This is a genomic window from Dactylosporangium sucinum, from assembly GCF_014647515.1.
In the GTDB taxonomy this organism is placed as follows: domain Bacteria; phylum Actinomycetota; class Actinomycetes; order Mycobacteriales; family Micromonosporaceae; genus Dactylosporangium; species Dactylosporangium sucinum.
In genome coordinates this window covers 1-54751 of record NZ_BMPI01000064.1, presented here as the reverse complement: position 1 = coordinate 54751, position 54751 = coordinate 1, and the positions used below count along the sequence as shown (strand labels likewise).

The window sequence follows — 54751 nt, the reverse complement described above, 5'->3', positions numbered from 1 at the left end:
TACGACACCGTCCTGTGCACCACGTCCTGGGCCGCCGCCGAGTTCCGCCGCATCGGCGCGCAGAACCTGGTCCAGGTGCCGCTCGGCGTCGACCTCGACCTGTTCCACCCGTGCCGCTACGACGCCGCGCTGCGCGACCGCTACGCCCGCCCCGAGCAGACGCTGCTGGTCCACTGCGGCCGGCTCTCGCAGGAGAAGCGGCCCGAGCGCTCGATCGAGGCCCTGGTGGCCCTCCGCGCCCAGGGGGTGGATGCGGTACTGGTGGTGGCCGGCGACGGTCCGCTCCGGGCCCGCCTGCAGGAGCAGGCCCGCGGCCACGCCGTCCACTTCATGGAGTTCGTCGCCGAGCGCACCGCCGTGGCCGCCCTGCTGGCGACCGCCGACGTGGTGATCGCCCCGGGCCCGATCGAGACGTTCGGCCTGGCGGCGCTGGAGGCGCTGGCCTGCGGCACCCCGGTCGTGGTGGACGCGACGTCCGCGCTGCCCGAGGTGATCGGCAAGGCCGGCGCCGCGGTGCATGACGATTTCGCGGGAGGTGTACTGCAGGTGCTCACCCGTCCCGACCCGTCCCGCCGCGCCGCGGCCCGGTCGCGGGCGGAGGAGTTCTCCTGGCCGGCGGCCGTCTCCGGCTTCCTGGCGGTCCACAACAGCCCGCCGGTGGCCGCGCCGGTCGTCGCGCCCGTCCTGGAGGACCCCTCGGCGGTGACGGTGCCATGACCGGTCCGGAGCGCAGCGGAGGGGCCGGTCGCCAGCGGCTCAGCATCAAGGCAGGCGGCCGGAGCGGAGCGGAGGACGCATGACCGTCTTCGCGGCCCTGGGGGACTCGACCACGGCGGGCTTCGGCGACCGGATGCCGGACGGCTCGTGGCGGGGATGGGCCCCGATCCTGGCCGAGGCGGTCGGCGCCCGGCTGCACAACTTCGCGACCAGCGGCGCCCGCGCCCACGACGTCGAGCACGAGCAGCTGCCCCGGGCCGCGGCGCTGCAGCCGGACGTCGCGGCGGTCCTCATCGGTACCAACGACACCCTTCGCGACCCGTTCGACGCCCAGCGGATCTCCGGCCACCTCGAGCGGACGGTCGCCACCCTGCGCGCGGAAGGCGCCGAGGTGCTGACCATCCGCCTGCCCGACCCGGGCCGGATGTTCGGCCTGCCGGGCCCGCTGGCCCGCCCGCTCGCCCGCCGCATGGCCGAGCTGAACGCCGTCGCCGACCTGGTCGCCGCCCGCTACGACACGGTGCACTTCGACGCCGCGAGCGACCCCAGGTCGTACGACCGCCGCATGTGGAGCGTCGACCGCCTGCACCCGAGCGAGCGCGGCCACCGCTTCCTGGCCTGCTCCTTCTACGACCTGCTGATCGAGCGCGGCTCCGGGTTCGCCCGCTCCGGCGAGCGCCCGGACCCGGACCCGAGCAGCCCGCCCCCGAGCCGCGCCGCGATGGTCCTGTGGATGGCCACGGCCGGCACCCGGTGGATGATCCGCCGCTCGACCGACCTCCTCCCGGGTCTCCTCCGCCTGGCCTGGTCGGAGTGGCGCCACGGCTCCCCGATCGCGACGACGGACCTCCTGGACCTCCAGCTCCCGGACTCGGTCCGCGACGCCGTCCGCGGCGACAACGTGTCGGGCAAGGTCGCCTGACCGCACCGCCCGGGCTCGGCGCCGGCCCTCCTGTTGCCACGCCCCATCGCTCCTTCGGACCCCCGCGCAACACGCTGCTCCGCGCTCCGTCGCCGTGCTGCCGCTCCTTCCTTGCCGCGACGCTCGGGCGCCACGCCGCCGCGTGCCGTGTGCGGTGGCTTGACTAGGGTGGGTGCCATGGCTCGACCCGATGGACGCGCACCCGACCAACTCCGCCCCGTTTCGATCACCCGACAGTGGAGCATGCACCCGGAGGGGTCCGTGCTCATCGAGTTCGGCGCCACGCGGGTCCTGTGCACCGCGAGCGTCACCGAGGGCGTTCCGCGCTGGCGGAAGGGCTCCGGCCTGGGCTGGCTCACCGCTGAGTACGCGATGCTGCCCCGCGCCACGACCACCCGCAGCGACCGCGAGAGCGTCAAGGGCAAGATCGGCGGCCGCACGCACGAGATCTCCCGGCTGATCGGCCGCAGCCTGCGCGCCTGCATCGACCTGAAGGCCCTCGGCGAGAACTCGATCGTCCTCGACTGCGACGTCCTGCAGGCCGACGGCGGCACCCGCACGGCCGCGATCACGGGCGCCTACGTCGCCCTCCACGACGCCGTGGCCTGGCTCGCCGCCCAGCGCAAGCTCGCCGGCAAGCCCGCCGAGGTCCTCCACCGCTCCGTCGCGGCCGTCAGCGTGGGCATCATCGGCGGCGAGCCCCGCCTCGACCTGTGCTACGAGGAGGACGTGATCGCCGACGTGGACATGAACGTCGTCTGCACCGGCGCCGGCGACTTCGTCGAGGTCCAGGGCACCGGCGAGCAGGGCGTCTTCTCCCGCGCCGAGCTCGACACCCTGGTCGACCTGGGCGCCCTGGGCTGCACCGAGCTGGCCGCCCTCCAGCAGAAGGCGATCGCCGGATGAGGCTCCTGCTGGCCACCCGCAACAAGAAGAAGCTCGTCGAACTCCGCCGCGTCCTGGCGGAGGCCGCGAGCGACGTCGAGCTGGTGGGCCTGGACGACGTGGACGAGTATCCGGAGTCTCCCGAGACCGGTCTCACCTTCGAGGACAACGCCCTGCTGAAGGCCCGCGAGGCCGTCCAGTTCACGCGCCTGCCGAGCATCGCCGACGACTCCGGCCTGGCCGTCGACGCCCTGAACGGCATGCCGGGCGTCTTCTCGGCCCGCTGGTCCGGCCTCCCCAGCGGCACCCCGAACCGGGACGAGGCCAACCTGAACCTGGTCCTGGCCCAGGTCGCCGACGTCCCCGACGAACACCTGGGCGCCGCCTTCGTCTGCGCCGCGGCCCTCGTCTGGCCCGACGGCCGCGAACTGGTGGTGCGCGGCGAGATGCGCGGCCACCTGATCCGTGCCCCACGCGGCGACGGCGGCTTCGGCTACGACCCGATCTTCGTAGCGGACGGCCACGACCGCACAACGGCCGAACTCACCCCGGCCGAGAAGGACGCCATCAGCCACCGGGGCATCGCCTTCCGCGCCTTGGCCGAACACCTGTAGCCGGCCGGCAGCCATGGTGCGCGCCGCACGACATTCCTGACCGGAATACCTATTCCCGCCAGGAATATCGCACGACAGGCCACCTCCCTCGGCCGGCAACCCGGCCAACGTCCCAGGACACCCGACGCCGCGCGGCAGAACCCTCTTGCCGCGCGCCGCCTGGCTCGCGGCGCCCGGCTTGGGGCGCCTGCTGTCCGCGCCGCCTGGCTTGGGGCGCCTGGCTTGGGGCGCCTGGCTCGCGGCGGCGCCCCGGTGCGATCAGGCGAGCGGGCCGGTCTGGCGTTCGATCTCCGAGCGCAGCTCGCGGGACCAGATCAGGGCGCGGGCCGACTCCAGCACCGGGGCGAGGAACACGTCCGGCCCCGGGCCGCCGGCGAACCGCTCGACCGTCGCCACCGCGAGCCGGCCGGTCGGCGACGGGCCGAGCGGCGCGCGCAGCTGGATGCCGCGGACGGCGGAGAGCAGCTCGACGGCCAGGATGCTGCACAGGTTGTCGAGGACGGTCCGGAGCTTGCGGGTCGCGGCCCACCCCATCGAGACGTGGTCCTCCTGCATGCCGGAGGTCGGCAGCGAGTCGACGCTGGCCGGCGCGGCCAGGCGGCGGTTCTCCGCCACGATGCCCGCCGCCGTGTACTGGGCGATCATCAGCCCCGAGTTCACCCCCGCGTCGGGCGTGAGGAACGGCGGCAGGTCCCGCGAGCGGCACACGTCCAGCAGCCGGTCGACCCGCCGCTCCGCGATCGCGCCCACCTCGGCGGCCGCGATGGACAGGTAGTCGGCGGCGAACCCGAGCGGCGCCCCGTGGAAGTTGCCGGTCGACTCGACCCGCCCGTCCGGCAGCACCACCGGGTTGTCGACGACCGACCGCAGCTCCCGGCCGGCGACCGTCGTGGCGAAGTCGAGCGTGTCCCGCGCGGCCCCGGCCACCTGCGGCGCGCACCGCATCGAGTACGCGTCCTGGACCGCGTGCACCAGGTCGTCGCGGTGCGAGTCCATGATCGGCGAGTCCTGCAGCAGCCGGTGGATGTTCGCGGCCGAGGCCGCCTGGCCGGGGTGCGGCCGGATCGTGTGCAGCTCGGGCATGAACGGCCGGCAGGAGCCGAGCATCGCCTCGATCGACAGCGCGGCGGTCACGTCGGCCATCGTGAACAGGTGCGCGGCGTCCTCGATGGCCATGAGCAGCATGCCCAGCATGCCGTCGGTGCCGTTGATGAGGGCCAGCCCCTCCTTCGACGACAACTCGATCGGCGCCACGCCGGCGTCGATCGCGCTCATCCGCGTGCCGTCCTTCGCGAGCACCCAGCCCTCGCCGATGAGCACGAGGGCGCAGTGGGCCAGCGGCGCGAGGTCACCCGAGGCGCCGAGCGAGCCGTGCTCGGGGACCCACGGCGTGATGTCGGCGTTGAGCAGGTCGACCAGCGCCTGGGCGACGTCGGGCCGCACCCCCGACCGGCCCATCGCCAGGGACCGCACGCGCAGCAGCATCATCGCGCGGACCACCTCGCGGGGCATGGGCGCGCCGATGCCGGCGGCGTGCGACCGGATCAGCGCGTGCTGCAGCTCGGCCCGCCGCTCCGGCGCGATGAACGTGTTGGCCAGCGCCCCGAACCCGGTCGACACCCCGTAGACGGGCCGCCCGTCCCGCTCGATGGCGTCGACGATGGACCGGCTCGCGCGCATGGCGTCGAGCGCGTCCGGCGCGAGGGTCACCCGCGCGTTGCCCCGGGCGACCGCGATGAGGTCGGCGGGACTGATACCAGAGGCGGTGATGGTGATCAAACCAGCTCCCCATTGAGCACGACGGTGGTCGTCAGCGGAACTCCGGGCCGGTAGGCCAGGTGCAGGTGGGACGGCGCGTCGAGCACGACCAGGTCGGCCCGCGCCCCGACGGTGAGGTGCCCGATGTCGTCGCGCCGCAGGGCCGCCGCCCCGCCCCGGGTGGCGGCCAGGACCGCCTCGGCGGGCGTCATGGCCATCTCGCGGACGGCGAGCGCGATGCAGAACGGCATCGAGGTGGTGTACGACGAGCCGGGGTTGCAGTCGGTGGCGAGCGCGACCGTGGCGCCCGCGTCGAGCAGCGCCCGCGCCGGCGGATACGGCGACCGGGTGGAGAACTCGGCGCCGGGCAGCAGGGTCGCGACGGTGGACGAGCCAGCCAGCGCGTCGATGTCGGCGCGGCTCAGGTGGGTGCAGTGGTCGGCGGAGGCCGCGTTCAGCTCGACGGCGAGCCGGACGCCCGGCCCCTCCGTGAGCTGGTTGGCGTGGATGCGCACCCCGAGCCCGGCATCGGCGCCGACGGTGAGGATCGCCCGCGAGTGGTCGGCGTCGAACGCCCCCCGCTCGCAGAACACGTCGATCCACCGGGCACCGGCCGACCGGGCCGCCGACAGCATCGGCCCGCAGACCAGGCTGACGTAGTCGTCGGTCCGGTCCGCATACTCGGCCGGCACCACGTGCGCGCCCAGGAACGTCGTCTCCGCGGTGAACTCGCGGGCGACCCGCAGCGAGCGGGCCTCGTCGGCGACGGTCAGCCCGTATCCCGACTTGATCTCGATGGTGGTCGTGCCCTGCCGCAGCGCCTCGCCGCGGAGCCGGGCAACCGTCGTGCGCAGCTGCTCGTCGGTCGCGGCCCGGGTGGCGCCGACGGTCGTGCGGATGCCCCCGCCCGTATACGGCTGGCCGGCCATCCGCGCCGCGAACTCGGCTGCCCGGTCTCCGGCGAACACCAGGTGGGCGTGGCTGTCGACGAACCCGGGCAGCACCGCGGCGCCGCCGGCGTCGACCCGGGCGTCGGCCGCCGGAGCGTCCACGGCCCGGCCGATCCACTCGACCCGCCGGTCGTCCACGACCAGCGCCGCGTTGCGCCGGATGCCGAGCGGGCCCTCGCCCCAGGCCGGGTTGCCGGTGACCAGCTCGCCGATGTTGGTGATGAGCAGCGACCTCATCGGATCGCCTCCGCCAGGCAGCGCCCCAGGTCGGGCAGGGCCGCATGGACGCCGTCGCGGACCACGGCCCGCCCGTCGACGACGACGTGCCGGACGTCGGCGGCGGCCGCGACGAACGCGATCGCGTCCAGCTCGGCGCCCGCGGTGCGGGGCGAGTCGAGGGCCACCGTCACCAGGTCGGCCCGGGCTCCGGGGGCGATGCGGCCGGCGTCGGGCCAGCCGAGCGAGGCGTGGCCGCCGAGCGTCGCCGCGTCGAGGAGGTCCGCCCCGGTGAAGTGCCCGCGGTGCTCGGTGTGCAGCCGCTCGTGCATCTCGACGCCCCGGGCCTCCTCGAACAGGTCGATCACCGCGTGGCTGTCGCTGCCGAGGCTGAGCGGGCTGCCGGCGTCGACGAGCGCCCGGGCGTGGCCGATCCCGTCGGCGAGGTCCCGCTCGGTCGTCGGGCAGAAGCACACCCCGGTGCCCGTGTCGCCGAGCTCGGTGCGGTCGGTGTCGGTGAGGTGCGTGGCGTGCACGGCCGTCACCCGCTCGCCGAGCAGCCCCCGGTCGGCGAGCAGCTCCGTCGGCGTGCAGCCGTGGACGGCCTGGCAGGCCTCGTTCTCCGCCCGCTGCTCGGACAGGTGCAGGTGGGTCTGCAGGCCCTCCGTGCGCGTGGCGAAGACGGCCAGCACGTCGGCCGGCACCGCTCGCACGCTGTGCGCCGCCGCACCGACCCGGGCGTGCCGCCCCGCCTTCAGCCGTTCGAAGCGGTCCGACCAGGCGTCGAGGGAGCCGTCGCCGAAGCGCAGCTGCACGCCCTCCAGCGGCTTGCCGTCGACGCTCGCCGTCAGGTACAGCGTGTCGAGCAGCGTGATCCGGATGCCCACGTCGGCGGCCGCGGCGAGCAGCGCCTGGCCCATCGCGTTCGGGTCGTCATACGGCGTGCCGCCCGGCCCGTGGTGCAGGTAGTGGAACTCGCCCACGCAGGTGATGCCGGCGAGCGCCATCTCGGCGTAGACGGCCCGCGCCAGCGCGTAGTAGGAGTCCGGGTCCAGGGACGAGGCCACGGAGTACATCTGGTGCCGCCACGTCCAGAAGGTGCCCTTGCCGTGCTGGGTGCGGCCGCGCAGGGCCCGGTGGAAGGCGTGCGAGTGGGCGTTGGCGAGTCCCGGCAGGGTCAGCCCGGGCAGGCGGACCGCACCGGTCACCGTGCCCGGTGCGCTGCCCGGCGTCACCGCGGTGAACCGGCCGTCGGCGATCTCCACCAGCACGTCGTCGGCGACGCCGGTGGGCAACCAGGCGTGCGCGCAGTGGTAGCGCGTCACGGTCGGGTTCACTGACATAGCCGGGCCAGCAGGTCGGTGAGGCGCTCCACCCCGACGGCGCAGTCGGCGGCGGACGCCGACTCCTGCGGGGCGTGGGACACTCCGGTCGGGTTGCGCACGAACAGCATCGCGGTGTCGACGTGGCCCGCGAGCACCCCGGCGTCGTGCCCGGCCCCGGTCGGCAGCACCGGGGCGCCCAGCTCCTTGGCGGCGAGGCGGCTGACGTTGCCGGCGAACTCGACCTCGCCCGTCAGCGACTCGGCCGCCATCGCCACCCGGGTGCCGTCGAGCCGGGCCCGCTCCTCGGCGCGCTGGTGGATGGTCTCGACGAGCCGCTCCAGCGTCGACTCGTCGGCGGCCCGCGCGTCGAGCCAGGCCGAGGCGTGGGCCGCGATCGCGTTGGTCGCGTTGGGCGCCACGTCGACCCGGCCGACCGTGGCGTGCGCGCCGTGGAGCCGGGCGACCTCGTCGGCGGCGAGGACGGTGTGCGCCAGCGTGAGCATCGGGTCGTGCCGGTCCGACATGCGGGTGGTGCCGGCGTGGTTGCCCTGGCCGGCGAAGTCGAAGCGATACCGCCCGTGCGGCCAGATGGCGCTGGCGACCCCGACGGGCGCGTCGATGTGGTCGAGCGCCCGGCCCTGCTCGATGTGCAGCTCCACGAACGCCGCCATGCGGTTGAGCCGCTCGGGGTCGGGCCCGAGACGGTCGGGGTCGAGGCCGGCGCGGCCCATCGCGTCGGCGAGGAGCACGCCGTCGCGGTCGCGCAGCCGCACCGCCTTCGCCGGATCGAACGCGCCGGTCATCAGCCGCGAACCGAGGCACGGCACCCCGAACCGGGCGCCCTCCTCCTCGGTGAACACGACCACCGCGAGCGGCCGGGTGGGCGTGACCCCGCGCTCGCGGAGCCGGTCGACGGCGAGCAGGCCGGACACCACGCCGAGCGGCCCGTCGTAGCCGCCGCCGTGCGGCACCGAGTCGAGGTGGCTGCCGGTGACGACCGCGCCGGCGCCCTCGGGCTCGCCCCACCAGGCCCACAGGTTGCCGTTGCGGTCGATCTCGACCTCGAGGTCGCGGTCGAGCGCCTCCTCGACGAACCACTCGCGGCAGACCAGGTCGGCATCGGTCCACGAGTGCCGCAGGTAGCCCCCGTCGCCCCCGGCCCGCCCGATCGGGCTCAGCGAGCTCCACAGCGCGGCGAACCGCTCGGCCGTCATCATGCCTGCTCTCCCATCGGCACCCGCAGGCCGGACGCGCCGGCGACCTCGGCCGCCTCCTCGTAGCCCGCGTCGACGTGGCGCAGCACGCCCATCGCCGGGTCGTTGGTCAGCACCCGCGCCAGCTTCTGCGCGGCCAGCTCGGTGCCGTCGGCGACCGACACCTGGCCCGCGTGGATCGAGCGGCCGATGCCGACGCCGCCGCCGTGGTGGATCGACACCCACGACGCGCCCGACGCCGTGTTGACCAGCGCGTTGAGCAGCGGCCAGTCGGCGATCGCGTCGGAGCCGTCGCGCATCGACTCGGTCTCCCGGTAGGGCGACGCGACGGAGCCGGTGTCGAGGTGGTCACGGCCGATGACGATCGGCGCCTCCAGCGTGCCGTCGGCGACCATCTCGTTGAACCGGAGGCCGGCCTTGTCGCGCTCGCCCTGCCCGAGCCAGCAGATGCGGGCCGGCAGCCCCTGGAAGGCGACCCGCTCGCGGGCCATCGTGATCCAGCGCCGCAGCGACTCGTTCTCCGGGAAGAGGTCGAGGACCGCCTGGTCGGTGGCGGCGATGTCGGCCGGGTTGCCGGAGAGGGCGGCCCACCGGAACGGCCCCTTGCCCTGGCAGAAGAGCGGGCGGATGTACGCCGGGACGAACCCGGGGAACGCGAACGCCCGGTCGAAGCCACCGAGCTGGGCCTCGCCGCGGATCGAGTTGCCGTAGTCGAACACCTCGGCGCCGCGGTCGAGGAAGCCGACCATCGCCTCCACGTGCCGGGCCATCGAGTGGCGGGCCCGCTCGGTGAACTCCTCCGGCTTCTGCGCCGCATACGCGGCCGCGTCCTCGGGCTCGACGCCGCTCGGCACGTATGACAGCGGGTCGTGCGCGGAGGTCTGGTCGGTCACGATGTCGACCGGCACGCCCATCCGCAGCAGCTCGGGCACGAGCAGCGCGGCGTTGCCCACGACGCCGACCGAGAGCGGCTTGCGGGCGATCTGCGCCTCGACCGCCCGCCGGACGCCGTCCTCCAGGGAGTCGGCGATGACGTCGAGATACCGCGTGGCCACCCGCCGCTCCAGGCGGGACCGGTCGACGTCGATGATCAGGCACGCGCCACCGTTCATGGTGACCGCGAGCGGCTGGGCGCCGCCCATGCCGCCGCAGCCGGCCGTCAGCGTCAGGGTGCCGGCGAGCGTGCCGCCGAACCGCTTCTCGGCCACCGCGGCGAACGTCTCGTAGGTGCCCTGCAGGATGCCCTGCGTGCCGATGTAGATCCACGAGCCGGCGGTCATCTGCCCATACATCGTCAGGCCCAGCGCCTCCAGGCGGCGAAACTCGGGCCAGGTCGCCCAGTCGCCGACCAGGTTGGAGTTGGCGATGAGGACCCGCGGCGCCCACTCGTGCGTCTGCAGCACCCCGACCGGGCGGCCCGACTGCACCAGCATCGTCTCGTCGGGCGCGAGCGTCGTCAGGGTGCGGACCAGCGCCCGGAAGGAGGGCCAGTCGCGGGCGGCCTTGCCCGTCCCGCCGTAGACGACCAGGTCCTGCGGCCGCTCGGCGACCTCCGGGTCGAGGTTGTTCATGAGCATGCGCAGGGCGGCCTCCTGCTGCCAGCCGCGCGCCGTCAACTGGGTGCCGCGAGGGGCACGCACCGTCTCCATGGAACTCCTCGGTTAGGGCAGGAAAACCTGGCGGGTGGCGGCGGATCGCTCGAAGGCCTCGAGCCGCGCCTGGGTCTCGGTCGGGGCGACGTCGCACATGGCCTGTAACAGCACGGTGACCATCGCCGAGGGGGCGGTGTGCATGTCGAACACCAGCCGCGAGCCCACCGCGGCCGGCAGCACCAGATCGGACTCGGCGGCGGCCGGGCTGACCGGCGAGTCGGTCACCGTCACCACGCGGAGCCCGGCCGCTCGCGCCTCCCGCAGCGCGTCGACCGCCTCACGCGGATAGCGGGGCAGCACAAACGCCAGCATCGCAACCGCGCCCGCCGCGCGGGCCTGTTCCAGCCGATCCGCGAGCAGGGTGCCCTGCTCCTGCACCAGCCGCACGTCCGGGTGGACCTTCGCCGCGAAGTAGCTGAACGAGCTCGCCAGGGCGGCCGCGGCGCGGATGCCGAAGACGGGCAGCGGCCGGCTCTCGACGAGCAGCCGGCCGGCCTCGGCCAGCGGCGCCGGGTCGCGCAGGGTGTCGGACAGGCGCTGCAGGTTGGCGATCTCGGCGGCCAGCGCCTGCTGGAACTGGTTGCCGGAGGCGGAGTCCGGATCGTCGTCCACTGTGGACGGGGCGTGCTGGTAACCGTCGAAGACCACCCGCAGCCGGTCGCGCAGCGCCGGATAGCCGTCGAAGCCGAGCGCCGTCGCGAAGCGGGTGACCGACGGCTGGCTGACCCCGGCCAGGGCGGCGACGTCGCCGCTGGAGAGATAACCGGCCCGGTTGGCGTGGTCGACCAGGCAGCGCGCGATGCGCCGCTGCGCGGGCGTCAGCCGCTGCCCGTCGAACAGCTCCAGGACCCGCTGGGCCGGGGAGGTCGTCATGGACCGACTGTATGCCTCCTTTCAGATGTGCGTCAACTGCATGGAGTCATTCAGAATGCTGGCCGGAAGGGGGGAACTCATGGGACGCTCGGGGCGTGCGGCTGACCTACCTGGCGACGTATCCGATCAAGAGCTGCTACCGGGTCGAGACCGACGCGGCGGAGGTGGAGCCGTGGGGGCTGGCCGGCGACCGGCGCTGGCTCGTCGTCGACGGCGACCGCAAACTCATCACGCAACGGGAGTGGCCGCAGCTGGGGCGGGTGCGGCCGGCGCCGACCCCGCGCGGCCTGGTGCTCAGGGCGCCCGGCCGGGCCGACCTGGACGTGCCGTTCCCGTCGGGGACGACGGAGGACGTCAAGCACTTCACGCTGTGGATCGCGGCCACGCCGGCCGGCGACGAGGTGGACCGGTGGCTGTCGGAGGTGATCGAGCGCCCGGCGCACCTGGTGCACCTGGACGACCCGACGCGGCGGCCGGTCGAGCCGGACTTCTCGGAGCCGGGCGACCGGGTGAGCTTCGCCGACGGGTTTCCGCTGCTGCTGACGAACGCGGCCTCGCTGGACGCGCTCAACGACTGGCTCGCCGAGGACGGCGACGAGCCGGTGCCGCTGACGCGCTTCCGGCCGAACGTGGTGGTGGGCGGCGCGCGGGCATGGGCGGAGGACGACTGGATCGGCCGGCGGATCGTCATCGGCGACGTGCCGTTCCGCGTGCCGAAGGCCTGCAGCCGGTGCGTGCTGACGACCATCGACCCGGAGACGGGCGAGAAGGGGCGCCAGCCGCTGCGGGTGCTCGGCCGGCGCCGGCGGTTCCCCGACGGGCTGCTGTTCGGCGTCAACCTGATCCCCGACGCGCGGGGGAAGGTCGCCATCGGCGACGAGGTGTCGGTCCTGGACTAGGCACCGGCCGAGCCGACTCGGCCGGCCGGGACGGGGTCTTGGGCCAGGCGTGCGGTGCGAAAGGGGTCTGGCCCGGGCCTGCGGTGCGAAAGGGGAATACCGCGTCGCGGGCGGCGGAAGCCGAGTCATGATCAACGGGTGACGCCCTTGCGGGTCCGGCCCCACCTCGCCGAGATCCTGGATCGGACCCACCACGTGGTGATGACGTTCAGCGTGCTGGGCAACCTGCTGCCTGCGCCGGGAGCGGTGGCCCGGCGCATCCGGGAGATGCTGCTCGACTCCGGGCACCGGATGTCGATCCTGGTCGGCGCGAGCGACAACCCGTTCGACATGCTCGCCGAGGCGTACCGCGTGTCGGAGGGCCTGGGCCGCCGGGCCGAGCAGATCGTCCACGACGCGGAGCTCGAGGCGGCCGACTGGGCGCCGGTCACCGCCGGCGCCGGGGAGCTGCTGCAGGCGTGCCGGGCGACGGGGCGGACGGTCGCGGTGTACGCGCCGCACAGCGAGTCGGCCGTGGGGCGGCACCTGCACCGGCTCGGGCTGCGGGGGCTGGTCGGCCCGGCGCTCGGGCGGGGGTTCGCGATGCGCAACCCGGCGGTGCGGACGATGGCGCCCGTGCTGGAGGCGCTCGGTGTCGCGGCCGGGGACACGGCGGTGGTGTGCGCGACCTTCGCGGCGATGTCGGCCACCCAGCGGGCCCGGGCGCACGCCGTCGGTGTGGAGCGGATCCGGGAGCCGCGAAAGGTGCTGCACGGCGGCGAGGGGCGCAACGCGGTCGTCCGGTCGCTGACGGCGCTGGCCGAGGCCGTCGAGGAGTGCGGCCCGCCCCCGGACGCCCGCTGACCCGCCGCTGCCGGGCCGGGAGAGCGCGGCCGGCGGAGGGAGGAGGGCGGGGCGCGAAGGAACCGAGGGGGTGCGGGTGAGGGTCCGACGTCGAAGCCGGATGCATGGGATCGACGGCAGCCGTGGTGACCGGTATCCGGCAGTTGGTCGTACGCCGGATGTCTGGGCTGGTGGCGGGCGGGGAGTTGCGCGCAGTGCCGGCGGTCACGGCATTGCGTGACTGCGGGAGCCCCGCGGCTCTGGTAGAACAACGCGCGTGTCATTTCTGCTGTGGTCCGGGCGGGCCATCGGGTACCGGCGGGCGGCCGCCGGGGCGACGGTGGCCCTGGGGTGCTTCGTCGCCGGGTATCTCGTCGTTCCCGAGCGCGCCCTCGAGCAGCCGAAGTGGTTGCTGCTGAGTGCGGTCCTGTTCCTCGCGGGGCTGGCCGTGGCCGGCTGGGCGGCGGCCATGGGGCACGTCGGGGTGCAGATCAGCATGTACAACGTGCGGATCCGGCACGGGCTGCTGCCGATGCCGCCGATCTCGGTGCCGCTGCGGATGATCGGGGAGCTGCGCTCCGTCGACGTGCAGTCGAGCATCGGGCAGCGGTGGGGGTGGACCTGGGTGCCCGGGCGTGGGCGGGCCGTCATCGTGCGGTCCGGGCCGGCGCTCGTCTTCGACTTCGGCGGGCGGCAGTTCATGGTGAGTGTCGACGATCCCGAGGACGCCATCGCCGCGCTCGGGAGGGTCCGGGCAACTGCCCGCTGAGGCCGGCGAGTTGGTGAAGCCCGGGGGAGTATCCATCCCCCGGGCCTCGGCGTGCCGCCCAATTGCGCACACCGGCACGTTTGAAGGGCACGGGTCAGCTTCAGGGCGTCGCGCTCTTCGATTGAGCTATCGGCCCGGGAAAGAGGGCCGAGCGGGAGTTGAACCCGCAACCTCGACGACGGTGCCCGCGCTCGGTCGATCCGGTGTTCGGCGGCGAATGCTCAGACTGGAGCGAGAAGTTGAGTTTGTGTTTCGGCTCCCGCGGCTGCCTCTTCCCCTTGGGCTACGCCGCCACGAGGAATGGCGGCGGGAGGATTCGAACCTCCACTGTCACCGCAAGGGCCTGTCAAACTGAGCCTCAGGTTCAGTCTGCGCTCCTTGCGCGCCGCCAATCCTAGCCGTCACCCGAACAGGAAGCGAAAGACTTTCTCGCCGGTCTCCTGGTCGACCACCTCGGCGCCGTTGGCCTCCTCGCGGGCGAACTTCACCGCCGCCTGCAGCTTCTCGACGCGCTCGACGAGCTCGTTGACGCGCTTGGCGGGCAGGGCGCCGGAGAACTTCACCGTCTTCCAGTAGCCGATGACGACGTCCTCGTAGTAGACCTCGACCTGCGCGGGGTGCTTCTCCGTGGCCTCGGCCTTCACGTGGTTGCGCGGGATCTTCTTCGTGCGCGTGGTCTGGGTCGGCTCGGTGGCGTAGCAGTCGGCGGAGGCGTCGTAGGCCCACGTCTCGGCGGCGTCGAGGACCGGGAGCTTACGCACGAACGTCAGCAGGTCCACCAGCTGCTTCTCCAGGAACAGCAGGTAGGAGACCGGCACGTCGCGCAGCAGCGGCGAGCCGTCGACGACCACGTCGGCGCGGGCCACGCAGTTGGTCCAGTCCTTGGTCGCCGTCACGTCGAAGAGGCGGGTGAGGATGGTCGCCGTCTGGCGCAGCACCTCGTCGGCCTTCACCTGGACGCGGGTCGACTCGGGCGGCAGCTGCTCGCCCTCCTCGTCCTTCGGGCGATACGTGCGCGCGATGCCGGCCAGCAGCGCCGGCTTCTGCAGGACGTGGTGGGCCTCGGTGAGCTCCTGGAAGGAGCGGGACTTGACGCCCTTCTCCACCGCGATGATCTGATTCAGCTTCGTCATAATGCGCACGAGTGTACGAGCGTGTGGCGAGCCGGAAACAGCCAATAAATGCGTGGGGCCGGTGAGAGTCGAACTCACACTGGCACGGACCTAAACCGTGTGCCTCTGCCATTGGGCTACGGCCCCTGCAACCGAGACACACTGTACTCAGGCCAGTCGTGTGATCTCCACGGTGACTCCCAGGTGCTTGCTCGGTGCCCCGTGGTACACGCCGCGCAACGGCGGGACGTCGTCGTAGTCGCGGCCGCGGGCCACCACCACGTGCCGGGGGCCGACCGGCACCCCGTTGGTGGGATCGAAGCCGGTCCACTCCCCGCACCACCACTCGACCCAGGCGTGGCTCTGCCCGGCGACGGTCTCGCCCACCTCCGCCTCGACCTTCGGGTGCAGATATCCCGAGACGTACCGCGCCGGCACGCCCCGGGCCCGCAGCAGCCCGACGGTCAGGTGCGCGATGTCCTGGCAGACGCCCTTGCGCAGGTCCCACGCCTCCTGGGCACTGGTCTGCACGCCGGTCGATCCAGGTACATAGGCCACCTCCGATCGCACCCAGTGCGAAAGATCGACGGCGGCCACGCCAGGGGACGCCCCGTCCAGAGCGGACCAGGCGAGATCGACGAGCGCGGGATCCACCGCCGTCAGCGGCCGCTCGGTGAGGAACTCGGCCTGCGCGTCCAGCACCGCGTCGGCCCGCAACTCGCTCCAGTCCAGCGCCGCCGACGCGGCCGGCGGCGGCGACACCTCGACCAGGCTGCTGGAGACCACCCGCAGCTGCTGGTGCGGCCGGTGCAGGTCGAACGCGGTGACCTGGGTGGCCCAGTAGTCGTGGTACCGGTAGGTCGCCGCCCCCGGCGTCACCTCGACCTGGCTGAACAGCGTCGTCTGCCACGGCAGCGTCAGCGGCGTGAGCCGGGCCTCGTTGTAGGAGGCCGAGACGGTGCCGGCGTACTTGTAGCCGGTCACGTGCCGGATCTTCAACCGCCAGCTCGTGCTCATGACCCACCCCAGGCGACGGTGCCCCACGTGACGGGCGTGGACTGCGGGAAGTACCGGGCGGTGATCGCCGCGCTCGCCGTCGCGCAGGTCTGCTGCAGCGCGCGCAGGTGCTGCGGCAGCTCGCTGAGCAGCGTGCTGATGTCGGCGTACTCCAGCCGGGTGCGGATCTGCCCGATCGGCCGCCGCGCCGGGTCCGTCACGCCGGCCCGCTCGGTGGTCGGCGCCAGGTCGCGCAGGCACTGCTCCGCGGTGCCGAGGGCGTGCAGGGCGGACCGGGGGAAGAGCCGGTCGAGGAGCAGGAACTCGGTGACCCGCTGCGGGTCGAACGTGCCACCGTGCGTGCGCAGGAACGCCTCGTCGGCCCCGCACGAGCGCAGCACCGTCCGCCAGCCGGTGACCTCGTCGGGCGTGTGCGTCTGGATCGACAGCAGCCGCGCGGTCATGTCCACGCGCTCCAGCGAGCGGCCCAGCACGAGGAAGCGCCACCCGTCGTCCCGGCTCATGGTGGACTCGGCGAGCCCCGCCAGTACCGCGGCCCGCTCCCGCACATAACTGAGGAACACGGTCGGTCCGAGGCGCTCGGCCGCGACCCGGCGGGAGGCCAGCGTGTGCCAGGTGACGTTGAGGCACTCCCACATCTCGCTGGAGATCGTCTCGCGCACGCCCCGGGCGTTGTCGCGGGCCGCCACGATCGCGCCGGAGATGGCGCTCGGGTCCTCGGCGTCGAACGCGAGCAGCTCCAGCACGTCGCCGGTGGTGAGGCGGCGGTCCTGCGGGGCGGGCGCACCCAGGATCGACATCAGTGAACGGCAGGCGGCGTCCTCGTCGGCCCACGGGTCCTCCAGCAGGCGGCCGAGGAACGCGTCGAGGATGCGGGCGGTGTCGTCGGCCCGCTCGACGTAGCGGCCGATCCAGAACAGCGACTCAGCGATACGACTCAGCATCCCGCCACCTCCGCTTCGCTCCGGTGGCGGGTAAGCACCGGTGCTTTCCGGTGAGCGGCCCCTCCGCTGCGCTCCGGACCGCTCACTGCCCCGCCAGCTGAGCGGCGGCCGGTCCGCTGTCGCGCGGGCCGGCGGCGGAGTCCCGCGGCTCGACCGGGGCGCGCGGGCGGAGGGGAGCGGGTGCCGGTTCGCCCGGGTGGGCCAGGACCCAGGTGTCCTTGGAGCCGCCGCCCTGGCTGGAGTTGACGACCAGGGCGCCCTCCGGCAGGGCGACCCGGGTCAGCCCGCCGGGCAGGAGCCAGATCTCGCTGCCGTCGTTCACGGCGAACGGACGCAGGTCGATGTGCCGGGGCGCGACCCGGTCGCCGAGCAGCGTCGGCGAGGTGGACAGCGCCACCGGGCGCTGCGCGATCCAGCCGCGCGGGTCCTGCTCGACGGTCCGGCGCAGCGCGGCGAGGGCCTCCTGCGAGGCCTGCGGGCCGATGACGATGCCCTTGCCGCCGGCGCCGTCCACCGGCTTGAGGACCAGTTGGTCGAGGCGGCCGAGGACGTCGTGGAGCACGTCCGGGTCGCGGTCGTCGAGCCGGAACGTCTCGACGTTGTCGATGAGCGGCTCCTCGGCCAGGTAGTAGCGGATCAGGTCGGGGACGTAGGTGTAGACGAGCTTGTCGTCGGCGACCCCGTTGCCGACCGCGTTGGCCAGCGTGACCTGCCCGGCGCGGGCGGCGTTGACGATGCCCGGGCAGCCGATCACCGAGTCGGGCCGGAAGTGCAGGGGGTCGATGAACTCGTCGTCGACCCGCCGGTACACCACGTGCACCGGCCGCTCGCCCTGCGTGGTGCGCATCCGCACCCGGTTGCCGCTGCAGACCAGGTCGCGGCCCTCGACCAGCTCGACGCCCATCAGGCGGGCGAGGAGGGCGTGCTCGAAGTACGCCGCGTTGTACACGCCCGGCGTGAGCACCACCACGGTCGGGTCGTCGACGCCCTCCGGCGCGGCGGCCCGCAGCGCGGCGAGCAGCCGGGCCGGGTAGTCGTCGACCGGCCGCACCCGCGCGTCGGCGAACAGGGCCGGCATCGTGTGCGTGAGCGCACGCCGGTTCTCGATGACGTACGACACCCCGGACGGGATCCGCAGGTTGTCCTCGAGGACCCGGAACCGGCCCTCCTCGTCGCGGACCAGGTCCACGCCGCTGATGTGCACGCGCACGCCGTTGGGCGGCTCGATGCCGTGGGCCTGCCGGTGGAAGTGCGCGCTGGTGGTGATCAGCCGGCGGGGCACGACGCCGTCGGCGAACACCCGGCCGGCGCCGTAGATGTCCGCCAGGAACGACTCCAGGGCCTTCACCCGCTGCTGGACCGCGGCGGTCAGCAGGTCCCACTCGGTGGCGTCGATGATCCGCGGGATCAGGTCCAGCGGGAACGGCCGCTCCTCGCCCGCGTAGGCGAAGGTGACCCCGCGGTCGGTGAAGACGCGGGCCAGCTGGTCGGCGCGGAACCGGAGGTCGGCCGGTGCCAGCGGCTGGAGCGCGGCGAACAACGAGCGATACGGCCCCCGGGGCTGTCCGGGGCGCTCGAACATCTCGTCCCACGCCTCGAACATGGCCCCGGACATCGCATAGTCATCGAAGATGTCCGCCATGACGAGAGCCTAGGCAGGGACCGTTTCGGCGGCATTACCGGTGTGTTTTGACGCAGATCTTGCGCTGGTCAGTCCAGGCCCAGGTCCCGGCGCAGCTTGGCCACGTGCCCCGTCGCCTTGACGTTGTAGAGGGCGCGCTCGATGTGCCCCTTCTCGTCGATGACGAACGTGGAGCGGATGACGCCGAGCACGGTGCGGCCGTAGTTCTGCTTCTCGCCATACGCGCCGTAGGCCCGCAGGACCGTGCGGTCCGGGTCGGACACGAGCGGGAAGGTGATCGCGTCGCGCTCCCGGAACTGGGCCAGCTTGGCCGGCGAGTCGGGGGAGATGCCCACGACCTCGTAGCCGGCCGCCTGTAAGGAGGCCAGGTTGTCGCGGAAGTCGCAGGCCTGCTTCGTGCAGCCGGGCGTCATGGCCGCCGGATACGCATACAGGACAACCTTGCGTCCGCGAAGGTCGGCGAGCGACAGCGGCTCGTCCCGATCCGTCTGCAGCGTGAACTCGGGTGCGATGTCACCCGGCTCCAGGCGCGTCGTGGTCATGAACGGACTCTATCGCGGACCCCGGCCCGGCCACTGACCCGTATCGCGCACCGTCCATGGGTGGTGACGAAACGTCATCGGGAACTTCCGGGCCCGGCCCCGCGACTATCCGCAAATGACCCACGCGAAATCATGAGGGCCATGACCCCACGCAAATGGGCCGTTGCACTGGCCATGCTCCTCGGGGCGTTGGTCACCCTGGTGCTGCCCGCCGCGCCCGCCAGCGCGCACGCGACGCTCGAGCAGACCGCCCCCGTCGCCGGCACGGTCCTCGACCAGCTGCCCGGCGAGGTCACGCTCACGTTCAGCGAGCCGGTGCGGGTCGTCACCGACAAGATCCGGGTGATCGCGCCCGACGGCAGCCGGGTGGACACCGGCAAGCCCGTGGCCCGCGACACCGAGCTTGTCGTGCCGCTCAAGCCGGGCGGCCCGAAGGGCACCTACCTGGTCAGCTACCGGGTCATCTCGGCCGACAGCCACCCGGTGAGCGGCGGTTACAGCTTCTCCTACGGCGAGGTCTCGGCCACCCCGAGCGACGACGGCTCGCCCGTCGTGCAGACCGACCCCGTGGTCAAGAACGCCATGTCCGTCGCGCGGTTCGCCGGGTTCGCCGGGCTCGTGCTGCTCATCGGGCCGGCGCTGGTGCTGTTCGCGCTCTGGCCGCGCCGGCTCCCGACCCGGTCGCCGGGCCGCCTGGCGCTGCTCGGCGCCGGCCTGCTCGCGGTCAGCACGGTGCTCGAGTTGTACCTCCAGATCCCCTACACCGCCGGGAACTCCCTCTTCGAGGTCTCCGGCGACGCCGCCCGGGAGGTGCTCGGCACCCCCTTCGGCGCCGCCCACCTGATCCGCCTGGCCGTCATCGCCGCGGTCGCCCTGCTGCTGCGCCCCGTGATCGCCGGCCGGGCCGGCAAGATCGACCAGACGCTGCTCGTCATCCTGGGCGTGGTCGGCCTGGCCACCTGGCCGATCTCCGGGCACCCGAGCGCCTCCCCGGTGCCGACGCTGACCGTCGTCGCCGACGTGGCCCACCTGGCCGCGATGTCGGTCTGGCTCGGCGGGCTGGTCATGCTGTTCGGCTTCCTGCTGCGCCAGGCCAACACCCGCGAGCTCACCGCGATCGTGCCGGTGTGGTCGGGCTGGGCGCTGTTCGCGATCACCGTCCTGGTGCTCGCCGGCACCGCCCAGGCGCTGGTCGAGATCGGCACGCTCGACGCGTTGACCGGCACCACCTACGGCCGGCTGGTCATCGCGAAGGTGGCCCTGCTCGCGATCATCATCGGGGTCGCGGCGTACTCCAGGAGCCTCACCAATCGCCGCTTCGTCCCCGCCCCCGTGGAGGGCGACGAGGAACCCGCCGGCGAGCCCGAGGTCGGCGACGGCGACCGGCGGCTGCTGCGCCGGGCCGTGTTCGCCGAGGTCGCCGTCGCGATCGTCGTCCTGGCCGTCACGTCCGTGCTCGTGCAGACCTCGCCGGCCCGCAGCGCGCAGGCCGGGAACACCCCGTCCGGCCCGTTCACCGGGACCGTCACCACGAACCTGGTCAAGCTGCAGGTCGACGTCTCGCCGGCGACCGTCGGGCAGAACACCGTGCACCTGTACGCGCTGAAGCCCGACGGCTCCGGCCCGTTGAAGGTCGTCGAGTGGAAGGCGACGGCGGCCCTGCCCGAGAAGGGCATCGAGCCGCTGACCGTGCCCGTGCTGGCGATCACCGAGGACCACGCGTTCGGCCAGGTCTCGCTGGTGACGGCCGGCACCTGGGAGTTCAAGTTCGTCGTCCGCGTCGACGACCTGAACCAGTCCACGGTCACCGTGCAGGTCCCGGTGAAGTAATTTCGGGCAATAAGGGCATACTGCGCGAATATTGCCGGTATGGTCGCCCTCAGAACGCTGGGGGAAGGGGCCGCTGCCAATGGTCGTGCGTCTGGTTCGGGCAGGTGTCGGCGCGCTGCTGCTGCTCATCGCGGTGCCGCTGGCGCTCGCCGGTGGCGGACTCTGGACGGCCATGGGGCATCGCGCCGCCGACGACACGTTCACGGCACGACTGGAGCGCGTCCACGCGGACGGTCACGCGCTGGTCGTGCCGGACGTCGACGCGCTGCTGCGAGCCGACGCGCCGTTCGCGCGGGGTGGGCAGACCACGCTCACCCTGTCGGCGCGCGGCTCCGGCGGCCCCGTGTTCATCGGCCTCGGCCCGGCCGCGGACGTGACCCGCTACCTGGACGGCCTGGCGCAGTCCCGGGTCACCCAGGTCCGGCTGGCCCGCGGCCCGCTCCCGGTCGAGGTGACGGCCCGCCCGGGCCGCCTCGCCACGGTGGCGCCGTCCCAGCCGGTCATGAACGGCTCCGGCCAGCCGGGCCCGGACGGCCCCGAGCAGCCGGGGGCCGCGCCCGCGGAGGCGCCGCTGCCGGGGCCGGGCGGGCAGCTGTTCTGGCTGGCGAAGAGCACCGGGCAGGCCGGCGTGGCCGAGCTCGCCTGGTCGCCGTCCGCGCTGCGGGGCCGCCACCTGGCGCTGGTCGTGATGAACGCCGACGGCCGCGCGGGCGTCGACGTGGCGATGACCGCCCGGCTGGCGCCGGCCTGGCTCGCCCCGACGGCGACCGCGGCGCTGGTCCTGGGCGTGGCGCTGTTCCTGCTCGCGCTGCTGACGCTGGCCTGGTCCCAGCGGCACCGTACGGAGCCGCAGGCGCTCCCGGTCCTGCCGGAACAGCCCACGCCGGCGACCCGGAGCCGGTTCGGGTTGCCGAAGCTGTTCGCGGCCCGGGCCGCCGCCCCGGCCGAGACCCCGGCCGAGACCCCGGCCGAGACCCCGGCCGAGACCCCGGTCGACGAGGAGCCGGACGGGCAGCCGGCCGATACCGAGGACACGACCGCAGTCGATGCCGTGGAGGTCGCCCCGGAACCGGTGACCGGGCAGGGTCCGACGCTCCGGCCCGTCGTCGAGGGAGAGCTGGCCGACGTCCTGGCGGCGATCCTGGCCGACGCCACTGTGGCCGACGACGCCACCGAAGGCGCCACCGAAACCGGGCGGACCGGGACCACGGTCGAGAGCGCCGAGGTCGAGAACGCCGCCCAGCGGGCCGACCCGGGGTGTGAGCTGGATCGCCCGCTGCCCGAAGGTGCCCTCGTCGACGCCGGGGAGCGCGGCCCCGTGGAACTGCCGCCCCTGCCCGCCCTGCCGGCGATCGAGCTGCACTTCACCTGGGCGCCGGTGAGCCTGGACGAGGAGCGGGACACCGCCGGTACCGCATCCACCAACCGGTGAGTCCCCGAACCCCGCGCCGGCCGTGACGCCGGCCACGTCGGGGTGGGCAAGATCGGACAACTCGGACGGCGGGCGGCCGTCGAACCGTAAGGGTCCGGGTGGTTGCGTCCATCAAGGAGTGAGCAGTCGGCCGGATGAACACTAGGCTGTCTGGTGTGGGTGATCTTTTGGTCTGGATCGACTGTGAGATGACGGGGCTCGATCTGGGGAAGGACGCGCTGATCGAAGTCGCGGCGCTCGTGACCGACCCCGATCTCAACGTGCTCGGCGACGGCGTCGACGTGGTGATCCACGCCGACGACGAGCGGCTCGACGGGATGCTGGAGGTGGTCCGGGACATGCACAGCCGGTCCGGGCTCACCGAGGCGGTCCGCGCGTCCGCCGTGACGCTGGCCGAGGCCGAGGACCTCATCATGGCGTACGTCACGGAGTACGTCCCCGACCCGCGCACGGCACCGCTCTGCGGCAACTCGATCGCGACCGACCGGGGATTCCTCGCCCGCGACATGCCGCGCCTCGACAACCACCTCCACTACCGCATGATCGACGTCTCGTCGATCAAGGAGCTCTGCCGGCGGTGGTATCCGCGGGTGTACTTCGGCCAGCCGCCCAAGGGCCTGGCCCACCGCGCGCTGGCGGACATCCGCGAGAGCATCCGCGAGCTGGAGTACTACCGCCGCACCCTCTTCGTGCCCCTGCCCGGCCCGGACGTCGAGGCGGCCAAGGCCATCGCCGCCGAGCTGAGCCGGGAAGGTGACACGAACGCGTCATAACCCTGTCGACGAATCCGCGGACCGATGCCCTACTATTAGCGGGCACGTTCATGGTGGCTGTAGCTCAGTTGGCAGAGCACCGGGTTGTGGTCCCGGGTGTCGTGGGTTCAAATCCCATCAGTCACCCCATGTAGTCGGCCCTGGTCGCGAGACCGGGGCCGACGTGTTGTTCCGGCCGATGCTCCGGCCAAGCGCAGCGGCCCCCGTCCGCAGACGAGGGCCGCGACGTCCGGTGACCGGCTAGCCGATCGGCAGCAGGGCGAGCTTGCCGTGGTATTCGTCGCCGATCCGGTCGGTGTCCGAGCCCACCAGCAGCCCCTGCGGCGTCGCCAGCAACGCCCGGGCGCCGACCCCGCGCGGGTTCCGCCTGGGGTTGAAGGCCGTCGCCCTGCCCGTCGCCGGGTCCAGCGCCGCGATGCCCGGCCGGGGCGTCGCCCCCGGGCCCGCCGTCTCGCGGCCCAGCGGGTTGTCCATCCAGCGCTGGTGCCCGCCGACGTAGATCGCGGCCCCGGTGTCGGCGACCGAGTACAGCGAGTCGCCGCCCGTCCAGTTCACCCACAGCGGCCGGTGCAGGCCCGAGCCCCGCAGGTCGAAGCGCGCCGCCGTGTCGCACATCAGCTTCTCGCCCCACTTGCGCCCCGTGGTGACGATCGTGGCGTAGGTGCCGGTCGGGTCGAAGTCGATGCCCCGCAGGTACGTCTCGAAGCCGGCCCGGCAGGGCTTGGTGTAGGCGTCGGTGTACCAGTCGGCCAGGCGGGCCGGGCCGTTGGCCGGGATGTCGACCATGACGACCTGGGCCCGGTACTGGCCGCCGGCCTGCTCGACCGCGCCGATCGCGCCCAGGCGGGTGCCGTCCGGGGTCAGGGCCAGGTCCTCCAGCTTGACCCGGGTCAGGTTCGGCGCCGCCAGCCTGAGGTCGAACGTGGCGTCGGCGATGCCGCTCGTGCCGTTCAGCCGGGCCAGGCCGGGCCGGTCGAGGGTGCCGATCCTGCTGAACGACCCGGCCGCGTACACCCACGGGCCGTAGGCGACGATGCTGCGCACGTCGCCCCAGGCGATCACGCCGACGAACGCCGGCACCCGGTTGCCGTCGGCCAGGTTGAGCTGCGCGATGCCGCGCTGTGCGGCGCCGTTGACGCGAAGGAAGTTGCCGCCCGCGTAGACGGTGCCGTTCGGCCCGGCCGCGAGCGTGAAGACCTCGCCGTCGACGGCCGGGGCGAACGGGAGGACCTCGCCGGTGGAGGCGCGATAGGCGAAGAGGTTGCTCCGCTTGTACCGCACCTTCCGGGCGGCGTCACTGACCGTGCTGAAGTCGCCGCCGACCACCACGGCGTCGCCGACCAGCGCGAACGCCCGCACCTCGCCGTCCAGGACGTGAGGCGTGAAGTCGGCCGGGTTCGTCGACACGGTCGCCGCGTGGTTGAGCGCGGCTGAGGCAGGGATGGCGACCGCGAGCGCGGCCAGTGCTGATACGGCAGCGGCGAGCAGGCCTCGGCGCATACGTGGTCTCCTTCGTCGTGAAGTGCCCGCCAGGGGGCGCATACTTCATCAACGAGGAAACGTTACGAAAGCGAGCGTCTCAGCGTATTTGTCCGATTAGTCCACCGGAAGGGGACTCGTCGGCGTTGACCATGAAGTGGGCGGCGCGCTCCAGGTACTCCCAGAGGACCGCCTCGTGCTCCGGGTCGAGCTCGAGCGCGTCGACCGCCACCCGCATCCGCCGCAGCCAGGCGTCGCGCTCGGCCGGGCCGATGACGAACGGCGCGTGCCGCATCCGCAGGCGCGGGTGGCCACGCTGCTCGGAGTAGGTGGCCGGGCCGCCCCAGTACTGGATGAGGAACAGGCGGAACCGCTCGTTGGCCGGCCCGAGGTCCTCCTCGGGATAGAGCGGGCGCAGGACAGGGTCCTCGGCCACGCCCTCGTAGAACACGTCGACCAGTTTGCGGAACGTGGGCTCGCCGCCGACGAGCTCGTAGAAGTTGGGGGCCGTCACGCCATCAACTATGCCGTGCCGGCTGCGAGGACGGCGACGGTGGCGGGGGAAGACCGCCGAGCTCGGTCGTGCGCTCGGACAGGTCGACGGTGCGCTCGGCCGGGTCGGCCATCGGCGGGTGGGCCGGCCGGGCGGCCGGGCCGGGCGACGGGCGCGGGCGGCGGGCCGGCAGCGGGGCGCGGCCCAGGTCGATGGTGACCTCGCCGAAGTCCTCGCTGCCCGCGGGCGTGCGACCGGCGTGCTCCAGCTCGGCGACGCGCACCTTGTTGGCGGCGATCGCGTCGGCGATCGTGGCCTGCGCCGGCCAGATGGTGAGGATCACCGCCATGGCGACCACGCCGGCCATGCTGAAATACCCCACCACGTTGGGCAGCTGGAAGTGCTCGGCCAGCCAGCCGGTGCCGACGATCGCGCCGCCCTGGATGAGATGCACGCCACTCTGCATGACGCCGAACGCCCGGGCCCGGAACGCGGGCGGGAGCACCTGCACGAACAGCGCGTTGGTGGCCGGCAGCGTGCCGGCCAGGGCCCCGCCGGAGATCAGCGTCATGACGACCACGCCGGCGATGTTCGGGTCGAACAGCGAGGGCACCAGGGCGAGCGGCGTGATGATCGCGACCGGCCGGATGAGCTTGACCCGCTGGTGCGGCTTGATCAGCCAGGTGACGAGCACGCTGCCGAAGACGAAGCCGACGGCGGCCGCCACCATGATCACGCCGAGGTAGATCGCGTTGGGGCCGCCGGCCAGGTGCGCCGACCAGGCCGCGGCCAGGCCCTCGGGGACGACGCCGAAGCAGACGCCGCAGAAGACCAGCAGCGCGATGGCGCGCATCACGGGGGAGCGGAAGACGACCGTGTACCCCTCGATGCTCTCCCGGATGAGGTTGGTGCGCTGCTCGACCCGCAGGCTGGGGGCGCGCTCCTTGACCCGGAAGAAGACCAGCAGCGCCGACGCGGCGAACGTGCCGGCGTTGAACACCAGCGCGTAGCGGGAGTCGACGGCGGTGAGCGCCGCGCCGCAGGCGTAGCCGGCGATCAGCGCCACCTGGGCGGCGGTGCGCTGCATGGTGAGCGCGGTGACATACTTCTCGCCGGTCAGGATCCGCGGCAGCAGCGCCGAGCGGGCCGAGTCGAACGGCGGGCTGAGCAGTGCGCTGATGAACAGCAGCCCGATGAGCGCGGCGGTCGGCAGGCCGCCGAACACGGCCAGCGCCACCATGATCGCCATGCGGAGCAGGTCGCTGAGGACCATGATCTTCCGGTACGAATACCGGTCGGCGATGGCGGCCAGCACCGCCCCGATGCCGAGCCACGGCAGGTAGCTGATGGCGAACGCGGCGGCCGACGCGATCGGGGACTCGGTCCGCAGGTAGACCAGGGCGATCACGGCGGCCCGGGCCACGCTGTCGCCGAACCACGACAGCGAACTGGCGGCGAAGACGGCGACATACTCGCGGTTGGCGAGCGTCTCACCGATGGTCGCCGGGCGGTTCGCGGACTCGTCGGGGTCGGACACCGGCGGAGCCCCCTTCCATCGGTCACGACAGCGGCGTCAAACGTTCGCGGGCGCGGCCGAACCGGTCATTCCAGTGCCAAGAGGGGTCAAACGGCACCGGACCGGGACACTGTGCAGCGATGCACCTGAACGAACGGACGATAACCGACTGACCACCCGACGCGCGACCCTACCCGTCGGGTTGGTTGCCGATGATCGCGCGATCCGTCAAAAACGGCCGATCAGGTCGGCCCGGCGGTGCCGCCCGCACCGGTGTCCGCGCCCGGCTCGGTCGCCGGACGGATGAACATCCGCGCGGCGGTGAGCTGGGCCGTGATCCCGGCCCGCTCCAGGGCCTCGGTGAGCCGGCGGCGCAGCTCGCGCCCGACCCGCCACTGGGCCTCGGTCGACGTCTTGACCGTCGTGCGCACGACCGCGCCGTCGGCGGTCAGCTGCTCGACGCCGAGCACGGTCGGCGGGTCGATGAAGTCGTCGGCGTACGCGGGGTCCTCGGCCATCGCGGCCGCCGCGTCGCGCAGGACGGCGCTGGCCTGGTCGACCGAGACGAAGCCGACGGGCACGTCGATGTTGACCACGGCCCAGCCCTGGCTCTTGTTGCCGACCCGGATGATCTCGCCGTTGCGCACGTACCACACCACGCCGGCCGCGTCGCGGATCGTCGTGATCCGCAGGCCGACCGCCTCGACGGTGCCGCTCGTCTCGCCGACGTCGACCACGTCACCCACCCCGTACTGGTCCTCCAGCAGCATGAACAGGCCGGCGATGAAGTCCTTGACCAGGTTCTGCGCGCCGAAGCCGATCGCCAGACCGGCGATGCCGGCGCTGGCCAGCAGCGGCCCGAGGTTGAGCCCGACCTCGCCGAGCACCAGCATCGTGGCGATCGTGAAGACCACGGCCGAGGCGATCGAGCGCAGCACCGACCCGAGGGCGCGGGCCCGCTGGTTGCGCCGCTCGATCGGCAGCGCGAGCGCATTCGGCAGCCGCTTGCGCAGCGGCCGCAGCAGCGAGCCACCCTGCTCGTTCTCGGAGACGGTGTGCCGGATCAGCCGGTCGATCGCCCGGTGGATGATCGTCCGGGCGAGGAACGCCACGACGACGATCAGCAGGATGGACAACGGCTTGACCAGGATCCAGTAGCTGCTCTCGGCGAGCCACCGCACGTTGGTCTGCTCGTAGACGATCTGGCAGACGTCGCTGACCTTGACGCAGCTCGGACCGGGCTGGGGGCTCGGAGCCTGCTCGAACGGCAGGGCCAGAGGGCTGGTCACAACACTCCTTGTTGAACGGTGCGAACCGGGGTAAGTCCGCACAAACGTCTGCCGGGTGGGCGAAGGTTCACCCGCCGGCCGCAAATAGTACGTGCAATCCGAGGATCTATCAGGGACGATTAGCCCACGGCCTCGCTGCCGGGGCCGTTACCGAGACCTTCACCAGGGAGATTCCTTCACGCACGAGGGGGACGGCGATGCCTGACATACGACCCGCACGAGTATCGGGTGCGCTGGTGCTCAACGCCACCTACGAGCCGCTGTGTGTCGTGTCTGTCAGACGTGCCACCATCCTGGTCCTGACGTCGAAGGCGGTGTGCGTCGCCGACGGTGAGGGCATCCTCCACAGTGCGAGCGAGGAGCTGCCGGTCCCGTCCGTGGTGCGGCTCACGCGGTACGTCCGTGTGCCGTACCGCACACACATAGGCCTCTCCCGCCGGGGCATATTCGCCCGCGACGGATGGCGATGCGCCTACTGCCGCGGCCCGGCCGAGACCATCGACCACGTGATGCCACGGAGCCGGGGCGGGCGGCACGCCTGGGAGAACGTCGTAGCCGCCTGCGCCCGCTGCAACCACACAAAAGGTGACAAAACGCCAGCCGAACTCGGCTGGCGTTTGCATACCACCCCGATGGCACCCAAAGGGGTGGCGTGGCGGGTGCTCGGTCACCGCACACCCGACCCGCGCTGGGCGGACTGGCTCGAGCTGCCGGTCGACGGTCCCAGTTTGGGGCACGCGGCCTAGCCGGGTCCCGCGACCGCGGTAGCCGCCGCGGCCGTGCGCGTCGCTGAACCGGTCGATGGACTCGACCGGGCGGCAGCCCGCGCCCAGCCCCTCCGTTCCCAAGGTCGATACCCCCGGCAACGGGCTGGTCATACGCGACCGCTAACGTGAAGCCGGTCTTTTAGTCCCTTCGACGCCTGGGGGCGTTGAGCTTGTCCATCATCGAGACGACGCTGATCTACGCCGGCATCCCGGTTCTGGTCATCGTGCTCATCACGGGCGCCGTGTTCGCCGGGGGAGGCTCCCGGCGCGGTAGCAAGCGCTACCGGCCCGGACGGCCGTTCGAGTTCACGCCCGTCTGGTTCCTCTCGGCGCCCGAGCAGCTGACCAAGGCGACGGCCGCGCGCGAGCTGCCCGGCACCCGGCGACCCGAGCTGACCGCCGGCGGCAGCGGGGCCGCCACCGAGGCGGTCACCGAGTGGTCCGGCGACAAGGCGCAGCCGCACGTCATGGGAGGCGCAAGTGACCGCTGGTAAGTCTCAGCCCGACGTCCTGAGCGGGCCGTTCACGACGCGCCAGCTGCTCCGCTTGGACGAGGCCCTCCGGCTGGCCGACACGTCCACGGGGCTGACCTTCAGCATCTACGTCGGCGAGCTCGACGAGCCGGTGCGGGCGGCCGCGGAGAAGCTGCACGCCCAGCTGGCCGACCCGCCACACTCGGTCCTCGTCGCGGTCTCGCCCAACCAGCGCCTGCTGGAGATCGTCACCGGTGGCGAGGCCCGCCGCCGCCTGCCCGACCGCGCGGCGAAGCTGGCCGCGCTGTCGATGGCCGCCGCGTTCGGCGGTGGCGACCTGGCCGGCGGCCTGGTCGCGGGCCTGGCGCAGCTGGCCGACCACGCCGGGCGCGGCTGACCCGAGCAGCACAGCGGGCCCCGTGCGACCTGCCGGTCGCACGGGGCCCGCACTGTCAGCGCGTCATGATCTTGCCGCCACGGGCAGTGGCCCATGATCGATGGAAGCCCCTGGTCGCCCCGGCAGCCACAAGTCGCCATCGATCATGAAGTCGGCCCAGGGGGCTCGGGCGTCCGACTCCGACTCCGGCTCCGGCTCCGGCTCGTTCGACCCCGGCCCGTTCGTCGCCCCCGGCCCGTTCGCCCCCGGCCCGTTCGCGCCCGGCCCGTCCGCCTCGGGCTGAGACGTTGGTCGATCTACCCTCGCTTTTCGAGATCACCATGAGGGTAGATCGACCAACGTCTGTCGGAACCGCCCCGTGAGGGTAGATCGACCAACGTCTGTGCGGAGCCGGCCCGTGAGGGTAGATCGACCAACGTCTGTGCGGAACAGCCGTGGACGAAGCGGGGCCCGCACCAGTGCGGTGCGGGCCCCCTCGCGCAGTGCGTCAGGCGGACTCGGCGTCCTTGGCCCGCGCCTTCAGCGCGCGCACGATGCCGTCGCGGCCCTCGCCGACCAGGCGGCGCAGCGGCGCCGGGTGGCCCGGCTCCGCCAGCCAGGCCTCCGTGCGGGCCACCGTGTCCACGCTCACCTGGAACGCCGGGTAGCCGAGCTCGACGAACTCCGCCGCCGGCTCGCTGTCGCGGTGCTCCCAGACGGTCGTGAGGGAGTCGAAGTACGCGGCCACGTACGGCGCGGTGAGGGCCGTCTGGGCCGAGTGCTGGAAGCCCTGCAGCAGCGACCGCTGCAGCCAGTTCGGCAGGTTGTGGTCCTCGACCAGGCGGCGCCACGTCTCGGCCTTCGACTCGGGGGTCGGGACCAGGGCGCGGGCCAGCGCGGCCTGGCGCTCGCCGCTCGCGGTGCGGTCGCGGTCGAGCTCGGCCTCGATCTCGGCCGGGTCGGCGGCGCCGTTGGCGATCAGGGCGTGCAGGATGCCCCAGCGGAGGTCCGCCTGGATCGTCAGGCCGGCGGGGACGTCGTCGCCGCGCAGCCAGCCCTGCAGTACCGCCAGATCGTCGGCACCCCGGGCCGCTGCCGCGAACGAGCGGGCCCACGCCAGCTGGAAGCCGCTGCCGGGCTCCGCCGACGCGAGCGCGGCGCGCGCGGTCGCGGCGATCTGGGCCCAGCCCTCCGGCGCCCAGGACTGGTCGGCGTAGAACACGAGCGCCGACTGGGCCTGGCGGATGGTGGCGGTGACCAGGTTGATGTCCTTCTCGGCCGGCAGGCCGGTGGCGACCAGCTTCACGTAGTCGCGGGCCGCCAGCTCGGCGTCGCGGACCATGTCCCACGTCGCCGACCAGACCAGGGCGCGGGCGAGCGAGTTGTCCAGCCCGTCGATGTGCTCGACGACCGTGGCCGTGGAGCGGGGGTCGAGGCGCAGCTTCGCGTAGGTGAGGTCGTCGTCGTTGAGCAGGAGCACGTCGGCGGCGCGGCGGCCGGCCAGGGCGGTGAGCTCCGTCTCCTCGCCGTCGACGTCGGCCTCGACCAGCTCGCGGCGGATCAGGGCGCCGCCGGCGAGGTCGTAGAGGCCGATGCCGATGCGGTGGGTGCGCAGCGTCGGGTAGGCGGGCGGGGCCTCCTGCCGGACCAGCACCCGCTCGTAGGTGCCGTCGGCGGCGATGGACAGCTCCGGGCGCAGCGTGTTGACCTGGGCCGTCTCCAGCCACTGGGCCGCGAACTTGCGCAGCTCCTTGCCGCTGGCCGTCTCCAGCGCGGAGAGCAGGTCGTCGAACGTGGCGTTGCCCCACTGGTGCTGCTGGAAGTACGCGCGCAGGCCGGTGCGGAAGGCGTCGATGCCGACGTAGGCGACCAGCTGCTTGATGACGCTCGCGCCCTTGGCGTAGGTGATGCCGTCGAAGTTGACCTCGACCGCCTCGACGTCGGGCATCTCGCAGTACACCGGGTGCGTGGAGGAGAGCTGGTCCTGCCGGTAGCCCCAGTTCTTGCGCACGGACAGGAACGTCGTCCACGCGTCCTGGAACCGGGTCGCGTGGGTGTTGCACCAGTGGCTGGCCCACTCGGCGAACGACTCGTTCAGCCACAGGTCGTCCCACCAGCGCATGGTCACCAGGTCGCCGAACCACATGTGGGCGAGCTCGTGCAGGATCGTATTGGCGCGCTGCTCGTACTCGTAGTCGGTGACCGGCGAGCGGAAGATGTAGTGCTGCTCGGCGTGCACGACGCAGCCGAAGTTCTCCATCGCGCCGGCGTTGAACTCCGGGGAGTAGACCTGGTCGTACTTCGGCAGCGGGTAGCGGATCCCGAACTCCTCGTGGAAGAAGTCGAACCCCTGCTTGGTGATCAGGTTGATGTCGTCGGCGTCGAGGTACTGCCGCATCGACTGCCGGCAGAAGACGCCCAGGTCGATGCCGTCGTGCGTGTCGCGGACCTCGTGGTAGGGGCCGGCGCACACGGCGGTGATGTAGGTGCTCATCCGCGGCGTCGGGACGAAGTGCCGCGTCAGGTCCCCCTGCGAGGCCAGCGGCATGTTGGAGATGACCTTCCAGTGCGCCGGCGCGGTGACGTGGAAGGTGAACTCGGCCTTGAGGTCGGGCTGGTCGAAGCACGCGAACACGCGCTGGGCGTCGGCCGTCTCGAACTGGCTGTAGAGGTACACCTCCTTGTCCACCGGGTCGACGCTGCGGTGCAGGCCCTGGCCGGTCGTCGAGTACGCGCAGTCCGCGTCGACGACGAGCACGTTGTCCGCGGCCAGCCCGGGCAGCGCCAGGCCGTCCTCGTTGGACCAGCCCGAGATGTCGAGGTCCACGCCGTTGAGGGTGGCGCTGCGCAGGTTCGCCGCGGCGATCTCGATGAAGGTGGCCGCGCCCGGCTCGTGGCAGGTGAAGCGCACCTCGGTGATCGACCGGAACGTGCCCTCCCCGGGATGGCCGGCGCCATCCGTCAGGTCGAGGCTGATGTCGTACGCCGCGATGTCGAGCAGGCGTGCCCGCTCGACCGCCTCGACCTGGCGTAGGTTGCGTACACCGGCCACGTGTCGTCTCCCGTCGTTCGCTGTGGCCGTCCCCGTCGACGGCGTCACCCCGAGTGTTCCATGTCGGCGGGCGACACTGGAGGAGTGGCTCAGGTCACTCCCCGCCCGGGTAGCTCGTCCGGACGCGCCGGAGTAAGGATCGAAGCGGATTTCCGACTCTTTCAGTAGAGAGGTGGTCGCCGCCATGGCCGAAGACCGCGTCATCGCCGATATGTGGTTCGACCCGCGCTGCCCATGGGCCTGGATCACGTCCCGCTGGCTCCTCGAGGTGGAGCAGGTCCGCCCGGTCGACGTCCGCTTCCACGTCATGAGCCTGTCGATCCTCAACGAGGGCCGCGACGACCTCCCGGAGCGATACAAGGAGGGTCTGGCAAAGGGTTGGGCGCCGGTGCGGGTGGCGATCGCGGCCGAGCAGAAGTTCGGCAACGAGGTGCTCCGCCCGCTGTACACCGCCCTGGGCACCCGGATCCACCACGAGAAGCAGGAGCTGGGCGACGAGCTCTACCGGGCCGCGCTGGCCGAGGCCGGCCTGCCCGCCGACCTGGCCGGCTACGCGGAGTCCACCGAGTACGACGCCGAGCTGCGGGCCAGCCACTTCGCCGGCATGGACCCGGTCGGCATGGACGTCGGCACGCCCGTCATCCACGTCCCCGGCCCTGACGGCAAACTCATCGCGTTTTTCGGCCCCGTCGTCACCCCGCGGCCGCGCGGCGAGGCGGCCGGCCGGCTCTGGGACGGCACGCTGCTGGTCGCCGGCACGCCCGGCTTCTACGAGATCAAGCGCACGCGGGACGTGGGCCCGACATTCGAGTGAGCGGCAAGAGGTAGGCTGCCTACCTGTGCGGCGGTTCTTCACACCTCGGTGGGTGCTCGGGCATGTCCTGGCGCTGGCCGGGGTCGCCGTGTGCCTGGTGGCGGGCCGCTGGCAGTACGATCGGGCCACCGCCGGCAACATGCTCAGCTGGGCCTACACGGTCCAGTGGCCGCTGTTCGCGGTCTTCGTCGTCTTCCTGTGGGTGCGCGCCGTGCGCGACGCCCGCGGGGTGCGGGCCCCGCGCCCGGCCCCGCCGCCGCTGCGGCCGCTGCAGCACCAGCAGGCGCCGGTGCGCGGCAGCGACGACGACGACCCCGAGCTCGCGGCCTACAACCGCATGCTGGCCTGGCTCGCCGCCAACCCTGACCGCCGTCCCAGCGACTTTCCCGGATGAGGCCGATGTCCGCCACACCACTGAACCCCGCCCTCACCCGCTACCGGGTCATCGCCTGGATCGTCGGCGTGCTGCTGATCGTGCTGACCGTGGGGACGGTGCTGAAGTACACCACCGACGACGAGACGATCGTGGCGCTCGTCGGGCCGGCGCACGGCTTCCTCTACATGGTCTACCTGGTGCTCGCGGCCGACCTCGCCCGGCGGGCCAAGTGGACGATCGGCTTCACGGTGCTGATCCTGCTGGCCGGCACCGTGCCGTTCCTCTCGTTCGTCGCCGAGCGCGTGGTCACCCGGCGGGTCCAGGCCGTGTCAGCCGGCAGCGCGGTACGCAGCACCGTGTGAGTCGACGCAGTGCGGGTCGTCCTCGCAGTGGTCGACCTGCAGCGTCGTGTGGCCGATCTCCCAGCGCTCCCGCAGCCGCGTCTCGATCGCGGCCCGCACCGCGTGGCAGTCGCCCTCCCGGTCGACGAGCACGTGCGCGGACAGCGCCGGATAGCCCGACGTCACCTGCCACACGTGCAGGTCGTGCAGCTCGACCACGCCCGGGACGCCGGACAGCTCCCGGCCGAGCGTCGCCGGGTCCATGCCGCTCGGCGCCGCCTCCATGAAGATGCGGCCCGAGTCGCGCACCAGCCGGACGCCCGAGCGGATCATCAGCGCGGCCACGACGAGCGACGCGATCGCGTCGGCGCGGTGGAAGCCGGTCAGCAGCACCACGAGGCCGGAGATCGCGGCCGCGACGAACGCGAACAGGTCGGTCAGCACGTGCTGGAACGCGCCCTCGACGTTGAGGCTGGCCCGGTTGGCCTTGCCCATCGCCCACACCGCGACCAGGTTGACCGCGATGCCGGCGAGCGCGGTCACCAGCACCGCGCCGCCGCCGACGGGCGGCGGTGTGACGAGCCGGGTGATCGCCTCGTAGGTGATCCAGACCGATAGCAGCAGCAGGGTCAGCCCGTTCGCCTGGGCGGAGAGGATCTCCGCCCGTTTCAGGCCGAACGTGTAGCCGCCCGACGGCGGCCGGGCCGCGAGCCGGGTGGCGAACAGCGCCAGCGCGATCGCCGCCGCGTCGGAGAGCATGTGCGCGGCGTCCGACAGCAGGGCGAGCGAGCCGACCAGCAGGCCGACGACGACCTCGACCGCCATGAAGCCGACGATCAGCGCGAGGGCGACCGACAACCAACGGCGGTCGGCGTCCTCCCGCGGTCCGTGCTGGTGGTGGTCGTGGTCGTGACCCATGGATCCCATCTTATGCGTACTTCGCTATATGACGCAGCCGTCCGTCGTCGTTTCCACAGGTGGTTTCCGGGGCACCAATACGACGTGCGCGGCCGCTGAACGCGAAGGGAGCACGACCGTGGGCATGGAGGTCCGGCTTTCGCTCTCGCTGCCCCGGGACCACTCCACCGTCCCGCTCACCCGCCGCGTCCTCGACGCCGCCCTCGCGGTCTTCGCCGTCACGAAGGACTGCCGTGACGACATCGGCCTGGCCGTCGGGGAGGCGTGCGCCAACGCCGTGCAGCACGCGACCTCCGGCGCCGACTACGAGGTGACCGTCACCATCCAGGAGGACCGGTGCATCATCGACGTCGTCGACGACGGCGTCGGCCCCGACTCCGCCACCCCGCCCGATGCCCCGCCGGACGCGGAGTCGGGCCGCGGGCTGCGCATCATCCACGCGCTCGCCGACATGGTGGAGCTGCGCCGGGGTCAGCCCGGCAAGATGGCGTTGCGCATCGTGAAGCTCCTCACGGTGGTACCCCCGGTTCGTGCCTGAACCGCGACGGACCCACCACGCGGGGTCGTGCGTGCCGTTCCCTGGATCGCACACCGGGTGCGACGCCGAAGCCCTAGGAAGCCGTTGCCCTGGATGCGACGAGTGCTTTTCGCCTTGGGGAGGACGACGGAGATGACCACCGACAGTTCCACGACGCTGTGGACCGTCCAGGAGCGGGCCTGGAAAGAGGAACTGCCCGACCTGCCGGACGAGGTCGTCGCGCTGCTGGCGACGCCGGTCGTGGTGAGCGCCTCGGCGTGGACGGCCCAGGTGCCGGTCGACCCCGAGCCCGCCCCGGCCCTCGCGCTCGTGCGCCCCCCGCGGTTGCTCTCGCCGGCCGCGCCCGCGGCCGCCTCGCGCACCGCCCGGCGCCGCACTGCGGGACGGGCGGTGCCCCGTGCCGCGGCCCGCATCGCCTGAGCTATAGCGTTTCGTTCATGACGGTTGCGTACCCGATCGCCCGCGCCTGGCTGTCCACCGGAGGCACCGGCGCGCAGAACTACGACGAGTTCGCCGACGACGCCGAGATCACCGAGATCATCGCCGCCAACCCGTCCAGCGCGCTGGCGGTGGAGATGCCCCACCGGGCGCCGGAGAGCGTCGGGAAGCCCTTCCGCGACTGCCTGCCGGACGCGGTCGCGCGCCTGCGGGCCGCCAAGGACGACGGCCACTACGCCTCGGCCGCCGATGTCGTCGTGCTGTACCGCATCACGGCGCCCGACGGGGCCCGCGCCTACGGCCTCTGGTGCATGATCGCGACCGACCAGATCTCGACGAGCGCCGACGAGCCGGGCGCCGTCATCCGCAACGAGGACGTCTTCATCGAGAAGGTCCGTGAGCGGGTCGCGCTGGCCGAGGCGACGAAGCACCTGCTGTCGCCCGTCCTGCTGCTGCAGACCGCGCACGGGGAGGCCCTGCACGCCGCCCTCGCCGAGTCGGTCGCCGACGCCGGGCCGCCGGCCGTGGCCGACACCGACCCGGCCGGCCGCACGCACGAGATCTGGGCCGTCGGCCCGGGCACCACGCGGGACCGGCTGCTCGCGCTCGCCGGCGGCGGGGAGCTCGTCGTCGCCGACGGCAACCACCGCAGCCTCGCCGCGCAGACCGCCGGCTACCCGCGGTTCCTGGCGGTCGTCACCACTGCGGAATCGGTGGCGATCCAGCCGTACAACCGGCTCGTCTCCGACCTGCCCGAGCCGCTCGACGGCCTCGACCGGGAGCCGCTGGCCGGCCCGGCCGACGTCCCGGCCACGGGCGGCCGCGTGCACCTCTTCAGCCGCGAGGGCGCCTGGTCGGTGACCCTGCCGAAGCTGAGCGGGGCCGGCGTCGTGGAGAACCTCGACCACGCGCTCGTCGAGCGCCGGCTGTTCGCCGAGACGCTCGGCCTGGAGCCGGGCGACAAGCGGATCACGTATGTCGGCGGCGACTACCCGGCCGCCTGGCTGCGGGGCGAGGTCGACGCGGGCCGGGCCGAGCTGGCCGTGCTCATCGCGCCGGTGACCGTCGACGACTTCGTCGCGGTGAACCTGGCCCGGCAGAAGATGCCCCGCAAGAGCACGTGGTTCACCCCGAAGGCGCGGGCGGGTCTCGTCGTCGCGGAGCTGGACTGATCCCGTCAGGCGATGTTCCCGGCGCGGCCGCCGCGCTCGGCCGCGCCGCGAATTTCGCCGTATTCACCCGATCGTGATACACACTAGGCCGCTCGTACTAGCGGCCTGGGGTGGCACATGCAGATCTTCATCGCGGCCATGGTGGCCGCCTGTGGCGTCGGCGCCTTCGCCGCGGCGGCCCTGGCCTGGGACCGGCGGAGGCACTGGAACCTCTCGGGCGGCGCCACGGCCGCCTGGGTGGGCGGCCTCTGCCTGCTCGGCGCGGTCCTGGTGGCGGGTTCGTGTCTCGGCCTGATCCGGTTCTGACAAACTTCCGGGTATGCGCGTCTACCTTGGTTCGGACCACGCCGGATACGAGCTGAAAGTGCACCTGGTCTCGGCCCTGGGCCTGCAGGGCTACGAGGTCGTCGACGTCGGCCCGGCGAAGTTCGACCCCGACGACGACTACCCGGCCTACTGCTTCCACACCGCCGCCCGCGTCGTGGCGGACGAGGGCAGCCTGGGCGTGGTGATCGGCGGGTCGGGCAATGGCGAGCAGATCGCCGCGAACAAGGTCCCCGGCATCCGCGCCGCCCTGGCCTGGAACCAGGAGACGGCCCAGCTCGCCCGCGAGCACAACGACGCCAACGTGGTGGCCATCGGCGCCCGCCAGCACACGCTCGACGAGGCGACCGCCCTCGTCACGGCCTTCCTGACGACGTCCTTCTCGGGCAACGAGCGGCACGCGCGGCGCATCGCCCAGGTGCTGGAGTACGACACGACCCGCGTCCTGCCCCCGCTCCCGGAGGACTGACCTCCGGCGTGGTGGTGGGTTGAGCGTGTGCCGGCCGGCGGGGCAGGCGCCGCGCTCAGCTCGTCGGGGAGCGGCGGCCGGGCCGGGTCAGCTCCTCGCGCGGCACCCACCCGCGGCGGATGATCTGCAGGTCCCGGTCGGCCGCGGCGAGATCCTCGTCGGTCGGCCGGGCCGCGTCCCGGGCGCGCATGGCCGCCGACACACTCACCTGCGACGCGCCCCCACCGACCAGGCCACGCAGGCCGCGCTCGGACACCACCTCGTCGTGGTGGTGGTGATGGTGGTGCGCGTCGTGGTGGTGATGAGGATCATGGTCGTGGTCGACCGGCTCGGGCTCCGCCGGCTCCGGGTCGTGGACGCTCGCGGTCAGGGCGAACGCCCCGGACAGCTCGGCCAGGTGGTGCGGTGACGGCCGCGGCGGCTCGGTGCTCTCCGAAGGGGCCGAGCCGAGGGCCGAGCCGAGGGCCGAGCCAGGGGCCGCGACGGAGGCCGGGGCCGGGGGATGGGGATGCAGCGGCGGCCGCGGGATCGGTGGGTGCGGCTTCGCGGTGACCGGCGCCCCACTCGTCGGCGCGGCACTCCCGGCGACCGGGACTTCCGCAGCGTCCGAGCCTTCCGAAGGTCCCCGCGACCCGGCAACCCCGGCAGGCCCCGAAGCGGGCGCTGCAGCAGCCTCTGCAGCGGGCTCCTCCGCGGCGGTGATCGCCTCGGGGGGAGCGGCCGGGGCGGGGTCAGGGCTCACCGGCTGATGCTGGCGCATGCGCCGCCGCCGGCGTTGAATCCCACCCATCGCCCCACCCTACCGCCTCCCCCGGCCCCGCGGACCGATCAGAAGATCTCGATCGACACCGGCGCCACCGACCACCCGAACGCGGTGCTCACCGCGGCCACCGCACCCGGCCGGTGCTCGGTCACCCGCCCGTTGAGGGCGAGCGTCCCGAGGCGGGTGCCGCCGAGGTACGCGGCGCCGAGGTCGGCCACGTCGAGCGTGACGTCGGGGGCCGCGTCGTCGGCGCGCGTGCAGTGCACCAGCGCGCCGCCCGCGCCGACCCGCAGCCGCCAGACGCCCGCGTTCTGCGGCAGGAGCGCGTCGGTGACCTCCAGGACCACGTCCACCGGCGCCGCGTACTTCCGCGACGTCAGCGCCCGTGGCAGGTCCACGATCCGCAGCCACAGCCCGTCGCCGACCTTGCCGCCGAGGTGGCGCGGCTCGTCCACCATGTGGAAGAGCGGCTCCTCGACGCTGCCCAGCCCGAGGACGACCGTGCGGCTCAGGTCGATGCGCAGCAGGAAGCGCCACAACTCGGCGTAGGCGGCCGGCGTGGCGGCCACCACCTCGAGGACGTTGATCTCGTGTTCCGGCCCGTTGTCGTTCCACTTGCTGCGGACCTTGTACCGCGCGTACCCGTCGACGGTCCCGGACGGGTGCTCGAAGAGCACCGCGCGCTTCGCCGTGTAGCCGTCGCGGTGCTGCTCCGGGTCCCTCGTCAGGTGCGCCCACCAGGCGGCGTTGCGGCTCGACCAGCCGGGCCGGCCGGGGAGCACCCGGTCGTACACCTCGGCGAGCTCCTCGACCACGTCGGCTGGCGACGCGGCGCGCAGCGTCCCGGCGGCGGCCGGGACCCGCAGCGACACCTCCCGGCGGTCGGCGTGGTAGGCCACGCTCTGCGCCGCGAGGCCGTAGCCGAACCGCTGGTAGATGCGCCCCTCGCTGGCCCAGAGCACGGCGATCGCCTCGGGCACGTCGCCCAGCTGGTGGGTCATCATCCGGCGCAGGAGGCCCTTGCGGGTGTGTGTCGCGGCGACCGAGACCGCGGTCACGTGGGCGGCCGGCAGGACACCGCCCGGCACGGCGAGGTCGCGGGTGAACGCGCCCGCCGAGGCCACCACCTGCCCGGAGTGTTCGATCACGAGGTACCGCGGAAGCTCGATCACGGTCCGGATCGAGTCGGTGGGGTCGGGCGCGCCGGGCATCGCGAACGCGTCCCGGATCACGCGGCTGAAGGCGTCGACGTCCTCGGCGGTGGCGGTGCGCAGGGCATAGTCGCTCATCCGGTTGTGTCTACCTCGTGACCTCCACTGAGCGCGACCGATTTGCACGCTCGTTACTCTCGAAATGTCTGGGGGAAACAATGTTGCTGGGGGGAGTGGCGTCATGACGCAGGGTGCGTTGCTGGACCTCGTCTGTGGTCCGGCGAGCCCTTTGGCGGAGACGTTCCAGCGGTACCGCCTGGTGGCCCATCTGGGCTCGGGCGGGCAGGCCGACGTCTACCGTGCCGTGCGGGTCTGCGGCGGGGTGACGTCGGCGCCGATGACGGTGAAGGTGTTCCGGGTCGACCCGCAGCGCCCGATCGCCGACGAGCTGCGCTCGTGGGACAAGGGCGACGCGGCGCTCATGGACCTGAACAACCGCGGCGTCCCGGCCATCTGCCGGCGCGCCGACGGCTTTTACGGGCCGCCGCCGCACCGCCCGGGGGAGCGTCCGGCGCCGGGTGACGCGGTGCCGTACCAGGTGTACGACTATCTGCACGGGATCAACCTGCGGGAGTACGTGGCCCAGCGGTCCGGGTCGGCGCCCGGCGCGCGGCGCCTCAACGCCGTCTCCGCGCTGAAGACGCTGACGCTGATCCTCCAGCACCTGCACCACCCGCAGGAGACCGGCGCCACGCCGGTGCTGCACATGGACGTGAAGCCGTCGAACGTGATGGTCCTCGCGACCGGCGAGGTGCGACTGATCGACTTCACCGGCGCGCGGTACTACCGCGAGGAGGAGATCACCCAGATCGCCTACACCCCGGAGTCGGGCGGTCCGGAGGCGTTCGGCGGGGTGAAGTACGTCGGCCCGGCGTACGACGTGCACGGCTTCGGCGCCGTGGCGTACTTCCTGGTGACCGGCGCCTACCCGCGCGTCGACGGCCGCAGCGACCAGCACGGGCAGCGCCACCAGGACGCCTCGCCGCCGCCGTGGAACGTCCTGCGCCGCCACCCGCTGCTGGAGCAGCTCCCCGCGCTGCGCGACCACCTGCACGCGCCGCTGGCCGACCGGCCGTCCGACCGCCCGGAGACCCGCGAGCTGGCCGGCTGGCTGACCGGGCTGTCCGAGCTGGTCCGCCGGGCCGGCCTGCCCGACGTCGGCTGCGACTGGCACGAGCCGGAGACCACCGAGACCGGCCGGGCCGTCGGCCGGGCGCGTCCGTCGGTGACGGGCACGGAGACCGACGCGTACCAGCGGATCGAGCGCCTGGAGCGGGAGCTCGTCGCCCTGCGGTCCGCCACCTCGGGCATCACCGCGTTCCACCAGCAGGTGCCGCCGCGGGCCACGCCGACCGCGATGGCCCCGCCGATCTCGGCCCCGCCGGTCTCCGGCGTGCCCGTCTCGCCCAGCGGGGTGGCGGTCAACGCCGAGGGCGTCCCGCAGATGCGGGGCCGCGCCAAGGTCGTCGCGCGCCCGGCGCCCGACCCGACCGGGATGATGCCGGCCGACCCGGTCGAGGATCGCCCGCGGTACCGCCCGGAGCCCGGCGAACGCGCCCGCGCCCTGAAGATCGGGTGGGAGCTGACCGGCACGGGCGCGTTCGTCGCGTTCATCTGCTGGGGCCTCTGGGCGCTCGACTCCGAGGGCAGCCTGACCGGCCCGTTCATCGCGTTCCTGGTGGTGCTCGCGGTCGCCGTGGGCGTGTTCGCGCTCGTCCGCCTGCTCGGCCGCCTGATCCTCGAGCAGCGCCTCGGCCGCGTGCGGCGCACCGCCAAGGGCGCCCACGCGGTGACCGGCCTGTTCCTGGCCCTGGCCGGCATCGCGTACCTGCGCGAGGTCGGCTGGTTCATGCGCTTCTACGGCTGGCTGAAGGGCATGATCTGGTGAGGCGGTTCCGTCGGCGGCGCCGCTTCGACGGGGGACTGGAGGGCCTCGTCAACTTCCGCGATCTGGGCGGCCTCCCGGCGGACGGCGGGGCGGTCCGCCCCGGCGTGCTCTTCCGCAGCGACTCCCTCGCCTACGCCACCCGCGCCGACGCGCGCCGCCTGGTCGACGACGTGGGCCTGGCGACGGTGATCGACCTGCGCGGCGAGCACGAGGTGACCTACCTCGGCCGGGGCCCGTTCGCCCGCCTCGGGGTCGGCTACTACCCGGCCCCGATCGCCGACGTGAGCGGCGCCGAGGACCTGGTCGGGCACTACCTGGCGATCCTGGACGAGAAGGGCGACGTGCTCGCCGGCACCGTGCGGGTGCTGGCCGGCAAGGACGCCCTGCCGGCGGTGTTCCACTGCGAGGCCGGCTGCGACCGCACGGGCGTGCTGGCCGCGGTCGTCCTCGGCCTGCTCGGGGTGCCGGAGGAGGTGATCGCGGCCGACTACGCGGCGACCGCGGCGGCCATGCCGACCATCCACGAGCGGGTGCGCGTCGTCTTCGACCGGCTCGGCCTGCCGCCCCGGCCCCCGTCGGTGCTGGTCTGGGAGCCGGAGGCGGCGCTGATGGCGAGCCTGCTGGACCTGGTGCGGGAGCGGTGGGGCGGCATGGAGGGCTGGGCCCGGGAGCAGGGCCTGCGCGACGCCGACCTGACGGCGTTGCGTGCGGCCCTGATCGTCGAGGCGGCCTGAGAGGCGGCCGAGCTAGACGGCGGCGGGCACCGGCCGCGCGTTGAGCAGCGCGGTGTGCTCCCGCTGGGCGGCGTCGAGCAGGGCGGTCCAGGCGTCCTCGCCGATCGGCCGGCGGGTCGGGCGGTCGTCGTCGGCGATCAGGCGCAGCACCTCGGCGGCGAACAGCTCCGGCGGCAGCGCCATCGGCAGCTCCTTCATCGCGCGGGTGCCGGCCAGCATCGGCCCGGTCACCGGCTCGTACGCGCTCAGGTGCGTCGCTGACTCGGTCACCGACGTGCCCCACTCGGTGGCGAAGCAGCCCGGCTCGACCGCCGTCACGTGCACGCCGGTGCCGGCCAGCTCCAGCGCGAGCGTGTCGACCATGCCCTCCAGCGCGTGCTTGGCGGCCGAGTAGGCGCCCAGCCCGGGGTAGGCGAGCCGCCCGGCGGTCGACGACACCATCACGACGTCGCCGTACCCCTGCGCGCGCATGAGCGGCAGCACCATGCGGGTGAGCCGCCAGGGCGCGACGAGGTTGACCTCCAGCTGGGCGAGCAGCTCGGCGTCGGTGACCTCCTCGACGGCGCCGAAGTGCCCGACGCCGGCGTTGTTGACCAGCACGTCGATCCCGCCGTACCGGGCGAGCGCGGCGTGCACCGCGTTGTGGCAGTCGTCCGGGTCACGGACGTCGAGTGCGCAGCTGGCGAGCGTGCGCGGGTACCGCTCCCGGAGCTCCTCCAGGGTCTCCGGGCGCCGGGCCGTGGCCAGCACCTGCTGTCCGGACGCGGCGACCGCCTCGGCGAGCGCGCGCCCCAGACCGGTGGAGCATCCGGTGATCAACCAGCGACGAGTCATGTTCGGCATAGTGACTCTCAGTATCCGCGTGAGGACAGGCGGAAAACGTGAATGACAATCATTCAGCGCCGTTTTCCGCCGTTCGTGTCAGACGGCGCTCGGCCCGTACAGTTGGCTGCGTGCGATCTCTCGCGGAGCTGATCTCCGATGACCGGTCCGCGTGGGCCGAGATCGAGGCCGCCGTGAGCGGCTCGCCGTGCGCCGTCGAAGTCCTGCCCACCGAGCCCGACCGCGGTGCCTCCTGCCTGCACCGTCTGCAGGTCACGACCAACTCGTGGCTGGGCGCGCTGGTGTATTTCAGCGGCGGCCTGGTCGTCGACCAGGGCTGGCTGCGGATCCTCGCGTCCGGCGATCCCGACCGCGGCCTCGCCGACATCCACGCCGTCAACTCGACCTTCGAGGGTGCCGGCCTGGTCGTCGCGCAGGACGTCATGGGCGGCGAGTTCGTCTGGCGCCAGGGTGACGCTGCGCAACCGACGATCCACTACTTCGCGCCCGACACGCTGCGCTGGGAGGACCTCGGCCTCGGCTACACCGACTGGCTCTACGCCATGCTCGGCGGCGCGGTGGACCAGTTCTACAACACGTGGCGCTGGCCGGGCTGGCAGGACGAGATCGCCGCCTGCCCGCTCGACGCCGGCCTGCACGTCCGCCCGCCGCTGTACACCAAGGAGGGCAAGGACGTCGCCGAGTCCGACCGCCGGCCGGTCCCGATGCAGGAGTTGGTGAGCGTGCTGCACGACGTCGCCGACCAGCTCGGGACGTGAGGCTGTTGCTGGCTCCGCGGCTTCGCCGGCGGTTTCGTGGGGGGTCCACGCCCCACACGCCCCATGCGCCGCTGCGCTCCGCACTCAAGCTCGCCTACGACGACCACGGCAGCGGCCCCGCCGTGGTTCTCCTGCACGGGGGCGGAAGTGGCCGGGCCACCTGGTCCGGGTTCGCGGGGCTCCTGCGGTACCGCCGGATCATCGTCCCCGACCTCCGCGGGCACGGCGACAGCCCGCGGGCCGGCGAGTATCCGCTGTCCGGGTTCGCCGACGACGTCGTCGAGCTGCTCGACCACCTCGCCCTCGACGAGGTCGCCCTGGTCGGGCACTCGCTCGGCGCCTTCACCGCGGCGCTCGTCGCCCAGCGGCAGCCGGCCCGCGTCACGCGGCTCGTCCTGGAGGACCCGCCGGCGCCGCCGGGCAGCTTCTCCCGGGCCCGGCTGGTGCTGTCCGGCCTCGCGCTGCGCGGCCGCGCGTTCGACCCGCGGGCGCTGCGCTCGGCGGTCACCCAGCTGCGGCAGCCGCAGCCGGACTGGTGGGCGGGCCTGCGGCGGATCACCGCGCCGACCCTGGTGCTGTCCGGCGGATCGAGGAGCCACATCTCGCCGGCCCGGCTCGCCGAGCTGGCCGCGGCCATCCCCGAGTGCCGGCTGGTGACCGTGCCGGTCGGCCACCGCATCCACAGCACCGCCCCCGCGGCATTTTCCGCCGAGGTGCTGCCGTTCCTGTGTCCGGATCCGGTGTCCGGCTCCGACGTCCCTGACGAGAATCGCTCAGAGGGGAGCCCACCGTGAAGTACATGATCCTGACCTACGCCTCGCAGCGCGACTACGACGCGATGGCCGGCAAGGCCGCCGAGACCGAGTGGACCGGCGAGGACTTCGCCGCGATGCACGCGTTCATGACGACGTTCAACCAGGAGCTGGAGGAGTCCGGCGAGCTGGTCGAGACCCGGGGCCTGGATGCGCCGGTGCACACCCGCCGGATCGGCGGCGCCCCGGCCCTGGTCACCGACGGGCCCTATGCGGAGACGCAGGAGGTCCTCGCCGGCTACTGGATCGTCGAGTGCGAGAGCTTCGACCGCGCGACCCAGATCGCCATGCGGCTCGGCGAGTGCCCGGCCCCGGCCGGCGCCGCCGCCACCGCGTATGCCGACGTGCGCCCGATCGTGGAGTCGTCGGCCGAACTGGGCTTCTAGGCGTGGACGTCACCGTCGAGGACCTGCTGCGCCGCCTGGCGCCGCAGGTCCTGGGCGCGGTCGTGCGCCGCTACGGCCACTTCGACACGGCCGAGGACGCGGTCCAGGAGGCGCTGCTCGCCGCCGCCACGCAGTGGCCCGCCGAGGGGGTGCCCGACGCCCCGCTCGGCTGGCTCGTCACGGTGGCGTCGCGCCGGCTCACCGACCTGCTGCGCGCCGACCAGGCCCGGCGGCGCCGCGAGGAGACGGCGTGGCGCTGGTCGTTCGAGGTCCCGGCCGTCTCCGGTACCGACGACTCGCTCATCCTGCTGTTCATGTGCTGCCATCCGGCCCTCAAGGCGGACGCGCAGGTCGCGCTGACGCTGCGCGCGGTCGGCGGCCTGAGCACGCGCGAGGTGGCCCGCGCGTTCCTGGTGTCCGAGGACACCATGACCCGCCGGATCACCCGCGCCAAGCAGCGGATCCAGGCCAGCGGGCTGCCGTTCAGCCTGCCGCCGCCGGCCGAGCGGCAGGACCGGTTGGCGGTGGTACTGCACGTGCTGTACCTGATCTTCAACGAGGGCTACGCGACGACGTCCGGCCCGTCGCTGCACCGCGCCGACCTGTCCACCGAGGCGATCCGCCTGACCCGGACGGTCCACGCGCAGCTTCCCGACGACAGCGAGGCCGCGGGCCTGCTCGCGCTGATGCTGCTCACGGACGCCCGCCGCCCGGCCCGCGCCGCCGCGGACGGCTCGCTGATCCCCATGGCGGAGCAGGACCGGTCGCTGTGGAACGCCGCGGGCATCGCCGAGGGGATCTCGTTGATCACCGCGGCCCTGCCGCGCGGCGCCACGGGCCCGTTCCAGCTGCAGGCGGCCATCGCGGCGGTGCACGACGAGGCTCCGACCGCCGCCGAGACGGACTGGCCGCAGATCGTGGCGCTGTACTCGCTGCTGCTGCAGCAGGCGCCGAACCCGATGACGGCGCTGAACCACGCCGTCGCGGTGGCGATGGCGTCGGGGCCGTCCGCCGGCCTGCGGCTGCTGGCCGACCTGTCGTCGTTGTCGGGTGACCACCGCTTCCACGCCGTCCGCGGGCACCTGCTGGAGATGTCCGGCTCCGTGCCGGCGGCCCGCGAGGCCTATCTGCGTGCGGCCGACCTGGCGGGGAGCCTGCCGCAGCAGCGCTACCTCCGCGCGCGGGCGGCTCGGCTGGATTCGGATTCCCGGGCATAGACTGGACGTTTCCGCAGGTCGGATCCTTGATCCACGAGTTTTTCGAACTGGCGTTCGGGTAGTGTCCGCGGTCATGGAGATCTGTACCGCCGTGAAGACCACGCCCACCGCCAGCGGCGACGTGGAGGTCCGCTGCACCAAGCCCGCCGGCCACGCCGAACGCGGCGACCGCCAGCACGAAGCGAAACTCGGCGCCTTCCCGGTCCGCTGGCCGGCGTCGTAGTGTGTGGGGCGGCCCGCAGCCTTCGCCCTTCGTCGATGGGGGTTCCCGCGGTGCCGGCTGTGAAGTACGCCCAGATCCTCGCCGCACTGCAGGCGAGGATCGAGCACCAGGACTACGAGCCGGGCGCCCTCCTCCCGAGCGAGGCGGCCCTGATGCGCGAGTTCGCCACGTCCCGCAACACGGTGGTCCGGGCCTTGCGCCACCTGGACCGCCACGGCTGGGTCAACCCGATCCGCGGCCGCGGCCGGGTCGTCCTGGGCCGCCCGCAGTCCCGCCTGGTGGCGCTGCCCCGCCGCCTGCAGGTCCTGCTGCAGCCGGACCGCCACGGTCGCCGCGTGGGCGGTGCGGTCGTCCCGGCCCCGCCGTCGATCGCCCCGACGCTGTCCTGCGTTCCGGGCACGCCGCTGGCGACCGGCAGGCACGTCCTGGGCGACGCGGACGAGCCCTTCGCGATGCTGGCCTGGTACACGCCGGCCCCGTTCACCGCCGCGCCGGACGTGCCGCTGCTGGAGCAGCTGGAGCGCTCACGCGGGGTCCTCTCGCACCGGGTCCTGGAGCGGCTCGGCGCCCGCCTGCCGACGGACCGCGAGCGGAAGCTGCTGTCCCTGCCCAGGACGCGGTCGGTGGTGGTCGCGCTGGTCACGGTCCTGGACACCCGGAACCGCCCGCTGCTGACCGTGGACGCGGCCCTGTGCCGGGACGTCCCTGCGCTGACGTCCACCTTCGACCTGGCCTGACCGCTTCGCGTCGCCCGGCCGGGTACCGTGCGCGTCTCCCGGACGTCATGGCGGAACATGCCGGGACCCCGGAGAGCTACGAACGCTTCGTCGTGCTGTTCCGTGCGTCCACGATCGGCATCGCCGGCACCGGGACACCGGCTCAGGACGCGCAGGGACGCATCTTCGCGGCCGGCGATTTCGGCGCCGGCAGGACCACACACGGCGGCGGACGGCCACGGATTCTCGCCTTCGCCGACCCCGAAGCGGCGATCCGCAACTTCGGTCCCCGATGCAACGCGGGCGTGCCCGGCGAGGCCCTGCTGCAGCCGGCGGCAACCGACCCCGACTGCGCCACTCGCGAGATCAGCCTCGTCATCAGCAGGTCGACGGCCGAGTCCCTGCTGGCGGCCCCGACCGAACCACCCGGCGGGCGGCGCTGATGGTGACCGCCCCGAGGCGGCGTTTCCCGACGGGACGCGGCGCGGGCGGCCTCCAGCCCGGGCGTCCGGTCGCGTTGCGTGCGCACCTGGCCGGTGAGTTCATCGCCGGTGAGTTCGTCGCGGACAGCCGTGATCTCACCCGAGACGAGGGCGCGCTGCCGCGTTCCGGAGGGCGGCCGGCTCCACGACCCGCGACACACCGGCAACACCCTCGCCGCCGCGGCCGGGCGAGCATGCGTGCGGCGGACGCTGCGGGAGGCCGGCGACGGGAAGACGCGCCGGCAGGCCGGGCCGACCGCCGTCTACCGGCGGCCCGGCCGGGAACGCTGGCTGGCGACCGTCCTGGAGTCCGATCCGCAAAAGGGCGGATTCCGGGATGAACCAGGGGGACGGCTGCACGACCGTGGAGCTCATGACCCGCGACCGGCGGGGACGGGCTAGCCCGTGACCAGGTGAAAGAATGAGAGCGGGCGAGGAGAATCGAACTCCCACCGTCAGTTTGGAAGACTGAAGCTCTGCCATTGAGCTACGCCCGCGCGCCCACAGCGTACCGAATCGCCCCGCCCCGCGCCGACTGCGGGGGTCCACGGGGTGCGACACCGGCATACCGAGCGGCGGACGCCCCGGCCTACCGCATACACTTGCCGACGCAAACCACCGGGGTGTAGCGCAGTTTGGTAGCGCACTCGCTTTGGGAGCGAGGGGCCGTGGGTTCAAATCCCGCCACCCCGACCGGGAACCACAGCCCAGGCAAGCCGCCGAACGTGAACTAGAGGGAGAAGTTCTGTGAAGAGCACCGTCGAGACCCTGAGCCCGACGCGCGTGCGGCTCGAAATCGAGGTGCCGTTCGCCGAGCTGGAGCCAAGCCTCAAGAAGGCCTACCGGGAGATCGGCTCGCAGGTGAACATCCCCGGGTTCCGCCGGGGCAAGGTGCCGGCGGCCGTGATCGACCAGCGGGTCGGCCGCGGGAATGTGCTCAACGAGGCCGTTCAGGAGGTCATCCCGACGCAGATCCTCGCGGCGGTGCGCGAGCACGAGGTGCGCACGCTGGGCCGTCCCGAGGTCGCGATCACCGAGTTCGCCGACGGGCAGCCGCTGAAGTTCACGGCCGAGGTCGACGTGCGGCCGGAGATCACCCTGCCCGACCTGAGCGGCATCGAGGTCACCGTCGACGCGCTCCAGATCACCGACGAGGACGTCGACGAGCAGCTCAAGGGCCTGCGCGACCGGTTCGCGACGCTCAAGACCGTCGAGCGCACGGCGCTGGTGGGCGACTTCGTGCAGATCGACCTCGTGGCGACCGTCGACGGCGAGGAGGTGCCGGGCGGCAGCGCGACCAACATCTCGCACGAGGTGGGCAGCGGCCAGCTCGTCCCGGGCCTCGACGACGTGCTGGTGGGCATGGGCGCCGGCGACTCGACCACGTTCACGACCCAGCTCGTGGGCGGCGAGTTCGAGGGCCGCGACGCCGAGGTGTCGGTGACCGTGAAGTCGGTCAAGGACAAGCAGCTGCCGGCCGTCGACGACGAGTTCGCCCAGCTCGCGAGCGAGTTCGACACGCTCGACGAGCTGAAGGAGGACCTGCGCACGCGGCTCACCCGCGTGAAGCGGATGGAGCAGCTCTACTCGGCGCGTGACCTGGCCCTCAAGGCTGTCATCGACGCGACCGACGTCCCGGCGCCGGAGGGCGTCGTGAAGGACGAGGTCGAGTCGCGCAAGGAGTCGATGAACGACCAGCTCCAGCGCATCGGGGCCTCGTTCGACGACTACCTGCAGACCGAGGGCAAGACCGAGGAGGAGATGGACGCCGAGCTCAACGAGGCGGCCGTCGAGGGCGTGAAGGTGCAGCTGGTGCTCGACACCCTGGCCGACGCCGAGGACGTCCAGGTCAGCGACGACGAGTTCGGTCACGAGATCGTCCACCGGGCGCAGCGGGCGGGCATGGGCCCCCAGCAGTACTACGACCAGCTGGTCCAGGCCGGCGTGGCCGGCGCCGTCTTCGGCGACGTGCGCCGTGGCAAGGCGCTCGGCATCGTGCTGGAGCGGGTCAAGATCGTCGACAGCGAGGGCGCCACGCTCAGCCTCGACGACCTGCGTGGCGCGGCCGACGAGCACGAGGGCCACGACCACGGCGACCACGAGGGCCACAACCACTGACCCCGCGAGCGAGCCGGGGGTGAACATCCCCCGGCCGCCACGGTGCGCTCATAGCGAAATGCGGTGAGCATGGGAAGCTGGCGCTCCCCGCACCGGTTAGGGTCGGTTGTACAAGACTCTTGCGAAGGGCTGCCATGACCGACCTGCATATTCCAGCGTCGCCAGTCAGTCCCGCGCCCAACGGGCGCGGTCGGGGCGCGGACACGAGCCTGACGCTCGACGACTCGGTGTTCAACCGGCTGCTCAAGGAGCGCATCATCTTCCTGGGCAGCGAGGTCAACGACCAGGTTGCCAACCGGATCTGCGCCCAGATGCTCCTCCTCGCCGCCGAGGACGACGAGCGTGACATCTGGCTCTACATCAACTCGCCCGGTGGCTCCGTCTACTCGGGCATGGCGATCTACGACATCATGCAGTTCGTCAGCAATGACGTGGCCACCGTCGCGATGGGCATGGCCGCGTCGATGGGCCAGCTGCTGTTGTGCGCCGGCGCGCCCGGCAAGCGCATGGCGCTGCCGCACGCGCGGATCATGATGCACCAGCCGTCCGGCGGCATCGGCGGCACCGCCTCCGACATCGCCATCCAGGCCGAGCAGATGCTCTACACCAAGCGCATGTTCCAGGAGCGCGTCGCGTTCCACACGGGGCAGGGGCTCGAGCAGATCGAGTCCGACTCCGACCGTGACCGCTGGTTCACCGCCGAAGAGGCGCGGGACTACGGCTTCATCGACAAGGTGATCACCGGGGCCCAGCAGGCTCCGGAGGGCGCCGGAACTCTGGCCTGAGGAGCGAAGCCATGACCGATCTGAGCCTGCCCCCGGCGCTGCGCGAGGTGCACAACCGCTACATCCTCCCGTCGTATGTCGAGCGCACGTCATACGGCATCAAGGAGACGAACCCGTATAACAAGCTGTTCGAGGACCGGATCATCTTCCTCGGCGTGCAGATCGACGACGCGTCGGCCAACGACGTGATGGCGCAGCTGCTGACGCTGGAGAGCACCGAGCCGGACCGCGACATCACGCTGTACATCAACTCGCCCGGCGGCTCGTTCACCGCGATGACGGCGATCTACGACACGATGCTCTACGTCCGGCCGGACATCCTGACGGTCTGCCTCGGCCAGGCGGCGAGCGCGGCCGCGGTGCTGCTGGCGGCCGGCACGCCGGGCAAGCGCCTCGCGCTGCCCAACTCGCGGATCATCATCCACCAGCCGGCCACCGAGGGTGGCTACGGGCAGGGCTCGGACATCGAGATCCAGGCGCGCGAGATCATGCGCATGCGGACCCAGCTCGAGGAGATGGTCTCGCGCCACACCGGCCAGCCGGTGGAGAAGGTCCGCAAGGACATCGACCGCGACAAGATCCTGACGGCCGACGAGGCCAAGGAGTACGGTCTGGTCGACAACGTGCTGGTCAGCCGCAAGAAGTCGGCCCTCGCCGCCACCGGCGCCTGAGGCCCGTGACGTGCTCATCGGCTCGCCTGACCTCCGGGTTCGGCGAGCCGATGAGGTTCCCGACGACTGTCGTCGGGCGGCCGGTTGAAAGACACCCCCGCGTAGGGGGTCGGAATACGGGCCACCACCAGGTAACGTCGAGGCAGTAGCCAGCGCCGTCCCAGACGGCGCGGAAGCAGGTTTGCGATCCGGACCCTGGTCCGGCCGAAGGCAGGGAGATCGTAGGTGGCACGGATCGGCGACGGCGGCGACCTACTGAAGTGCTCCTTCTGCGGCAAGTCGCAGAAGCAGGTGAAGAAGCTCATCGCCGGTCCCGGCGTGTATATCTGCGACGAGTGCATCGATCTCTGCAACGAGATCATCGAAGAGGAGCTCGCCGAGTCCGGCGACGTCAAGTTCGACGAGCTGCCCAAGCCGATGGAGATCTGCGCCTTCCTCGACCAGTATGTGGTGGGGCAGGACCAGGCCAAGAAGGCCCTCGCGGTGGCGGTCTACAACCATTACAAGCGGGTCCAGGCCGAGTCGGGCGGCAACTCCGGCGGCGACGGCGTCGAGCTCGCCAAGTCGAACATCCTGCTCATCGGCCCGACGGGCTGCGGCAAGACGCACCTGGCCCAGACGCTCGCCCGGATGCTCAACGTGCCGTTCGCGATCGCCGACGCGACCGCGCTGACGGAGGCCGGCTACGTCGGCGAGGACGTCGAGAACATCCTGCTGAAGCTGATCCAGGCGGCCGACTACGACATCCGCCGCGCCGAGACCGGCATCGTCTACATCGACGAGGTCGACAAGATCGCCCGCAAGTCGGAGAACCCGAGCATCACGCGCGACGTGTCCGGCGAGGGCGTGCAGCAGGCGCTGCTGAAGATCATCGAGGGCACGGTCGCCAACGTGCCGCCCCAGGGCGGCCGCAAGCACCCGCACCAGGAGTTCATCCAGATCGACACGTCCAACGTGCTGTTCATCTGCGGCGGCGCCTTCGCCGGCCTCGACCGCATCGTCCAGCAGCGCGTCGGCAAGGGCGGCACCGGCTTCGGCGCCAACCTCCGCTCGATCACCGACCGCACGGCCGACGACGCCTTCAGCGACGTCATGCCGGAGGACATGCTGAAGTTCGGCCTGATCCCCGAGTTCATCGGCCGCCTCCCGGTCATCACCAGCGTCAAGAGCCTTGACCGCGACGCCCTGGTCAAGATCCTCACCGAGCCGCGCAACGCGCTCGTGCGGCAGTATCAGCGGCTGTTCGAGCTCGACGGCGTCGAGCTGGAGTTCGCCCCCGAGGCCCTCGAGGCGATCGCCGACCAGGCGATCCTCCGCGGCACCGGCGCCCGCGGCCTGCGCGCGATCATGGAGGAGGTCCTCCTCAGCGTGATGTACGAGGTGCCCAGCAACCCGAACATCGCCCGCGTCCTGATCACCCGCGAGGTCGTCCTGGAGAAGGTCATCCCGACCATCGTCCCGCGCGACCTGGCCGCCCACCGGGTCGGCCGCCGCCGCGCGGACCGCGAGGAGAAGTCGGCCTGAGAGCCCACGAGAGCCCGCGAGAGCCCTGAGCGCCGCGTGAGCCCATGCATGGCTCAGGCCCGCCGGACTACTGCCGTTGCTCCCGTCAGACACCGGTCGGGCCCCTGGGGGCCCTCCCTGCCACCTTCGCGTCGCGCTGGGCTCCCCGCCTCCGGCGGCCCCTCCGGGGAGGATCGCGGTGACCTCGTGCTGACGGGCCGCCGCCCGTAGGCTGGTTCGTATGCGCGTAGCCGTCTGCCAGCTCAACGCCCGTGACGACCGGGCGGCCAACCTGCGAGTCGCCCGCGAGTTGCTCGAACGGGCCGCGGCCGGCGGCGCCGACCTGGCGGTGCTCCCGGAGTACACCGACCACCTCGGCCGGGCCGCCACCGCGCCGAAGCCCGAGCCGATCGACGGCGAATACGCGACGTTCTTCGCCGACGCCGCCCGCGAGCTCGGCATGTGGGTGCACGCCGGCTCGTTCCACGAGACCGGCCCCGACCCCGACCACACGTACAACACCACGCTCGTCTTCGACCGCGGCGGCGCCCTCGCCGGCACCTACCGCAAGATCCACCTCTACGACGTCGAGATCCCCGGCCGCGTCTCGTACCAGGAGTCCGCGACCGTCGCCCCCGGCGAGACGCTCGAGATCGTGGCGATCGAGCAGGCACACGTCGGGTTGTCGATCTGCTACGACCTGCGCTTCCCCGAGCTGTATCGCAAGCTCGCCATCGACGGCGCAACGGTCCTCGTCGTGCCGGCGGCCTTCATGCTGCACACCGGCCGCGACCACTGGGAGCCGCTCCTGCGCGCCCGGGCCATCGAAAACCAGTGCTACGTCCTGGCCGCCGGGCAGATCGGCAACCATGACCCGGACCGCACCTGCTTCGGGCGCAGCATGGTCGTCGACCCGTGGGGGACGGTCGTCGCCCAGGCGCCGGATGTCGTCGGCGTCACGTTCGCCGATCTCGACTTCGAGCGGCTCGCCGAGATCCGCGCCACCGTGCCGAGTCTGGCCAACCGGCGTCTCTGAGCTCACACGGTCCGGGCGGACAGGATCCCGAACACGGTGATGCCGACGATGGCGCCGCCCGTGATCAGCAGCACGGTTCCCATCCGCGACGGCCCCCGGCGCGCCAGCCGCCACGACGCCACCACCAGCACCAGGGCGACGACCGCACCGATGACGAGCTGCCACAACGGGAAGAGCATCTCCATCAACGCGTCCGCGCGGGGATAGGGCGTCATTCCGTCATCCTCCCTGTTCGCCGCGCACAGCGCACGGCCGATTTGACTCGGGCACGCCGTTCCCCGTACGGTTTTCCAGGTCCGAGGGGCTGGGCGGAAACGACCGGTTTGTCGGATTGGTGCCACTGGGCGGTGCGAGAGCGAATTTTGCGAATGCGAAGCCGACCGGGTAAGGTACTCCAGCCGGTAGGGAACCGGGCGGACTCGCGAGGGTCGGCCGGCCTACTGGAATCCCGAGTAGGACACAGGCACCGGAAACGGTGTCCGGAGCCGTGCGCGGGAGGAACGTTCCAGAAGGTCGACAAGCGGAAAACGCGAACTTGACAGGACGGAACGGGCTGGTAAGGTAGGAAAGCCGGTGGGGAGCCGGGCGGGCAAGCGAGCGAGATGCTCCGGTGCCGGTCGGTCCTACTGGATCTCCCGAAACAAGATCGCCGGATACGGCGGCGTTGTTATGCTCGGGAAACCCGCTTGAAGTTGAAAAGCCCGGACCTACGGACTTGACAACAGCGAGCGATCTGGTAAAGTAGAGAAGTTGCCCCGGATGCGGCGAGCAAGACTTGCGGACCGCGGCGGTGTGTGTTGGTTGTTTGAGAACTCAACAGGGTGCTTGTTAAGCCAGTGCCAATTGAAATTTTACCCCGTGG

Annotated in this window: 57 protein-coding genes and 4 tRNA genes (1 of these 61 cut by a window edge); 38 read left to right on the top strand and 23 right to left on the bottom strand. The window is 72.5% G+C overall.

Annotation, left to right across the window (positions count from 1 at the left end; genetic code table 11):
* From IEZ31_RS43580 to rdgB, 4 genes are all read left to right on the top strand, one after another.
* Positions 1-717, top strand: partial view of a glycosyltransferase gene (locus IEZ31_RS43580; RefSeq protein ID WP_190256014.1) — the 3' portion only. It extends 438 nt beyond the left edge of the window; only the last 717 of its 1155 coding nucleotides appear in the window; its start codon lies beyond the left edge, outside the window; the stop codon is at positions 715-717.
* 79 nt (positions 718-796) lie between these two features.
* On the top strand, positions 797-1639 hold the full coding sequence (locus IEZ31_RS43575) for an SGNH/GDSL hydrolase family protein (protein WP_190256013.1): 843 nt from the start codon (positions 797-799) through the stop codon (positions 1637-1639).
* 177 nt (positions 1640-1816) lie between these two features.
* Positions 1817-2545: a ribonuclease PH gene (gene rph, locus IEZ31_RS43570; RefSeq protein ID WP_190256012.1), complete on the top strand. Its 729-nt coding sequence runs from the start codon at positions 1817-1819 to the stop codon at positions 2543-2545.
* The gene (gene rdgB, locus IEZ31_RS43565; RefSeq protein WP_190256011.1) at positions 2542-3138 is read left to right on the top strand and encodes an RdgB/HAM1 family non-canonical purine NTP pyrophosphatase; all 597 of its coding nucleotides are present in this window, start codon (positions 2542-2544) and stop codon (positions 3136-3138) included. The genes rph and rdgB overlap by 4 nt, the downstream gene beginning before the upstream one ends.
* Before the next feature lie 258 nt (positions 3139-3396).
* Here rdgB and hutH read toward each other — a convergent pair whose 3' ends face one another.
* The 6 genes from hutH to IEZ31_RS43535 are packed head-to-tail and all read right to left on the bottom strand — an operon-like array spanning position 3397 to position 11126.
* Positions 3397-4917, bottom strand: a complete 1521-nt coding sequence (hutH, locus tag IEZ31_RS43560) for a histidine ammonia-lyase (RefSeq protein WP_190256010.1) — start codon at positions 4915-4917, stop codon at positions 3397-3399.
* Positions 4914-6083, bottom strand: coding sequence for an imidazolonepropionase (gene hutI, locus IEZ31_RS43555; protein ID WP_190256009.1), 1170 nt, complete (start codon positions 6081-6083; stop codon positions 4914-4916). The genes hutH and hutI overlap by 4 nt, the downstream gene beginning before the upstream one ends.
* Positions 6080-7387: a formimidoylglutamate deiminase gene (locus IEZ31_RS43550; protein ID WP_229836697.1), complete on the bottom strand. Its 1308-nt coding sequence runs from the start codon at positions 7385-7387 to the stop codon at positions 6080-6082. Before IEZ31_RS43550 ends, hutI begins: the two co-directional genes overlap by 4 nt.
* Positions 7388-7395: 8 nt before the next feature.
* Entirely contained in the window at positions 7396-8601 is a 1206-nt protein-coding gene (locus tag IEZ31_RS43545; RefSeq protein ID WP_190256028.1) for an allantoate amidohydrolase, read from the bottom strand.
* Positions 8601-10250 carry a urocanate hydratase gene (gene hutU / locus IEZ31_RS43540; RefSeq protein WP_190256007.1) on the bottom strand — a complete coding sequence of 550 codons (1650 nt, stop codon included), beginning with the start codon at positions 10248-10250 and terminating at the stop codon, positions 8601-8603. The genes IEZ31_RS43545 and hutU overlap by 1 nt, the downstream gene beginning before the upstream one ends.
* Positions 10251-10262: 12 nt before the next feature.
* Positions 10263-11126, bottom strand: a complete 864-nt coding sequence (locus tag IEZ31_RS43535) for a MurR/RpiR family transcriptional regulator (protein ID WP_190256006.1) — start codon at positions 11124-11126, stop codon at positions 10263-10265.
* 95 nt (positions 11127-11221) lie between these two features.
* On the opposite strand from IEZ31_RS43535, the gene IEZ31_RS43530 reads away from it, so the two are divergent.
* The 3 genes from IEZ31_RS43530 (at position 11222) to IEZ31_RS43520 (ending at position 13616) form a co-directional block, all read left to right on the top strand.
* Complete coding sequence (locus IEZ31_RS43530; RefSeq protein WP_190256005.1) at positions 11222-12025, top strand: MOSC domain-containing protein; 804 nt, start codon at positions 11222-11224, stop codon at positions 12023-12025.
* A 138-nt stretch (positions 12026-12163) separates the two neighbouring features.
* The gene (locus IEZ31_RS43525) at positions 12164-12868 is read left to right on the top strand and encodes a hypothetical protein (RefSeq protein ID WP_190256004.1); all 705 of its coding nucleotides are present in this window, start codon (positions 12164-12166) and stop codon (positions 12866-12868) included.
* Between the two features lie 256 nt (positions 12869-13124).
* On the top strand, positions 13125-13616 hold the full coding sequence (locus IEZ31_RS43520; RefSeq protein WP_190256003.1) for a hypothetical protein: 492 nt from the start codon (positions 13125-13127) through the stop codon (positions 13614-13616).
* A 401-nt stretch (positions 13617-14017) separates the two neighbouring features.
* Here IEZ31_RS43520 and IEZ31_RS43515 read toward each other — a convergent pair whose 3' ends face one another.
* The 6 genes from IEZ31_RS43515 to bcp form a co-directional block, all read right to left on the bottom strand.
* Positions 14018-14749: a DUF7873 family protein gene (locus tag IEZ31_RS43515; RefSeq protein ID WP_190256002.1), complete on the bottom strand. Its 732-nt coding sequence runs from the start codon at positions 14747-14749 to the stop codon at positions 14018-14020.
* A gap of 53 nt (positions 14750-14802) precedes the next feature.
* Positions 14803-14875, bottom strand: a tRNA-Leu gene (locus tag IEZ31_RS43510).
* A gap of 21 nt (positions 14876-14896) precedes the next feature.
* Entirely contained in the window at positions 14897-15745 is an 849-nt protein-coding gene (locus tag IEZ31_RS43505) for a transglutaminase family protein (protein WP_190256001.1), read from the bottom strand.
* Positions 15742-16689: an alpha-E domain-containing protein gene (locus IEZ31_RS43500; protein ID WP_190256000.1), complete on the bottom strand. Its 948-nt coding sequence runs from the start codon at positions 16687-16689 to the stop codon at positions 15742-15744. The genes IEZ31_RS43505 and IEZ31_RS43500 overlap by 4 nt, the downstream gene beginning before the upstream one ends.
* A gap of 82 nt (positions 16690-16771) precedes the next feature.
* Positions 16772-18331: a circularly permuted type 2 ATP-grasp protein gene (locus IEZ31_RS43495; protein WP_190255999.1), complete on the bottom strand. Its 1560-nt coding sequence runs from the start codon at positions 18329-18331 to the stop codon at positions 16772-16774.
* 68 nt (positions 18332-18399) lie between these two features.
* Positions 18400-18873: a thioredoxin-dependent thiol peroxidase gene (bcp, locus tag IEZ31_RS43490; RefSeq protein ID WP_190255998.1), complete on the bottom strand. Its 474-nt coding sequence runs from the start codon at positions 18871-18873 to the stop codon at positions 18400-18402.
* Positions 18874-19005: 132 nt separating this feature from the next.
* Here bcp and IEZ31_RS43485 point away from each other — a divergent pair, with 132 nt between their 5' ends.
* The 4 genes from IEZ31_RS43485 to IEZ31_RS43470 all read left to right on the top strand — a co-directional run bounded on the left by IEZ31_RS43485 (position 19006) and on the right by IEZ31_RS43470 (position 23037).
* Positions 19006-20703 (top strand): copper resistance CopC/CopD family protein, encoded by a 1698-nt coding sequence (locus tag IEZ31_RS43485; RefSeq protein WP_190255997.1) that lies wholly within the window; start codon positions 19006-19008, stop codon positions 20701-20703.
* A gap of 79 nt (positions 20704-20782) precedes the next feature.
* Positions 20783-22135, top strand: a complete 1353-nt coding sequence (locus IEZ31_RS43480; RefSeq protein WP_190255996.1) for a hypothetical protein — start codon at positions 20783-20785, stop codon at positions 22133-22135.
* A 134-nt stretch (positions 22136-22269) separates the two neighbouring features.
* Positions 22270-22908 carry an oligoribonuclease gene (orn, locus tag IEZ31_RS43475; protein WP_190255995.1) on the top strand — a complete coding sequence of 213 codons (639 nt, stop codon included), beginning with the start codon at positions 22270-22272 and terminating at the stop codon, positions 22906-22908.
* A gap of 53 nt (positions 22909-22961) precedes the next feature.
* Positions 22962-23037 (top strand) — tRNA-His (locus tag IEZ31_RS43470).
* Positions 23038-23148: 111 nt separating this feature from the next.
* Here the strand turns inward: IEZ31_RS43470 and IEZ31_RS43465 are convergent.
* The 4 genes from IEZ31_RS43465 to IEZ31_RS43450 all read right to left on the bottom strand — a co-directional run bounded on the left by IEZ31_RS43465 (position 23149) and on the right by IEZ31_RS43450 (position 27685).
* Positions 23149-24408 carry a PKD domain containing protein gene (locus IEZ31_RS43465; RefSeq protein WP_190255994.1) on the bottom strand — a complete coding sequence of 420 codons (1260 nt, stop codon included), beginning with the start codon at positions 24406-24408 and terminating at the stop codon, positions 23149-23151.
* 79 nt (positions 24409-24487) lie between these two features.
* Positions 24488-24901 (bottom strand): globin, encoded by a 414-nt coding sequence (locus tag IEZ31_RS43460; RefSeq protein ID WP_190255993.1) that lies wholly within the window; start codon positions 24899-24901, stop codon positions 24488-24490.
* Positions 24902-24905: 4 nt separating this feature from the next.
* Positions 24906-26417 carry an MFS transporter gene (locus IEZ31_RS43455; RefSeq protein ID WP_190255992.1) on the bottom strand — a complete coding sequence of 504 codons (1512 nt, stop codon included), beginning with the start codon at positions 26415-26417 and terminating at the stop codon, positions 24906-24908.
* 221 nt (positions 26418-26638) lie between these two features.
* Complete coding sequence (locus IEZ31_RS43450; RefSeq protein ID WP_229836696.1) at positions 26639-27685, bottom strand: mechanosensitive ion channel family protein; 1047 nt, start codon at positions 27683-27685, stop codon at positions 26639-26641.
* 197 nt (positions 27686-27882) lie between these two features.
* On the opposite strand from IEZ31_RS43450, the gene IEZ31_RS43445 reads away from it, so the two are divergent.
* The 4 genes from IEZ31_RS43445 to IEZ31_RS43430 all read left to right on the top strand — a co-directional run bounded on the left by IEZ31_RS43445 (position 27883) and on the right by IEZ31_RS43430 (position 29605).
* Entirely contained in the window at positions 27883-28431 is a 549-nt protein-coding gene (locus IEZ31_RS43445; RefSeq protein WP_190255990.1) for an HNH endonuclease, read from the top strand.
* A gap of 191 nt (positions 28432-28622) precedes the next feature.
* Positions 28623-28946, top strand: a complete 324-nt coding sequence (gene ctaJ, locus IEZ31_RS43440) for an aa3-type cytochrome oxidase subunit CtaJ (RefSeq protein ID WP_190255989.1) — start codon at positions 28623-28625, stop codon at positions 28944-28946.
* Entirely contained in the window at positions 28933-29322 is a 390-nt protein-coding gene (locus IEZ31_RS43435) for a DUF5130 family protein (protein WP_190255988.1), read from the top strand. The genes ctaJ and IEZ31_RS43435 overlap by 14 nt, the downstream gene beginning before the upstream one ends.
* Positions 29323-29467: 145 nt before the next feature.
* Positions 29468-29605: a hypothetical protein gene (locus IEZ31_RS43430; protein WP_190255987.1), complete on the top strand. Its 138-nt coding sequence runs from the start codon at positions 29468-29470 to the stop codon at positions 29603-29605.
* A 204-nt stretch (positions 29606-29809) separates the two neighbouring features.
* Here the strand turns inward: IEZ31_RS43430 and pepN are convergent, their stop codons facing one another.
* Complete coding sequence (pepN, locus tag IEZ31_RS43425) at positions 29810-32353, bottom strand: aminopeptidase N (protein ID WP_229836695.1); 2544 nt, start codon at positions 32351-32353, stop codon at positions 29810-29812.
* Positions 32354-32537: 184 nt separating this feature from the next.
* Between pepN and IEZ31_RS43420 the strand changes: the two genes are divergently transcribed.
* The 3 genes from IEZ31_RS43420 to IEZ31_RS43410 are packed head-to-tail and all read left to right on the top strand — an operon-like array spanning position 32538 to position 33905.
* Positions 32538-33167: a DsbA family protein gene (locus IEZ31_RS43420; protein WP_190255985.1), complete on the top strand. Its 630-nt coding sequence runs from the start codon at positions 32538-32540 to the stop codon at positions 33165-33167.
* A gap of 25 nt (positions 33168-33192) precedes the next feature.
* Entirely contained in the window at positions 33193-33561 is a 369-nt protein-coding gene (locus IEZ31_RS43415) for a hypothetical protein (protein ID WP_190255984.1), read from the top strand.
* Positions 33562-33581: 20 nt separating this feature from the next.
* A complete protein-coding gene (locus tag IEZ31_RS43410; RefSeq protein ID WP_190256027.1) occupies positions 33582-33905 on the top strand; it encodes a DUF3817 domain-containing protein in 324 nt (107 codons plus the stop codon).
* Here the strand turns inward: IEZ31_RS43410 and IEZ31_RS43405 are convergent.
* Positions 33873-34802: a cation diffusion facilitator family transporter gene (locus IEZ31_RS43405; protein WP_229836691.1), complete on the bottom strand. Its 930-nt coding sequence runs from the start codon at positions 34800-34802 to the stop codon at positions 33873-33875. The genes IEZ31_RS43410 and IEZ31_RS43405 overlap by 33 nt on opposite strands.
* A 124-nt stretch (positions 34803-34926) precedes the next feature.
* Between IEZ31_RS43405 and IEZ31_RS43400 the strand changes: the two genes are divergently transcribed.
* From IEZ31_RS43400 to IEZ31_RS43380, 5 genes are all read left to right on the top strand, one after another.
* Positions 34927-35340 (top strand): ATP-binding protein, encoded by a 414-nt coding sequence (locus tag IEZ31_RS43400; protein WP_229836701.1) that lies wholly within the window; start codon positions 34927-34929, stop codon positions 35338-35340.
* A 132-nt stretch (positions 35341-35472) separates the two neighbouring features.
* Positions 35473-35760, top strand: a complete 288-nt coding sequence (locus IEZ31_RS43395; RefSeq protein WP_190255981.1) for a hypothetical protein — start codon at positions 35473-35475, stop codon at positions 35758-35760.
* 17 nt (positions 35761-35777) lie between these two features.
* Entirely contained in the window at positions 35778-36950 is a 1173-nt protein-coding gene (locus IEZ31_RS43390) for a DUF1015 family protein (protein ID WP_190255980.1), read from the top strand.
* Between the two features lie 117 nt (positions 36951-37067).
* Positions 37068-37256: a hypothetical protein gene (locus tag IEZ31_RS43385; RefSeq protein WP_190255979.1), complete on the top strand. Its 189-nt coding sequence runs from the start codon at positions 37068-37070 to the stop codon at positions 37254-37256.
* Between the two features lie 13 nt (positions 37257-37269).
* Entirely contained in the window at positions 37270-37743 is a 474-nt protein-coding gene (locus IEZ31_RS43380) for a ribose-5-phosphate isomerase (RefSeq protein WP_190255978.1), read from the top strand.
* A 55-nt stretch (positions 37744-37798) separates the two neighbouring features.
* On the opposite strand, the gene IEZ31_RS59590 is transcribed toward IEZ31_RS43380, so the two are convergent.
* Entirely contained in the window at positions 37799-38140 is a 342-nt protein-coding gene (locus IEZ31_RS59590) for a hypothetical protein (RefSeq protein WP_373294783.1), read from the bottom strand.
* 431 nt (positions 38141-38571) lie between these two features.
* Positions 38572-39795: a GNAT family N-acetyltransferase gene (locus IEZ31_RS43370; protein WP_190255977.1), complete on the bottom strand. Its 1224-nt coding sequence runs from the start codon at positions 39793-39795 to the stop codon at positions 38572-38574.
* 103 nt (positions 39796-39898) lie between these two features.
* On the opposite strand from IEZ31_RS43370, the gene IEZ31_RS43365 reads away from it, so the two are divergent.
* Both IEZ31_RS43365 and IEZ31_RS43360 read left to right on the top strand, forming a co-directional pair.
* Positions 39899-41605 (top strand): serine/threonine protein kinase, encoded by a 1707-nt coding sequence (locus tag IEZ31_RS43365; RefSeq protein WP_190255976.1) that lies wholly within the window; start codon positions 39899-39901, stop codon positions 41603-41605.
* The gene (locus IEZ31_RS43360) at positions 41602-42339 is read left to right on the top strand and encodes a tyrosine-protein phosphatase (RefSeq protein WP_190255975.1); all 738 of its coding nucleotides are present in this window, start codon (positions 41602-41604) and stop codon (positions 42337-42339) included. Before IEZ31_RS43365 ends, IEZ31_RS43360 begins: the two co-directional genes overlap by 4 nt.
* A gap of 12 nt (positions 42340-42351) precedes the next feature.
* Here IEZ31_RS43360 and IEZ31_RS43355 read toward each other — a convergent pair whose 3' ends face one another.
* The gene (locus IEZ31_RS43355; RefSeq protein ID WP_190255974.1) at positions 42352-43173 is read right to left on the bottom strand and encodes an SDR family oxidoreductase; all 822 of its coding nucleotides are present in this window, start codon (positions 43171-43173) and stop codon (positions 42352-42354) included.
* Positions 43174-43292: 119 nt separating this feature from the next.
* Here IEZ31_RS43355 and IEZ31_RS43350 point away from each other — a divergent pair, with 119 nt between their 5' ends.
* From IEZ31_RS43350 to IEZ31_RS43320, 7 genes are all read left to right on the top strand, one after another.
* On the top strand, positions 43293-43940 hold the full coding sequence (locus IEZ31_RS43350) for a DUF2625 family protein (RefSeq protein ID WP_229836690.1): 648 nt from the start codon (positions 43293-43295) through the stop codon (positions 43938-43940).
* A complete protein-coding gene (locus IEZ31_RS43345) occupies positions 43937-44734 on the top strand; it encodes an alpha/beta fold hydrolase (protein ID WP_190255973.1) in 798 nt (265 codons plus the stop codon). The genes IEZ31_RS43350 and IEZ31_RS43345 overlap by 4 nt, the downstream gene beginning before the upstream one ends.
* A gap of 5 nt (positions 44735-44739) precedes the next feature.
* Entirely contained in the window at positions 44740-45138 is a 399-nt protein-coding gene (locus IEZ31_RS43340) for a YciI family protein (RefSeq protein WP_229836699.1), read from the top strand.
* A 2-nt stretch (positions 45139-45140) separates the two neighbouring features.
* Positions 45141-46355: an RNA polymerase sigma factor gene (locus IEZ31_RS43335; RefSeq protein ID WP_190255971.1), complete on the top strand. Its 1215-nt coding sequence runs from the start codon at positions 45141-45143 to the stop codon at positions 46353-46355.
* A 73-nt stretch (positions 46356-46428) separates the two neighbouring features.
* A complete protein-coding gene (locus IEZ31_RS43330; RefSeq protein ID WP_190255970.1) occupies positions 46429-46578 on the top strand; it encodes a hypothetical protein in 150 nt (49 codons plus the stop codon).
* 59 nt (positions 46579-46637) lie between these two features.
* Complete coding sequence (locus tag IEZ31_RS43325; protein WP_190255969.1) at positions 46638-47315, top strand: GntR family transcriptional regulator; 678 nt, start codon at positions 46638-46640, stop codon at positions 47313-47315.
* A gap of 47 nt (positions 47316-47362) precedes the next feature.
* Complete coding sequence (locus IEZ31_RS43320) at positions 47363-47737, top strand: hypothetical protein (RefSeq protein ID WP_190255968.1); 375 nt, start codon at positions 47363-47365, stop codon at positions 47735-47737.
* Positions 47738-48202: 465 nt separating this feature from the next.
* Here the strand turns inward: IEZ31_RS43320 and IEZ31_RS43315 are convergent.
* Positions 48203-48273 (bottom strand) — tRNA-Gly (locus IEZ31_RS43315).
* Positions 48274-48395: 122 nt separating this feature from the next.
* Between IEZ31_RS43315 and IEZ31_RS43310 the strand changes: the two genes are divergently transcribed.
* From IEZ31_RS43310 to IEZ31_RS43285, 6 genes are all read left to right on the top strand, one after another.
* Positions 48396-48469 (top strand) — tRNA-Pro (locus IEZ31_RS43310).
* Positions 48470-48523: 54 nt separating this feature from the next.
* Positions 48524-49894 carry a trigger factor gene (gene tig, locus IEZ31_RS43305; protein ID WP_190255967.1) on the top strand — a complete coding sequence of 457 codons (1371 nt, stop codon included), beginning with the start codon at positions 48524-48526 and terminating at the stop codon, positions 49892-49894.
* A 134-nt stretch (positions 49895-50028) separates the two neighbouring features.
* Entirely contained in the window at positions 50029-50679 is a 651-nt protein-coding gene (locus tag IEZ31_RS43300) for an ATP-dependent Clp protease proteolytic subunit (RefSeq protein WP_190255966.1), read from the top strand.
* Between the two features lie 11 nt (positions 50680-50690).
* The gene (locus IEZ31_RS43295) at positions 50691-51350 is read left to right on the top strand and encodes an ATP-dependent Clp protease proteolytic subunit (protein WP_190255965.1); all 660 of its coding nucleotides are present in this window, start codon (positions 50691-50693) and stop codon (positions 51348-51350) included.
* A 225-nt stretch (positions 51351-51575) separates the two neighbouring features.
* Positions 51576-52874 carry an ATP-dependent Clp protease ATP-binding subunit ClpX gene (clpX, locus tag IEZ31_RS43290; protein ID WP_190255964.1) on the top strand — a complete coding sequence of 433 codons (1299 nt, stop codon included), beginning with the start codon at positions 51576-51578 and terminating at the stop codon, positions 52872-52874.
* A 220-nt stretch (positions 52875-53094) separates the two neighbouring features.
* Positions 53095-53889: a carbon-nitrogen hydrolase family protein gene (locus tag IEZ31_RS43285; RefSeq protein ID WP_190255963.1), complete on the top strand. Its 795-nt coding sequence runs from the start codon at positions 53095-53097 to the stop codon at positions 53887-53889.
* Between the two features lie 2 nt (positions 53890-53891).
* Here IEZ31_RS43285 and IEZ31_RS43280 read toward each other — a convergent pair whose 3' ends face one another.
* Positions 53892-54104 carry a hypothetical protein gene (locus IEZ31_RS43280; protein WP_190255962.1) on the bottom strand — a complete coding sequence of 71 codons (213 nt, stop codon included), beginning with the start codon at positions 54102-54104 and terminating at the stop codon, positions 53892-53894.
* Positions 54105-54751 lie beyond the last annotated feature (647 nt).

Bases quoted from the DNA above. Each gene is read 5' to 3' on its own strand.
- bcp (WP_190255998.1), bottom strand. From the start codon at position 18,873: ATGACCACGACGCGCCTGGAGCCGGGTGACATCGCACCCGAGTTCACG.
- hutI (WP_190256009.1), bottom strand. From the start codon at position 6,083: ATGAGGTCGCTGCTCATCACCAACATCGGCGAGCTGGTCACCGGCAAC.
- IEZ31_RS43445 (WP_190255990.1), top strand. From the start codon at position 27,883: ATGCCTGACATACGACCCGCACGAGTATCGGGTGCGCTGGTGCTCAAC.
- IEZ31_RS43295 (WP_190255965.1), top strand. From the start codon at position 50,691: ATGACCGATCTGAGCCTGCCCCCGGCGCTGCGCGAGGTGCACAACCGC.
- IEZ31_RS43575 (WP_190256013.1), top strand. From the start codon at position 797: ATGACCGTCTTCGCGGCCCTGGGGGACTCGACCACGGCGGGCTTCGGC.
- IEZ31_RS43500 (WP_190256000.1), bottom strand. From the start codon at position 16,689: ATGCTGAGTCGTATCGCTGAGTCGCTGTTCTGGATCGGCCGCTACGTC.
- IEZ31_RS43400 (WP_229836701.1), top strand. From the start codon at position 34,927: ATGGAGGTCCGGCTTTCGCTCTCGCTGCCCCGGGACCACTCCACCGTC.
- IEZ31_RS43505 (WP_190256001.1), bottom strand. From the start codon at position 15,745: ATGAGCACGAGCTGGCGGTTGAAGATCCGGCACGTGACCGGCTACAAG.
- IEZ31_RS43535 (WP_190256006.1), bottom strand. From the start codon at position 11,126: ATGACGACCTCCCCGGCCCAGCGGGTCCTGGAGCTGTTCGACGGGCAG.
- rph (WP_190256012.1), top strand. From the start codon at position 1,817: ATGGCTCGACCCGATGGACGCGCACCCGACCAACTCCGCCCCGTTTCG.
- IEZ31_RS43390 (WP_190255980.1), top strand. From the start codon at position 35,778: ATGACGGTTGCGTACCCGATCGCCCGCGCCTGGCTGTCCACCGGAGGC.
- hutU (WP_190256007.1), bottom strand. From the start codon at position 10,250: ATGGAGACGGTGCGTGCCCCTCGCGGCACCCAGTTGACGGCGCGCGGC.
- IEZ31_RS43495 (WP_190255999.1), bottom strand. From the start codon at position 18,331: ATGGCGGACATCTTCGATGACTATGCGATGTCCGGGGCCATGTTCGAG.
- IEZ31_RS43420 (WP_190255985.1), top strand. From the start codon at position 32,538: ATGGCCGAAGACCGCGTCATCGCCGATATGTGGTTCGACCCGCGCTGC.
- IEZ31_RS43515 (WP_190256002.1), bottom strand. From the start codon at position 14,749: ATGACGAAGCTGAATCAGATCATCGCGGTGGAGAAGGGCGTCAAGTCC.
- orn (WP_190255995.1), top strand. From the start codon at position 22,270: ATGAACACTAGGCTGTCTGGTGTGGGTGATCTTTTGGTCTGGATCGAC.
- IEZ31_RS43480 (WP_190255996.1), top strand. From the start codon at position 20,783: ATGGTCGTGCGTCTGGTTCGGGCAGGTGTCGGCGCGCTGCTGCTGCTC.
- IEZ31_RS43370 (WP_190255977.1), bottom strand. From the start codon at position 39,795: ATGAGCGACTATGCCCTGCGCACCGCCACCGCCGAGGACGTCGACGCC.
- IEZ31_RS43280 (WP_190255962.1), bottom strand. From the start codon at position 54,104: ATGACGCCCTATCCCCGCGCGGACGCGTTGATGGAGATGCTCTTCCCG.
- IEZ31_RS43385 (WP_190255979.1), top strand. From the start codon at position 37,068: ATGCAGATCTTCATCGCGGCCATGGTGGCCGCCTGTGGCGTCGGCGCC.
- IEZ31_RS43300 (WP_190255966.1), top strand. From the start codon at position 50,029: ATGACCGACCTGCATATTCCAGCGTCGCCAGTCAGTCCCGCGCCCAAC.
- IEZ31_RS43365 (WP_190255976.1), top strand. From the start codon at position 39,899: ATGACGCAGGGTGCGTTGCTGGACCTCGTCTGTGGTCCGGCGAGCCCT.
- IEZ31_RS43330 (WP_190255970.1), top strand. From the start codon at position 46,429: ATGGAGATCTGTACCGCCGTGAAGACCACGCCCACCGCCAGCGGCGAC.
- IEZ31_RS43430 (WP_190255987.1), top strand. From the start codon at position 29,468: ATGAAGTCGGCCCAGGGGGCTCGGGCGTCCGACTCCGACTCCGGCTCC.
- IEZ31_RS43380 (WP_190255978.1), top strand. From the start codon at position 37,270: ATGCGCGTCTACCTTGGTTCGGACCACGCCGGATACGAGCTGAAAGTG.
- IEZ31_RS43355 (WP_190255974.1), bottom strand. From the start codon at position 43,173: ATGACTCGTCGCTGGTTGATCACCGGATGCTCCACCGGTCTGGGGCGC.
- rdgB (WP_190256011.1), top strand. From the start codon at position 2,542: ATGAGGCTCCTGCTGGCCACCCGCAACAAGAAGAAGCTCGTCGAACTC.
- IEZ31_RS43485 (WP_190255997.1), top strand. From the start codon at position 19,006: ATGAGGGCCATGACCCCACGCAAATGGGCCGTTGCACTGGCCATGCTC.
- IEZ31_RS43405 (WP_229836691.1), bottom strand. From the start codon at position 34,802: ATGGGTCACGACCACGACCACCACCAGCACGGACCGCGGGAGGACGCC.
- IEZ31_RS43340 (WP_229836699.1), top strand. From the start codon at position 44,740: ATGATCCTGACCTACGCCTCGCAGCGCGACTACGACGCGATGGCCGGC.
- IEZ31_RS43395 (WP_190255981.1), top strand. From the start codon at position 35,473: ATGACCACCGACAGTTCCACGACGCTGTGGACCGTCCAGGAGCGGGCC.
- IEZ31_RS43320 (WP_190255968.1), top strand. From the start codon at position 47,363: ATGGCGGAACATGCCGGGACCCCGGAGAGCTACGAACGCTTCGTCGTG.
- IEZ31_RS43545 (WP_190256028.1), bottom strand. From the start codon at position 8,601: ATGACGGCCGAGCGGTTCGCCGCGCTGTGGAGCTCGCTGAGCCCGATC.
- IEZ31_RS43285 (WP_190255963.1), top strand. From the start codon at position 53,095: ATGCGCGTAGCCGTCTGCCAGCTCAACGCCCGTGACGACCGGGCGGCC.
- IEZ31_RS43465 (WP_190255994.1), bottom strand. From the start codon at position 24,408: ATGCGCCGAGGCCTGCTCGCCGCTGCCGTATCAGCACTGGCCGCGCTC.